Origin of the sequence: Achromobacter sp. UMC71, from assembly GCF_014170305.1 — a bacterium.
Classification (GTDB): domain Bacteria; phylum Pseudomonadota; class Gammaproteobacteria; order Burkholderiales; family Burkholderiaceae_B; genus Achromobacter.
Map to the genome: position 1 here is coordinate 1 of NZ_LZZT01000037.1, position 56,210 is coordinate 56,210.

Genomic DNA, 56,210 nt, shown 5'->3' on the forward strand with positions numbered 1-56,210 from the left:
GCTTGAAGGGGCGCCAGCGGGGTGGGACGCGGGGTGTTGGAATCGGACGCTGCGGGACGAATGAGAAATGCTAAAATCCGCCCGCTGACCCGGTTTGACCGGTATGGGAATAGGGCGAATGAGATTCGCCTTTTTTTATGCGTTTTCGTGCGGCCCGGGGCGGAAGTCTCCTCCCGTGTGCGGCAACAGGGATTCCATGTTCGAATTTATTCGCAGCCATCGGCGCTGGATGCAGTTCATCCTGCTGCTTCTGATTGTGCCTTCCTTCTTCCTCGTCGGGATTCAAGGCTATGACAGCTTCATGCGCCGCGAGCCTGAATTGGCTACGGTCGCTGGCCAGCCTATTTCCCGCGCCGAGTTCGACCAGGCGCACCGCAACCAGCTGGAGCAATTCCGTCAACGCCTGGGCGCGCAGTTCGACCCCGCGGTGATCGATACGCCGGCGCTGCGCGAAAGCCTGCTGAACCAGCTGATCAATCAGCGCCTCCTGGCCAATGTGGCCGTGGACAACCGTTTCTCGGTGTCCGACGAAACGCTGCGCAACACCATTGCCGCGATTCCGGAAGTCCAGGACAACGGCCGTTTCTCGCCCGAGCGCTATCGCCAGGTGCTGGCCGCCCAAGGCATGTCGCCCACGTCGTTCGAGGCCGGCCTGCGCCGCGACCTGGCCGTGGCCCGTGTGCTGGAGCCCGTCGGCCAGTCGGCCCGCGCGCCGTCCGAAGTGGTGACCACGCTGGAAACCGCCTTGACGCAGCAGCGCACGGTGCAGCTGCGCCGCTTCGCCGCCGCCGATTTCCGTTCTCAAGTGACGGTCACGCCGGCTGACATCCAGACCTGGTACGACACCAACAAGCAGCAATTGCAGATCCCCGAACAGGTGCAGGTGCAATACCTGGTGCTGGACGAGGCCGCCGCCACACAAGGCGTGACGGTCAAGGACGAGGACCTGGCGTCCTACTACGAGCAGAACAAGAATCGCTTCGGCCAGCCCGAGCGCCGCCGCGCCAGCCACATCATGATCGAAGTGCCCGCGGGCGCCTCGGAAGATGCGCGCAAGGCCGCCCGCGCCAAGGCGGAAGACCTGGCCAAGCAGGCCGCGGCCGACCCGGCGCAGTTCGCCGAGCTGGCTCGCAAGAATTCGCAGGACGCCGGTTCGGCCGCCAACGGTGGCGACCTGGGCTGGCTGGCGCCGGGCATGCTGTCCGGTCCGCTGGAAAAGGCGGTGTTCAGCCAGACCAAGGACCAGGTGTCGGGCGTGGTGGAAAGCCCGTCGGGCTTCCACGTGGTCAAGGTCACGGAAATCCAGCCCGCCGCAGTCAAGCCGCTGGCCGAGGTCAAGGAGCAGATCACCGCTGAAGTCCGCAAGCAATTGGCCGCCGCGCGTTTCTCGGATATGGCCAGCCAGCTGAACAAGCAGGTCTACGACCAGCGCGACAGCCTGCAGCCGGCCGCCGACGCGGTGGGTCTGAAGCTGCGCACGGCCTCGGGCGTCACCCGCGAAGGCCTGCTGCCCGCCGGCCAGGCTGGCCCGGGTTCCGCCGTCGACAGCCCGGATGCCGCGCTGCTGGACAACCCGCGTGTGCGCCAGGTGGTGTTTTCGCCCGACGTGCTGCGTGAAAAGCAGAATTCCGGCGTGATCGAACTGTCGCCCGACACGATGATGGCGATCCGCGTGGCCGCGGTTGAACCCGCCCACATTCCGCCGCTGGACAAGGTCAGCGATTCGATCCGCGCCAAGCTGCTGGACGAGCGCTCGGCCGAGGCTGCCAAGAAGGCCGGCGAAGCCGCGCTGGCGGCCGATCAGGCCAATCCGGCTGCCGCGCCGGAGGGCTTCGGCGGTCCGCTGATGGTGTCGCGCCAGGATCCCAAGAGCCTGCCGCGCCCGGTGCTGGACGCCGTGATGCGCCTGCCGGCGTCCAAGCTGCCGGCCTACACCGGTGTGCAATCGGGTGCCGACTACACGCTGGTGCGCCTGGAGAAGGTCGACGCCGGCACGGTTGACGCCGCCGACAAGGAGCGCCTGGCGCAGCAGTTGTCGGGCGCCTGGGGCCAGGCCGAAAACGAAGCGCTGGTGCGCATGTTGCGCGAAGAATATAAGGTACAGGTGCTGCCGGCCGCCGCCGAGGTCATCCGGGGCGACCAGCCCCAGCAAGCGGCGGGCTGATCCGCCGCGCCACGCTTATTGCAGGAGTGGCCGCAGCGCCGGCCACACATTGTCCAGCAACTGGGCCTGGGCATCCTCGTTGGGATGGATGCCGTCGGCCTGGAACATCGCCCGGTTCGTTGCAATGCCTTCCATCAGGAAGGGCACGAGCCGGGCGTTTTCGTCTTTGGCGACCGTCGGGAACACCTGGGCAAAGCGTTGGGTGTAATCGCGGCCGTAGTTGGGCGGGATCTGCATACCCACGATGACCACCTGGGCATCGGCCTTGCGGGCCGCCTGCGCCATGGTGCGCAGGTTCTGTTCCGTCATGTTCAGCGGCAGGCCGCGCAGCGCGTCGTTGGACCCCAGTTCCAGCACCACCACCGCCGGCTCATGCTGGCGCAGCAGCGCGGGCAGGCGCGCGACGCCGCCGCTAGTGGTGTCGCCGCTGATGCTGGCGTTCACCACCTTGTACTTCGGGTATTGTTCGGTAAGCCGGGCCGACAGCAACGGCACCCAGCCGGTGCCGCGCTTGATGCCGTATTCGGCGGCCAGGCTGTCGCCCACCACCAGCACGGTGCGCAGCGCGGAACCCTGGGCCGCGGCGGCGGTCTGAGCGTGGGCGGGCGCCAAGAGGGCGGTCGCGAGGGCGGACGTAAGTAGCAGACGGGGAAATAGGCGCATGGATAGCAAGAATTCGATCGAGGTGAAAGGGCTGGGCAAGCGGGTAGCCGATGCCGGCGGGACGCTGTCTATCCTGGAAGACATCGATTTTACGGTGGCGGCGGGCAGCGCCGTGGCCATCACCGGCAGCTCCGGTTCCGGCAAGTCCACTTTATTGGGACTCTTGGCGGGCCTGGATGTTCCCAGCTCGGGCAGCGTGCGCCTGGCCGGGCAGGACCTGTTCGCGCTCGACGAGGACGGCCGGGCGCGCCTGCGCGCCAATCACGTGGGATTTGTGTTTCAGTCGTTTCAGCTGCTGCCGAACCTGACGGCGCTGGAAAACGTGATGCTGCCGCTGGAATTGGCCGGCCAGCCGGCCCGCGAGGCTGCGCAGGCCATGCTGGAACGGGTGGGGCTGGGCGCGCGGCTGCATCATTATCCGCGCACCCTGTCGGGCGGCGAGCAGCAGCGGGTGTCCCTGGCCCGTGCGTTCGTGGTGCAGCCGGACCTGCTGTTCGCGGACGAACCCACCGGCAGCCTGGATGCCGCCACGGGCGTGACGGTCATCGACCTGATGTTCGACCTGCACCGGGAACACGGCACCACCCTGGTGCTGGTGACCCATGATCCGCAGCTGGCCGCGCGTTGCGCCAGCCAGCTGGTGCTGGCGGCCGGACGCGTGGTCCAGTAGGGGTCTGCCCGTCGGGCCTGCGCAAAGGGCGCCCGCGGGCCGGCGGCCGGCAGGCCTGGCGGCCCGCCGGATAGCCTCGCTTATTTGGCCTTGGCGACCGCCTGGTTCCAGGCCGTGACCACCGCTTCATATTCCTTGGCCGCCGCGTCCTGGCTGACCGGGAAGATCTTGATGCTCTTGAAGTCGGGCAGGGTGGTCAGGCTGGCCACCGCGATGTCCGTGCGGGTGGGGCGGCGGAAGTTCTTCACCAGTTGCGCTTCCTGGGCTTCCTTGCTGAGCAGGCCGTCGTACAGCGCCTTGGCCGCATCCAGGTTCTTGGCGCCCTTGATGATGAACATGCCTTCGGGCGCCAGGTAGCTGCCCTCGGACGGGTAGACCAGCTTGATTTCCTTCTGGCCGCCGGCCACGTATTCCTGGGCGGCGTATTCCAGCGTCATGCCCACTGCGTATTCGCCTGCGGCGACGCCCTTGTAGGTGGTGCCGGACGAGGCCGTGACCACGGCGTTGGCGGCGATCTTGTCCAGGCCTTCCTGGCCAAACTGCTTGTACAGACCGTAGACCAGCATGTAGGCAGTGCCGCTCTTGGACGGATCGGTGATGGCGAACTTGCCCTTCCATTGCGGCTGCATCAGGTCCGACCAGGTGGCCGGGGCCGGCAGGCCCTTGAGCTGGCGCTCGTTGACCATCAGCACCATGATGTGCACGTTGGTGCCCACCCACAGATCATCCGGGCCGCGGAACTCGGCGGGAATCTTGTCCAGATCGGGCGAGCGGTAGGGCTGCAGATGCTGGCGATAGGCGCCCAGGGTGCCGAAGCCGCCGCTCCAGAACAGGTCGCCGCGCGGGTTCTGCGCTTCGGCTTCGATGCGCTTCATCATCGTGCCCGTGCCGCCGGTCACCGGCTGCACGTTCAGCTTGGGCGACTTCGCCTTGACGGCGTCCAGCGCGGTTTCGATGGTCTCGGTGTTGTTGGACGAATACAGGACCACGTTCTGGGCGTGCAGGGCGCCCGAGGCCAGGGTGGCGGCCAGCAGGCCGGTTTGCAGGAGGTGTTTGAGTTGCATGGGAAGCCTTTGGTGGGTGCGGGTTATTTGCCGGAGAAAAGCTTGATGCGGAACGCTTTGACCGACACGATGATGGGCAGCACGATCACGGTCACCAGGGCGGCGCCGTAGGCCGAGGCCATGCCCAGGCGGCCGCCGTCGACCTGACGGAAGATGGCGATGGGCATGGTTTCCAGCCCGCCGCTGTAGGCCACGATCGAGGCCGATAACTCGGAAATCGTGGTCAGCCACATCAGGATGGCGGCCGAGATGATCGAAGCCTTCATGGCGGGCAGGATCACCTTGAAGAAGGTCATCAGCGGCGACACGCCCAGGCTGATCGACGCTTCCTCGATCGAGTCGGGGATGTTGAACAGCACCGACGAGGCGTTGCGCACCGCGAACGGCAGCCGCCGCACGGCATAACACAGCACCATGATCCCGGACGTGCCTGCCAGCACGAGCCAGCCGGTGTTGAAGGTCTGCACCAGCGCAATGCCCAGCACCGTGCCCGAGATGGTCAGGGGCAGCACCACGATGTAGTCCAGCACCTGGGTGAAGGCGCTGCGCTTCTTGATGGTCAGGTAGCTCACCAGCACCGCGAAGGCCACGCCGGTGACCGTGGCCAGCGAGGCGAACTTCAGCGAATTCAGGATGGGTTCCGGCGCGCCGTGCAGCGCGCGCTGCATGCTGGCCAGCGACCACGAGCCCCATTGCATCACCGGGCCGCTGGTCTTGGTGAAGGCCGCCACGAATACGATCACCAACGGCAGCATCGACACCAGGATCACGAACCCGACGCCGCCGGTGTAGAGCAGGGCCGTCCAGGACCGCACGCGGCGCGCGGCCGGCGCGCGGCCCTGCGTCATGGTGTAGACCTTGCGTTCGACCACGCGCTTCTGGATGAAGAGCACGATGGCGACGATGGCGATGGACACCACCGACATGGCGCTTTGCAGCGTGGGGCTGCCGCCCATTTCGCTGACGAAGGTGTTGTAGGTCATGACCGACAGGAGCGGCACGCGGCTGCCCAGCAGCATGGCCAGCGCGAAGTTGCCCACCACCAGGGTGAACACCACCAACGCATTCACCAGCACCGCCGGCAGCAGCACCGGCACCAGCACGCGCAGCTTGGTCATGAAGGGCGGGGTGCCCAGGCTGAGCCCGGCTTCTTCCAGCTGGCCGTCAAAGCCGCGCAACGCGGCCAGCACACCCAGGTAGATGTAGGTGTAGTAGACCAGCGTCATCGAAAACACCATGCCGGTCCAGCCGTAGAACGACGGCAAAGCGATGCCCGCCTCGCCCAGCAGGTTGGTCAGGATGCCGTTGTTGCCCAGGATCAGCAGCCACGACTGGCCCACGATGATCTCGGGAATCACGATGGTCAGCACCGGCAGGATGGCCACCAGGTTCTTCAGCGGGAAGTCGTAGCGGGCCACCATGTAGGCGAACGGCACGCCCACCAGGATGGTGCAGGTGGTCACCGCCAGCCCCAGCACCAGCGTGTTGCCGAAGGCCTCCAGGTATTGCGAATCGGCCAGCAGGGCCTTGAAGCCTTCCAGCGAGAAGCCGCCGTCCTGGCCGGTGATGCTGTTGCTGAACAGCACCCCCAGCGGATACAGCACGAAAAACAGCAACAGCGTCAGGCTGATTGCGGTCAGGATGCCCCAGGGCCACCATTTGATCTTCATGGCGCGGGCGTCCTCAGGCGTTCACGACGCGGCTATCGGCGGGGATCAGCACCTGCACCGCTTCGCCCGGCTGGAATTGCGCCACCATATTGCCCGCGTGCAACTCCACGCGGATTTCCGAGCCGTCCTGCAGCCCGATACGGTAGGCGGTCTTGAAGCCCAGGTACTGGCGCCGCAGCACCTTGCCGGGCAGCGTGTTGGGCACATACGGGGCGGGGGCCATCAGCGCCAGTTCCTCGGGGCGCGCGATCAGCATGGCGCGGTCGGCCAGCTCGGCGCCGCCCAGCGTGCCGTCAAAGCCCAGTCCGCACAGCTCGTAGCGCACATGCCCGGCCGGCGCGCCCGTCAGGCCGCCGCGGGCCGGCACCGGGATCACGTTGGCCGAGCCGATGAAGTCGGCCACGTAGGCGTTGACGGGGGTGCCGTATAGTTCCTCGGGCGTGCCCAGCTGGGCGATGTTGCCGCTGTCCATGATGGCGATGCGGTCGGACATCGCCAGCGCTTCTTCCTGGTCGTGCGTCACAAACACGGTGGTGATGCCGGCTTCGCGCACCAAATCCAGGATCACGTCGCGCATCTGCAGGCGCATCTTGGCGTCCAGATTGGACAGCGGCTCGTCCATCAGCAGCACGCGCGGACGGATCACCAGGGCGCGCGCCAGGGCCACGCGCTGGCGTTGGCCGCCGCTCATCTGCGCCGGGTAGCGGTCGGCCAGCGCCAGCAGACCGACCTTGTCCAGCGCCTCGTTGGCGCGGCGGGTGGTCTCGGCGCGGCCCACGCCGCGGGCGCGCAGGCCATACGCGACGTTGTCGAACGCGCTCTTGTCGGGAAACAGCGCGTAGTCCTGGAACACCATGCCGATGTCGCGGCGGTGCGCGGACACGTGCGTCACGTCGTCCTGGTCGAACAGCAGGCGCCCGCCGTCGGGCGCGTAAAAGCCCGCGATGCAGCGCAGCAGGGTGGTCTTGCCGCAGCCGCTGGGGCCCAGCAGCGTATAGAACGCGCCGTCGGGAATATGCAGCGACAGGTTGCGCAGCACTTGCTGGCCGCCGAAGGTCTTGATGATGCCGTCTACCGTGATGGATGCCATGAAAGGTTCCTGCTTGGGATTGAGCGCATCATAGGAAGGCCCGCCGCCGCCCACCAGCGGTGTTTTTTAAGGCTAGTCGTTAGATTTTCTAAGAGGTCGGCGCCGCCGCAATCCCCTAGAATGCGGCTCATAGCGCAGGCGGATCGTGACGCACCGGCGTAAAAAAACAGATGACAAGGGAAAACGTGGGAAACAGCAGCAAAGCCTGGCGCCGTCGCGGCGCGCGGGCGGACGTCGCCTGACATGGCGGGCCCGAGCCTGCCGCCGCTGAAAGCCTTGCGGGTATTCGAGGCCGCCGCGCGCCTGCGCAGTTTCACTGCCGCTGCCGACGAGCTGAGCATCACGCACAGTGCGGTCAGCCAGCAGATCCGCATCCTCGAAGACTACGTGGGCCAGCCGCTGTTCGCGCGCGAGGCGCGCGGCGTCACGCTGCTGCCTTGCGCGCAAGCCTATTTTCCCGAGGTCCAGGCCAGCCTGGAACGCATCGCGGCGGCCACCGCCAAGTTGCGCTCGCCCAGCTACGGCGGCTTGCTGCGCGTCAGCGCCACGCCGTCCCTGACCATGAAATGGCTGATCCCGCGGCTGTCGGCGTTCCAGGCGCTGCATCCGGGCATCGACGTGCAGTTGAGCACCCAGGGCCGTTCATTCCTGGACCGCGGCGACGATGCCGGTAGCGATGTCCGGATCCGCCACGGCTATCTGGCCCATCCCGAGATGGCCTGTGTACATTGCCTGGATGATTTCCACGTGCCGGTGGCCTCGCCGCGCTTCATCGAACGCAACCGGCTGGCCACGCCCGCCGACTGTCTGCGGCACCCGCTGCTCAAGGTGTCCAGCGGCATGGACCATTGGCCGCGCTGGTTCGCCCTGGCCAAGGTAGACGTGCCGGCGCAGTTGCCGGGTCCCGTGTTCGATCACCAGTTCCTGTGCATGCAGGCGGCCATGAACGATCTGGGCATCGCGCTGGCGCCCTGGTGCCTGTTGCAGGACGACCTGCTCGCGGACCGGCTGCGGCCCGTCTTCCTGGAGCCGCGGCTGCCCAATGCCGGTGTCCATGCCCTGTACCGGCAGGAAGGGCCTGCCGCCACCGCGGCGCGGCATTTCATCGACTGGCTGGGTCGCCAAGCCCGCCACCCCCTACCCGAACAATAGAAGGACGCCGTCCATGCAAGAATCCTCCAGCGCTTCCGGCCTGCAATGGCGCGGTATCGCGCCGCCGCTCAAACTGTCGGACTACAAAGTCATTGCGTTCGACATGGACTCGACGCTGATCGCCATCGAGACCCTGGACGAAATGGCCGACCTGATGGGCAAGAAGGCCGAGGTGGCCGCCCTGACCGAAGCGGCCATGCGCGGCGAGATCACCGACTACAAGCAAAGCCTGCGGCAACGCGTGGCGCTGTTGGCGGGCATGCCGCAGGCGGGGCTGGACGAGGTGTACGAACAGCGCCTGCGCCTGAATCCCGGCGTGGAAACCCTGATCGCGGCGTGCAAGGAAGCGGGCCTGTTCTGCCTGCTGGTGACGGGCGGCTTCACCTGCTTTACCGACCGCCTGCGCGTGCGGCTGGGGCTGGACGACGTGCGCGCCAATGTGCTGGAAATCGAAGATGGGCGCCTGACCGGCCGTTTGCTGGCGCAACCGTGGGGCGACCTGTGCGACGGCGAGGAAAAGCGCCGCAAGCTGCTGGAAGTCTGCGCATCGCTGGGCGTCGGCCCCGAGCAGGCCATCGCGGTGGGCGACGGCGCCAACGACCTGCCGATGCTGCGCACCGCCGGCCTGTCGGTCGCCTATCACGCCAAGCCGGCGGTGCGCCAGCAGGCCAAGGTCGCCATCGACCAGGGCGGGCTGGATCAGCTGCTGCGGCTGTTTTCGCCGGCGGAGCATTGATACCGGGTCGCGCCAGGCGTAATCTAATGCGCGACGACGCGGACAGGCGCCGGATTAAAGCTTCCCGCGAACGCGCCGTAAATCAGGAGAGAGGGCATACCGCCTTCCCGTACCTGCTTGCGCAAAGGAAATGCCATGATCATTTCTGGATCCGTTCGTGCGTTGCTCGTCGTTGCTGCCCTGAGTCCCACGCTTGCCACCGCTGGTCCGGCGGACGGGACGATTCATTTTCAGGGCGCCATTGTTGACGCTACCAATTGCCGGGTCACCGGTGTGAGCACCGGTCAGGCGCCGGTCGCGCAATTGCAGTGCCAGACCCGCAGCGGGCTGGGTCAGGCCAGCCAGGCCGATCTGCAGGCCCGCAGCGTCACGACGCGGGTGGAACAGGTGGTTCTGAAGACCGATAGCCGCGGCCAGCCGATGCAGTATGGCCGGATCGTGACGCTGACCTATCGGTAGGCGGCCGCCGGACGCGAGATCCGGCGGGCAGGGTGGCAAGCCAGGCTGGCGGCCTCAGGCCGCGATCAGCCCGGGAATCTTCACGTCCGGGTCCACATCGGCCTGGTAGTCCACGCCGTCGATCTCGAAACCGAACAGGCGCAGGAATTCCTGCTTGTAGCCGGCGAAGTCGGTCATGTCGTACAGATTTTCCTTCGTGACCTGATGCCACAGGGCCTGCACCTGCGCCTGCACGGCCGGGGCCAGCTCCTTGTAGTCGGCGCGCAGACGGCCTTCGGCGTCCAGGATCGGCGCATCGCCGCACAGGCTGTCGCGGTACAGGCCGTAGACCTGCTCGATGCAGCCTTCGTGCGTGCCCTGTGCTTTCATGACCTTGAACAGCAGCGACAGATACAGCGGCATCATCGGGATGGCCGAGCTGGCTTGGGTGACCACCGCTTTCAGGACCGACACGCGGGCATCGCCGCCGCGCGCGGCCAGCTTGGCGCGGATGTCCAGCACCTTTTGGTCCAGGTCCTTCTTGGCGGCGCCAATGGAGCCGTTCCAGTAGATGTCGTGGGTGATCTTTTCGCCCAGATAGGTGAAGGCGGTGGTGGTGGCGCCTTCGGCCAGCACGCCGGCCTGGAGCAGGGCGTCGATCCAGAACTGCCAGTCTTCACCGCCCATCACGGCCACGGTGCCGTCGATTTCCTCCTGGGTGGCCGGCTCCAGCACCGATTCCTTGATCACTTCCTTGTCCGTGTCCAGCCCGCGCAGATTGACGGCATGGCCGATCGGCTTGAGGGTGGAATTGAACACTTCACCCGTCTTGGGGTGCGTGCGGCGCGGCGCGGCCAGGCTGTAGATCACTTGGTCGACCTGGCCCAGGTCTTGTTTGATGGCGGCGATGGCCTGCGCCTTGACGGCGTCGGAAAAGGCATCGCCATTGATGCTCTTGGCGTACAGGCCTTCGGCGCTGGCAAACTTGTCGAAAGCGGCGCTGTTGTACCAGCCCGGCGTGCCGGCCTTGCCGGCTTCGGGCGGACGTTCGAAGAACACCCCCAGCGTCTGTGAGCCGCAGGCGAAGGCTGCGCTGATGCGGGCGGCCAGGCCGTAGCCGGTGGACGCGCCGATCACCAGCACGCGTTTGGGCCCTCCGGATATCGGACCCTGGGCGCGGACGTAGTCGATCTGGTGCTTGACGTTGGCTTCGCAGCCGACGGGATGGGTGGTGACGCAGATGAAGCCGCGCACGCGGGGTTTGATGACCATGAAGACCTCGTTCAGGGAATGCCGGGGAGGCGCCCGCGCGACAGGCGGGAAGCGCCGAGCATTGTACGGGAGGCGGGCGCGCCTGGCCGGGGCAGCCCGCACACGTCAGGCGCCCGGGAACTAGCGGGCGTCGGCCCCCGCGGCTGCCATCGCCAGCGCGCGGCCGCGGCGCCACTCGACCAGGCCGATGCCGATGCCGCTGGCGCAGATGATGGCGATGCCCAGCCAGGTGAGCGGGTCGGGGAAGTGGTCCCAGACCAGCCAGCCGACGGTGGTGGCGCTGATGATCTGCAAATAGATGAAGGGCGCCAGCGTGGACGCGGGCGCGCGGCGGTAGGCGGCGATCTGGAACAGGTGGCCCAGGCCGCCGGTGACGCCGGTGGAGATCAGCAAGGTCCAGTCCAGCGGCGTGAGCGACTGCAATACCGGCAGGGCGGGGGGCAGAATGAAGGGCAGGGCCAGCGTCAGGCAGCCCGTGCCCACCGCGCCGCTCCAGATCAGCGAGGTGAACGGATCGTCGCCGGCCACGCGGCGCGTGGCGATGAATTGGGCCGCAAAGCAACAGGCCGTGATCAGGCCGAAAATGGTGCCGACCGGATGCAGCCCGCCGCCTGGGCGGATCACGATGACCACGCCGATGAAGGCGATGCCCGCAGCGACAAAGCGCGACAGCCGGGCCGGTTCCTTCAGCACCCAGGGCGCCAACGACAGCACCAGCAGCGGCGCCAGGAAATTGATGGCGGTGGCCTCGGCCTGGGGAATGTAGCTGAGGGTCGTGAAGAACATCAGCGTGGCCAGGAACATCGAGCCGCCGCGCAGGATCTGTTCGCGCGGCTTCTTGCTGCGCAGCACGCCCAGTCCGCGGGTGGGCAGCACCAGGGCCAGCACCAGCACCAAATGCACCGCATAGCGGAACCACGACAGCACCAGCAGCGGCACCCCCGCGTTCATGACCCATTTGCCGCTGGCGTCCAGGCAGGACAGGGTCCACATCGACAGCACCAGCAACAGGATGCCAACGAGCGGGCCGCTGGCGGCGGATGCGCCGCGTGGCGGGCGACCGGTAGCGGCCGGGGACATGGACAGACTCCTTGTGCGCGAAGGGGGCCGCGGGCAGGGTGCCGGGGCGGCTGACATGATACGCTCATCGCGCCGGGGGAAAAGGCTCATGATCGAACTACGCAACATAGAAACATTTTTTTGGGTGGCCACGCTGGGGAGCTTTCGCGCGGCCGCCGACAAGCTCAACACCACGCAGCCGGCGGTGTCACAGCGCATCGCGTCGCTGGAAGCCGACCTGGGCGTGCAGTTGTTCGAGCGCGACGCCCGGGGCGTCAAGCTGACGGGCAAGGGCCACGAACTGCTGTCGCACGCCGAACGCATGCTGCAGGTGCGGCGCGACATGTTCGAAGCGGCGCGCGCGCAGAACGTCATGACCGGCACGGTGCGCATCGGCGTGGCCGAGACCATCGTGCAGACCTGGCTGCCCACGCTGATCGAACTGGTGCATACGTCGTATCCGGCGCTGGTGCTGGAAATCGAGGTGGACACGACGCATGTGCTGCGTTCACACCTGATGGCCCGGCAGATCGACCTGGCCTTCCTGATGGGGCCGGTGCTCGAGGCGCGGGTCGAGAACCTGCCCCTGTGCACGTATCCGCTGGCATGGGTCGCCAGTCCCTTGCTGGAGCTGGGGCCAGAACCGCTGACGCTGGAGCGCATCGGCCGGCTGCCCATCATCACCTATCCGTCCAACAGCGCGCCGTACCGCGTGGTGCGCGACATGCTGACGCGCGCGGGCGTCGCGTCGCCGCGCATGTACGGCAGCGCCTCCATGTCCATGGTGGTGCGCATGACGCAGGACGGCATCGGCACCAGCGTGATCGCACCCGTGTTCCTGGGCAAGGAACTGGCGCGCGGTGAGTTGCGCATCCTGCAGGTGGACGCCGATCCGCTGCCGGAACTGAGCTTTACGGCGACCTGGGTGCAAGGCCCGGACAGCCATGCCGTCCGCCTGATCGCGCAGATGGCGCAGAAGGTCGCGGCGCAGGCCGGCGACAGCATTCCCGCGTAGGTGTTTTCCCCAAAGGGCAAGTCGCGGCCGGCATGAAAGCCGGCTGCGGCGCTGCCGCGCCCGTCGTCCGCAATGTCCCGCAAAGCCGCATGGTTACTGGTTGCGCGGCCGATGCCAACGTTTGCCGCGGCGAGACCCAAGAAATATTTATACCCCCACATCGCAACATACGATTGGACGCTGGGCGCCCCTGACGCTGCAATGGCGGCACATCAGAGAAGGCCTGGAGACACGGGCCGGGGGAAAAACCGACTCCTCTGACGTTTCGATTTCTACCCGCGCGCGAACAGGGTAACGGGGACCTGCGCGCGGCAGACCATCCCGCCAGCCAGGAGTGTTGTCCATGAAGAAGTCGCTTGTTCTAGCCGCCGTCGCGGCCAGTCTGTTGACGGGCGCCGTACAGGCGCAAGACCTGCCCAAGACCCATCTGAAAGTGGTGGGCGGCCTGTCCAACCTTACCGCCTACAACGATTACGAGAAGCCTTTCTGGACCAAGACCGTGCCGGAAGCCTCCAAGGGCCAGGTGACGGCGGACATCAAGGGCTTCAACGAAATGGGCCTGAAGGGGCCCGAGCTGCTGCGCCTGATGTCGACCGGCGTGGTCGAGTTCGGCACCGCCACGCTGTCGTACTTCGCCAGCGACAACCCGATCAACGAGGCCATCGACCTGGCCGGCCTGGCGCCCGACGTACAGACGGCGCGCGCGGTCACCAATGCGTTCGAGCCGGTCTACGCCCGCCTGTACGGCGAAGGCAACAACGTCAAACTGTTGGGCATTTCAACCTATCCGGCGCAGGTGCTGTTCTGCAACGCCGACATCAAGGGCCTGGCCGACATCAAGGGCAAGAAGGTCCGCACCAGCAGCCGCACCACGGCCGAGTTCGTCGAGGCGCTGGGCGGTTCCAGCGTCACGATGGCGTTCGGCGAAGTGGTGCCGGCGCTGCAGAACAAGGTGGTCGACTGCGCCATCACCGGATCGCTATCGGGCTACTCCGCCAAGTGGTACGAAGTGTCGACCCACCTGGTGGCCCTGCCGATCAACTGGAACCAGCAGATCCACGCGGTCAACCAGAAAGCCTGGGACAAGCTCGATCCGAACGTCCGCACGTTCGTGCAGGCCAACGTGAAGACGCTGGTCGACAACATCTGGGATGCCGCGGCGCGCCAGACGCAAGAGGGCTATGACTGCAATACCGGCGCCGCGGCCTGCCCGTACCCGGTCAAGGGCAAGATGGTGCTGGTGCAGCCGTCGGATGCCGACCGCGCGCTGCTCAAGAAGGTCACGCAGGAAGCCGTGCTGCCCAAATGGGCCGCCCGTTGCTCCGCGCAATGCGTCAAGGATTTCAACGCCACCGTCGGCAAGACGCTGGGCGTGACCGCCAGCAAGTAAACGCGGCGGCGCGCCGTTTTTCCACGGCGCGCCCGCGCTTCCCCATCGAGGCCGGCTCCGGCCGCAAAAGGCTTTTTCATGACCCGATCCGAACACTTCCGCCTGCTGGGCGGGTTGCTGCGGCGCGCCGAGACCTGCTCGCGCATGGCCGTATGGGCGGGCGGCGCGTTGACCGTCGCCAGCGTCCTGCTCATTTCCTTCGACGTGCTGGCCCGCAAGTTCCTGGGCTTCAACACGGGCGGCGCGGACGAACTGTCCAGCTACGCCTTCGCCATCAGCACGTCGTGGGCGCTGGCCTTCGCCACGCTGCAACGCGCCAACGTGCGCGTGGACGTGCTCTACCAGATGCTGCCGGTGCGTGTATCGGCCTTGCTGGACTGGATCTCCATGGTCGCCCTGGCGGTCTTCATGGTGTTCCTGACCTATTACGCCTACGAGGTGGTGCAGACTTCCTGGGCCCAGAAGTCGGCGGCCAATACGCCGTTGGCCACGCCGTTGTGGATTCCGCAGGGCCTGTGGGTGCTGGGGCTGGCGTGGATGTGCGTGACCGTGGCGCTGATGCTGGCGCGCGCGTCGGCCGCGCTGGTGACCGGCGACCTGGCGCTGGTCAAGGAGATCTGCGGCGTGCGTTCGGCGCAGGAAGAGGCCGATGAAGAAGCCGCCGCTGGCGAGCGCATGGTGAAAGGAGCCTCGGCATGATCGCGACCGCCCTGACTTTGCTGCTGGTGCTGATCGGCCTGTCGATTCCCGTGGGCGCCGCCCTGGGGGTGCTGGGCCTGATCCTGGACCCGATGTTCTCCATGCTGCCGCTGTCGCGCGCGATCGGCGAGATTTCCTGGAGCACGAACAATGAATTCCTGCTGGTGGCGATTCCGCTGTTCATCATGCTGGGCGAGGTGCTGCTGCGCGCCGGCTTTGCCGAACGCATGTACGGCGCGATGAGCCTGTGGCTGTCCTGGCTGCCGGGCGGCCTGATGCACGCCAACATCGGCGCCTCCACGTTGTTTTCGGCCACCTCGGGCTCCAGCGTGGCCACGGCCGCCACGGTGGGTACCGTAGCTATCCCGCAGATCCGCAAGTACGGCTACAACGAGCCGCTCTTCCTGGGCAGCCTGGCGGCCGGCGGCACGCTGGGGATCCTGATCCCGCCGTCGATCAACTTGGTCATCTATGGCGTATTGACCAATTCCTCGGTGCCCAAGCTGTATCTGGCCGGCATCATCCCGGGGTTCGCGATGGCGGCCCTGTTCATGCTGACGGTGGCGATCGCCTGCCTGGCCAAACCGTCATGGGGCGGCAAGAAGATCCAGGCTACCTGGGGCGAGCGTTTTGCCAGCCTGGTGCACCTGGCGCCGCCCATGGGGATCTTCCTGCTGGTGGTGGGATCGATCTACGCGGGCCTGGCCACGCCGACCGAGGCCGCGGCGCTGGGCGTGCTGGGCGCGCTGATCCTGGCTGCCTGGTTCCGCCGCCTGACGTGGACCATGCTGCGCGAAGCGATGGAAGGCACCATGCGTTCCACCGCGATGATCATGCTGATCGTCGTTGCCGCCAGCTTCCTGAACTTCGTCATGTCGGCGACCGGGCTGACCGATGCGCTGACCCAGTCGATTACGGGCCTGGGGCTGTCGCCGGGCTGGATGCTGCTGATCGTGATCGTGTTCTACCTGGTGTTGGGGTGCTTCATGGAAACACTGTCCATGATGATCACGACCATCCCCATCGTGGCGCCGATCATGATCGCATTGGGGTACGACCCCATCTGGCTGGGCATCATCATCATCATCCTGGTCGAAGCCGCGCTGATCACGCCGCCGGTGGGGCTGAACCTGTTCGTGGTGCAGAGCCTGCGCAAGAGCGGCTCGATGGGCGCCGTGATCGTCGGCAGCCTGCCGTTCGTGCTGGCGATGTTCCTGATGCTGGCGCTGCTGTCCTGGTGGCCGGACCTGGCCCTGTGGCTGCCGCGGGTGTTCGGCTAGCGCCACCGCACCGGGCGCGGTCCGTGCCGCGCCCATTTTCTATTTTCCCTACGCAGGATATCCATGAAAGCCGTATTCCAGATTGAAGCCGAAGTCCCCCGCCAGATCGAGGTGGACGTCAAGACCCTGATCGTGGCCGGCTGGGCCGGGCGTGACATGGCCGCCATCGAGCACCACATCGAAGAACTGGCCGCCATCGGCGTGCCGCGCCCCAGCAGCGTGCCGCTGTACTACCGCATCGCCGAGAACCAGTTGACCCAGGCCGAACGCGTGCAGGCGCTGGGCGGCGATTCGTCGGGCGAGGTCGAGACCTTTGTATTCGCGGCGGACGGCGAGATGTACGTCAGCATCGCTTCAGACCACACCGACCGCAAGCTGGAGACGGTCAGCGTGGCCATGTCCAAGCAGGTCTGCATCAAGCCGGTCGCGGCCCAGGCCTGGCGCCTGGCCGACGTGGCTGGCCATTGGGACGAGCTGATCATCCGCTCCTGGATCGTCGAGAATGGCGTTCAGGTGCTGTACCAGGAGGGCCCGCTGTCCTCGCTGCGCACGCCGCAGGAACTGATTGCCGGCTATACCGGCGGGGCCGCCGTGCTGCCCGAAGGCGCCGGCATGACCTGCGGCACGGTCGGAGCCATCGGCGGCATCCGCCCGGCGGCCGATTTCACGATGGAACTGTACGATCCGCGGCGCCAACGCAGCCTGCGTCACCGTTATCATGTGGACAGCCTGCCCGTGGTGGCCTAGGCAGCTGCGGTGATACCGGCGCGCCTTGCGCTGCGGGCGCGCCCGTCCGTCCATATTTTTCACGCCGCCCCGGCGGCATCTGGAACCTTATGCTTTCGACCCTGAACGACCTGACGGCGGCCCTGAACGACGGCCGCGCCACCTCCGTGCAACTGACCGAGGCCGCGCTGGCGCGCGCCGCGGACCCGGCGGGCGAGGGCGCCCGCGTCTTTACCCGCCTGTACGCGGATTCGGCCTTGGCCCAGGCCCGCGCGTCCGACACGCTGCGCGCCGCCGGCATCGTCCGCTCGGCCATCGAAGGCCTGCCGGTCAGCATCAAGGACCTGTTCGACATCGAAGGCGAAACCACGCTGGCCGGTTCCGTGGCGCGCGAAGGCGAACCGGCGGCTGACGCCAACGCCGAAGTCGTGCAACGCCTGATCGCCGCGGGCGCGGTCATCATCGGCCGCACCAACATGACCGAATTCGCCTATTCGGGCCTGGGCATCAACCCGCACTACGGTACCCCGCTGAACCCCTGGGACCGCGCCACCGGCCGCATTCCCGGCGGCTCCTCGTCGGGCGCCGCCGTGTCGGTGGCCGATGGCATGGCCGCGGCCGCCATCGGCTCGGACACGGGCGGCTCGGTGCGCATTCCCGCCGCGCTGTGCGGCCTGACCGGTTTCAAGCCGAGCGCCTGGCGCGTATCGATGGAAGGCGTGCTGCCGCTGTCGGCCAACCTGGATTCCATCGGCCCCATCGCCGCCAGCGTGCGCTGCTGCGCCGAGCTGGACGCGATCCTGTCGGGCGAGGGCGGACCGGTGCCGGATGCGCTGCCGCTGCGCGGCCTGCGCCTGGCCGTGCCCAAGACCCTGGCGCTGGACGCCATGGACAAGCATGTGTCCGACACCTTCGCCCGGACGGTGGCTCGCCTGGTCGAAGCCGGCGCCCTGGTCGACGAAATCGCCATCCCCGAATTCGCCGAAGTGGCCAACATCAACGCCAAGGGCGGCTTCACGGCCGCCGAGGCCTGGGCCTGGCACCGGGCGCTGATCGAGCGCGCCGGCAAGCGCTACGACCCGCGCGTGGTGTCGCGCATCCTGCGCGGCAAGGACATGAGCGCCGCCGACTACCTGGACCTGCTGGATGCCCGCGAAGCCTGGGTGGCCGCGGTGGACCGCCGCATCGCCGGCTATGACGCGCTGATCATGCCGACCACGCCCATCGTCGCGCCGCCCGTGGCGGATCTGGCGGCCTCCGATGACGCCTATTACGCGGCCAACGGCCTGATCCTGCGCAATCCCACCCTGATCAATTTCCTGGATGGCTGCGCGCTGTCGCTGCCATGCCATGCCGACGGCACCGCACCGGTGGGGCTGATGATTGCCGGCAGCAACGGCGCCGACCGCCGCATCCTGGCCATCGGCCTGTCGGTCGAAGACCTGCTCGCCGGACGTTGACGCGCCACGGGGCCGCCGCGGCGGCCCCGGGCAACGGTGTCGATGACGGCTGGACACGCACTGGTATACGCGGCAAGCTGACACCATGATTGATCTGCGCAACATCGAGACGTTTTTCTGGGTGGCCACGCTGGGCGGCTTCCGCGCGGCCGCCGAAAAGCTCAACGCGACCCAGCCGGCCATCTCCCAGCGCATCGCGTCGCTGGAAGCCGACCTGGGCATCCGTCTGTTCGACCGCGACGTGCGCGGCATCAAGCTGACGGGCAAGGGACGCGAATTGCTGTCCCACGCCGAACGCATGCTGCAACTGCGGCGTGACATGCAGGAAGCGGCCCGTGCCAAGAGCATCATGAGCGGCACCTTGCGGTTGGGCGTGTCCGAGACCATCGTCCACACCTGGCTGCCCACCCTGATGGAGTACCTGCACGACGCCTACCCGGCGCTGATGGTCGAAATCCAGGTGGACACCACCACCATGCTCAAGACCCAGCTGGCCTCACGCCAGATCGACCTGGCGTTCCTGCTGGGCCCGATGGAAGAGCCGCGGGTCGAAAACCTGTACCTGTGCAATTACCCGCTCAGCTGGGTCGCCAGCCCCAAGCTGAAGGTCGGGCGTCTGCCGATCGGCCTGAAGCGCCTGGCGCAGTGGCCGGTCATCACCTATTCGTCCACCACCGATCCGCATCGCGCCGTGCGTCAGCTGCTGCAGCAGGCCGGCGTGGACGCGCCGCGCATGTACGGCAGCTCCGCGCTGAGCGTAATCGTGCGGATGGCGCTGGATGGTATCGGCACGGCCGTGATCGCGCCCGTGATCCTGCAAAAAGAGCTGGCGCAGGGCGAATTGCGCCTGCTGGATGTCAAGGCGCCGGCCTTGCCGCCGTTGCACTACACGGCCTGCTGGATGCAGGGGCCGGACAGCCAGGTGCCGCGGGCCGTGGCCGAAGCCGCGCAGCAGATTGCGCGCGATGAGGCGTTGCGCCATCCGGCAAAACCCTGATAAGGAATTCTGATCGGGGTCTATCGCAACATATGATTAGACGCGGGCCCCCAGTTCCGGTGCAATGCCCCCATACCAATACTGGCGCAAGGGGAATAGCAATGGCATTCGATTCGGCAGCCCGTCACAGCATCGAACTGGCGCGCCGCGCGCGGCTCGACGCCCGCAGCGGCAAACTGACCGGGCCCACGGCGAATCTCGCGCCGGGCCACGTGCAGGCCAACCTGGCGATCCTGCCGCGCGCGCTGGCGGCCGATTTCCTGCATTTCTGCCAGCGCAACCCCAAGCCGTGCCCCTTGCTGGCCATGTCCGAACCGGGCAACCCCGCCTTGCCCGAACTGGGCCAGGACATCGACATCCGCTCCGATATTCCGCGCTACCGCGTCTGGCACGACGGCGAACTGGTGGCCGAGCCCACCGACGTGCGCGACATCTGGCGCGACGACCTGGTGTCGTTCCTGATCGGCTGCTCGTTCTCGTTTGAAGAAGCGATGCTGGACAACGGCCTGCCCGTGCGTCATATCGAGCAGGGCTGCAACGTGCCGATGTATCGCACCAGCATCCCGACCCACGCCGCGGGCGCATTCGGCGGCCCGCTGGTGGTGTCGATGCGGCCGTTGAAGGCCGCGGACGCCATCCGCGCTATCCAGGTCACTTCACGTTTTCCCTCGGTACACGGCGCGCCCGTGCATATCGGCGACCCCGCGTTGATCGGGATTGCCGACATCAACCGGCCGGACTATGGTGACGCGGTGGAGATCCGGCCCGGCGAGCTGCCCGTGTTCTGGGCTTGCGGCGTGACGCCGCAGTCCGTGGTGGCAGCCGTGCGTCCCGAATTCTGCATCACCCACGCGCCGGGCCACATGCTGGTCACGGACCTGATCAACAGCCGCATGGCCATTCTGTAGGCCGCGCAGGCATTCTCAGCCAACCGTCAGCACATACACGCTAGAAACAGCGCCACAGACAGGAATCATCGACCACACGCACGATCACGCAGTCAGCATCACAGGCGCCCGCTACCGGGCGCGCCAAGCAGCTTTGGTTTTGCCTCCAGAACGATCCATGACAGGACAAGGGGAAAAGGCGACAGAAGTTCAGGCCTCACCGCCTTCCGGCTATCGGAGGGTGGCGGGTTGCCGCAAGCCCGGATTGGCCGGGCCCGGGGCCGCGGGCCCCGCAGATTGCATTGCTTTCACAGTGGAATTTTTCCAGGAGTCTGGTAATGAAGATGAAGCTCATTGCGGGTGTCGCCGCGAGTCTGGTGCTGCTCGCCGCCGCGCCGCTGCAGGCACAGGCGCAGGTCAAGACCGTCAAAATCGGCGCGATTTATCCCTTGTCCGGCGCGCTCGCGTCCACCGGCGCCGAAATCAAGGCCGCGGTGGAACTGGCCGTGGACATCGTCAACAATCCGCATCCCGAACTCGAGGGCATTCCGCTGGCCGCAGGCGCCGGGCTGCCCGCGCTGGGCGGGGCCAAGATCGAAGTGGTGTTCGGCGACTCGCAGGGCAAGCCTGAAGTGGGCCTGGCCGACGCGCAGCGCCTGATCGACCAGGAAAAAGTGGTGGCCCTGACCGGCGCCTACCAATCGGCCGTGACCAAGACGGCCAGCCGCATCGCCGAACAGCGCGGCATTCCCTACCTGAACGGCGAATCCAGCAGCCCGGACCTGACCGAGCGGGGCTACAAGTGGTTCTTCCGCACCTCGCCCAACGATGATACCTTCGTCGAAAACATGATGCAGTTCCTGGACACCATCAAGGGCACGCCTACCGGCAAGATCGCCGTGGTGTACGAGAACACCGACTTCGGCGTCAACACCTACAAGGCCGTCGAGAAATTCGCCAAGCAGTACAAGCGCGAAGTGGTGGCCAACATCGCCTACAGCGCCGGTTCGGCCTCGGTGACCGCCGAAGTGCAGAAGCTTGCCGCGGCCAAGGCCGACGTGGCGATCTTCGCCAGCTACACCTCGGATGCCATGCTGTTCGTGCGCACCATGCGTGAAAGCAAGTACGCGCCGCCGGTGCTGCTGGCCAACGACGCCGGCTTCATCGATTCGCGCTTCGTGCAGGAAGTGGGCCCGCAAGTGCAGGGCGTGCTGACGCGTGATGTGTGGGGCAATGACGTTGCCGCCGCCAAGGCCGGTCTGAAAAAGATCAACGACATGTACAAGGCCAAGACCGGCAAGGACCTGAATGGCAATAACGCCCGTTCGATGCAGGGCGTGCTGGTGCTGGCCGACGCCATCAATCGCGCCGGTTCCACCGATCCGGAAGCCATCCGCAAGGCATTGGCGGCCACCGATCTGGGCGAGTCGCAAGTGGCCATGCCCTGGGCCGGCGTGAAGTTCGACGACAAGGGCCAGAACACCAAGGGTTCGGGCCTGATCCTGGAACTCAAGGGCTCGTCGTACCAGACGGTATGGCCGGAAAAGTACCGCAGCGACAAGACGCTGCCCACGCTGCCGTTCTCCTGGAAGTAATCACCAGACGTGGCGGGCCGCGGGGGCCCGCCACAGGAGCACTCCATGTTTGAAGCTCTCTCCGCAGGCCTGTTCAACGGCCTGATCTATGCCGCCGTCGCGGTGGGGCTGGCGCTGATATGGGGCATTACCGACGTCATCAACTTCGCCCACGGCGAATTCCTGATGCTCGGCATGTATGCCGCCTATTGGCTCTATACCCTGGGTCACATCGACCCCACGCTGTCGGCGCCGCTGGTCGCCATCGTGCTCGCGTTCGTCGGTTTCCTGACCTACGCGCTGATCATCAAGCGCTTGCAGAAAGGTCCGGCCATGGCGGTCATCCTGGCCACCTTCGGCTTGGGCCTGGTGTTGCGCCAGCTGGCTTTCATTGCCTTCAGCCCCGACTATCGCAGCCTGCCCGACACGATGGTGTCCGGCAGCGTCACGCTGGCCGGCATTTCGCTGGGCCGTCCGCAAGTGGTGACCGGCCTGATCGCGCTGGTGGTCATCATTGCGCTGTTCATCCTGGTGTACCGCACGCGCTGGGGCCATGCCTTGCAGGCGGTCGCCGAAGACCGGCAGGTGGCGGCGCTGGTGGGCATTTCGCCGGATCGGGTCAACGCCCAGGTCTGGATGCTGGGCAGCGCCGCGGTGGGTCTTGCCGGTGCGCTGCTGACCACGTTCTTCTACGTGTTTCCGTCGGTGGGCACCGTGTTCGGCCTGCTCGCCTTCGTGGCCGTGTGCATGGGGGGCTTCGGCTCGCTGCCCGGCGCGTTCGTCGCGGGCATCCTGATCGGCATCATCGAGGCGATGACGGGCTACTTCGTGGCGCCGGCCTTGAAGACCGTCAGCGTGTTCATCCTGTTCATTCTGGTTCTCTGGTACCGGCCGCGCGGCCTGTTCGGGCGGTGGTGACATGACGACGACACAGAAAATCGATGGCGCGTCCTCGGGCGTGCCGAAATGGCCGGTGGCCGTGGCCCTGGGCGTGGCGGTGCTGATGGCGCTGGTGCCCTTGATTGTCACCGACTCGTTCACGCTGCAGGTGCTGCTGCTGGCCATCATGTTCGGCGCGCTGGGCGCGTGCTGGAACCTGGTGGGCGGCTTTCTCGGGCGCATTTCCTTCGGCCACAGCGTGTTCGTGGGCGTGGGCGGTTATACGACCTTGCTGTTGCTGCACCACTTGAAGCTCACGCCGCTGCTCGGCATTCCGCTGGGCGGCCTGATCAGCGCGGCGCTGGCCTGGCTGGTGGGCGGCCCCACGCTGCGCCTGTCCGGCCATTACTTCGCCATGGCCACCATCGCGCTGCTGCAGATCGGCTTGCTGCTGCTGATCAACTGGGAGTGGGCGGGCGGCGCCGTGGGCCTGGAAGCCCCGATCGGCGATGCGGCCTGGATGTTGCTGTTCCGCAGCAAGGTGCCGTATTACCTGATCGCGGTCGGTCTGGCGTTCCTGACGTTCTGCGCGACCTATTTCCTGGTGCATTCCAAGATCGGCTTCTACTGGCGCGCGATCAACGGCGACGAGGCCGCGTCGCGCAGCCTGGGCGTTCCGGCGGACCGCTACAAGATGCTGGCCTTCGTGCTGTCGGCGGGCATGACCGGCGTCTGGGGCGGCTTTTTCGCCATGTACGTGGGCTTCATCGATCCGGAATCCATGTTCAGCCTGACGATGTCGGTGCAGGTGGTGCTGGTGGCCATCCTGGGCGGCGTGGGCACGCTGATCGGGCCATGGCTGGGCGCGGCGGTGCTGCTGCCGTTGTCGGAAGGCACCCGGGTGCTGTGGGGCAGTTCGGGCCTGGGCCTGGACCTGCTGATTTTCGGGCTGGCGATTCTGCTCGTCACCCTGTTCCTGCCAGGCGGTCTGGTGACATTGAGGAGGCGCCGTGGCTCTTCTGGACGTTAACAACCTGACCAAGCGCTTCGGCGGCCTGGTCGCCAACAAGGACATCTCCTTGTCGGTCGATGCCGGCGAAATCGTCGCCATCATCGGTCCCAACGGGGCGGGCAAGAGCACGCTGTTCAACGGCCTGGTGGGTCATCACGAGCCCACCTCCGGCACGGTGACGTTCGGCGGCGAATCCATGATCGGCCGCCGTCCCGAGCAGGTCGCCGCGATGGGCCTGGTGCGCACTTACCAGATCCCGCGCAGCTTCGGCCAGATGACGGTGCTGGAAAACGCCATGGTCGGCGCCTTGCTGCGCCATCCCCGGCTGCCCGATGCGCGGCGCGCGTCCGCCAAGGTGCTGGAGCTGGTCGGCCTGGCCGACCGCGCCAACACCCTGGCCGCCGAACTGAACGTAGCGGGGCAGAAGCGGGTCGAGCTGGCGCGCGCGCTGGCGACCGAGCCGCGCATGTTGCTGCTGGACGAAGTGGCCGGCGGCCTGAATCCGGCCGAGGCCATCGCGCTGGCCGAAATCCTGCGCGGCATTCATGCCGCGGGCGTCACGCTCATCATCGTCGAGCATGTGCTGGAGGTCGTGATGCGGCTGGCCCAGCGGGTCCTGGTGCTGAACTTCGGCCAGATGATCGCCGAAGGCGCGCCGCAGGACATCGTGCGCAATCCCGCCGTGATCGAAGCCTATCTGGGGAGAAAGCACCGTGCCTGAAGTGATGTTGAAGGTAGAGAACCTGAGCGTGGCCTATGGCGGCGTGCAGGCCGTGCGCGGCGTGTCCCTGGAAGTCCGTACGGGCGAGATCGCCGCGCTGCTGGGCGCCAATGGCGCCGGCAAGTCCAGTACGCTCTTGGCCATCATCGGCTCGGTCAAGCCCAAGGAAGGCCGGGTGGTCTTCGAAGGGCGTGACATCACGGGGACGCCGCCGGACCAGCTGGTCAAGCAGGGCATCGCGATGATTCCGGAGGGCGCGCGCGTGTTCGCGCGTCAGCCGGTCGAGCAGAACCTGCGGCTGGGGGCCTACACGGTGCGCGACGAACGCATCTACCAGGAGCGGCTGGACAAGGTCTACGCCTTGTTCCCGCGCCTGAAGGAGCGCCGCGAGCAGTTGGCGGGCACCATGTCTGGCGGCGAACGGCAGATGCTCGCCATCGGCCGCGCGCTGATGAGCGGCCCGCGCCTGTTGCTGATCGACGAGCCCAGTCTGGGCCTGTCGCCCTTGCTGGTCGAGCAGGTGTTCGACGCCCTGGCTGCGCTGAACCGCGACGATGGCCTGTCGGTGCTGCTGGTCGAACAGAACATGGCCCAGGCGTTGGAAGTGGCGGCGCGCGCCTACGTGATGCAAAGCGCGCGCATCGCGCTGTCGGGTGATGCCGCCGAGCTGGCGGCGTCGGACGAGGTGCGCCGCGCGTATCTGGGGATGTAGCGGGAACTGACGCCAGACGAAAAAAAGCCCATCGCGTGAGCGATGGGCTTTTTACTGTGCGGCCGGGGGCAGGCCTTGAGTCCGGTGAAGGACTTAGAAAATGTGGCGCATGCCCAGGCCAGCGCCGAGTTGGCTGCTGCGGCCGGCGATTTCGCCACGGGCGGCGTCGTTGACCTTGTTGAAGTCGACGGTGCCATACACCTGGGTGCGCTTGGACAGCGCGTACTCGGCCACGGCCACCAGGGCGTAACGCTTGCCCTTGTCGCCGTCTTCGACCACGTTCTTGCTCTGGTCGTAGTAGGCGGCGCCGGTGATGGCCCAGCGCGGGGTGGCCTGCCAGGTCACGCCGGCGAAGTAGCCGTTGTCCTTGCGGTCGAGCTGGGCGGTGGTGGTGCCGCCCATGACGGCGTTGACCCAGCCGGTCTGGTCGCGGCCGTTGAAGTAGCCAGCGAACACCTTGGCGCTTTCGAACTGGTACGAGGCGCTCAGGTTCCACACTTGCTGGCGCAGGTCGGAGTCGGTGCCTTGGTAGGTCTTCATGAAGGCGCCGCCCAGGCCGAGCTGGCCGACGGTGTAGCGCAAGCTGATGCCCATTTGCTGGCCAGCCTTCTTGTCGTCCCAACGGTCGCCGTTGGCCCACGACGCGATCACGGCCAGGTCGCCGATCGTGTTCGAGTAGCGGACGGTGTTGTTGTTGCGCACGCGGCCCATGGCGGCGGGCAGCCACGAGTTTTCGTTGTAGTTACCAACGGTCAGCGGATCGAAGTAGTCCGCCATCAGGTCTTGGATGACCGTGTTTTGCAGACCCAGGGTCAGCGCACCGATCTTGCCGCCGTCCAGGCCGACATAGGCCAGGCGGTTGAAAGTCTTGCTGGTGTCGGACGCGCGGCCGTTCTGCACATTGAAGCCTTGCTCCAGGCGGAAGAAGGCGCGGTTGCCGTCGCCCAGGTCTTCCGAGCCACGCAGGCCCCAGCGGCTGTTCGAGATGGCGCCGTTTTCCATCGAGATGCGGCTGCCGTCCACGCCGGTCGAACCGGAGCTGGTGTTGACGTAGCGCATGCTGACGTCGGCGATACCGTACAGGGTTACGCTGGTTTCCGCCGAAGCGGCGCTGGCGGCGAGGCCGAGGCCGGCGGCAGCGAGAGAGAGGGTGATGCGTTTCACGAAGGCTTCTCCTAGATGTTTCTGTTCTTAGCGTGCGCCGGGCTTTTGACTCGGCTGGGCGCGCCTGGCGGTTCGCCTGGAGCTCGGCCGTCGCACCGACGCCAGGGTTGGCGCGGGTCCGGAGCGGTGGCCGTGTTCGCGTTCTTGCGCCATCTCGGTGCGGAAATAGAACGCCACGGGGATTCTAAAAAAGTTACCGGTTGTGTTGTTGCTTTATCTTTTTGGCGTTTTCCCTGGGTTTACAGAATTACAAAAAAGGCGATTGTTGAAACAATCCGAGGATTGTCCCAAAAAAACCCCGTTGCAAGAACGGGGTTTCGAGGGGCGGTTCAGCGGATCAAAGCGTCATGTGCAGTGGCAGCCATGTCGCGATGCCCGGGATGGCGTAGAGCAGCAGCACGGCCAGGATCATCAGGAAGAACATCGGCAGCGAGGCTCGCGCGATGTAGGGCAGTTCGCGTCCGCTCATGCCGGACAGCACGAACAGGTTGAACCCCACCGGCGGGGTGATCTGTGCCATTTCCACAACGAAAACGATGAAGATGCCGAACCAGATCAGATCGATGCCGGCGGCCTGCACCGTGGGCAGCAGCACGCCCATGGTCAGCACGACGATGGAAATGCCGTCCAGGAAGCAGCCCAGGACGATGAAGAACACCATCAGCGCCATGATCAGCCCGAACTGCGACAGGCCGAGCCCGCCGATCCATTCAGCCAGCGCCCGGGGCAGGCCGATGTAGCCCATGGCCAGCGTCAGGAACTGCGCGCCCGCCAGGATCAGCGCGATCATGCAGTACAGCCGGGTGGCGCCCAGCAAGGACTGCTTGAACGTGCCGTAGTTCAGCGAGCCCTGCAGCGCCGACAGGATCAGCGCGCCGACCACGCCGACGGCCGCGGCTTCGGTGGCCGTGGCGATGCCGGTGTAGATCGAGCCGAGCACGGCGCCGATCAGCAGCATCACCGGGATCAGGTGGCGCGAACGCGACAGTTTTTCGCGCAGCGACAGGCCGGGATCGGCGGCCGGCACCTGGCCGGGGTTGCGGATCGCCCACCAGGCGATGTAGCCCATGAACAACAGTGCCAGCAGGATGCCCGGCACGATACCCGCGATGAACAGCTTGGCGATGGACACGTCCGCGGCCACGCCGTACACGATCATGATGATCGAGGGCGGGATCAGCAGCCCCAGCGTGCCCGCGCCCGACAGCGTGCCCAGGATCTTCTCCTCGGGGTAGCCGCGGCGGGTCAGCTCGGGAATCGTCATCTTGCCGACCGTGGCGCAGGTGGCCGCCGACGACCCTGACACCGCCGCGAAGATCGCGCAGCCGATGACGTTGGTGTGCAGCAGCCGGCCAGGCAGGCGGTTCAGCCACGGCGCCAGGCCCTTGAACAGGTCTTCGGACAGCCGGGTGCGGAACAGGATTTCACCCATCCACAGGAACAGGGGCAGGGCGGTCAGGGTCCAGCTGGACGAGGCGCCCCAGATGGTGACGGCCATGGCGTCGCCGGCCGGACGGCTGGAGAATATCTCCATGCCGATCCAGGCGGTGCCCGCCAGGGTCAGGCCGACCCAGACGCCGCAGCCCAGCAGCGCGAAGATCGAGACGACCAATAAGGTAATGACGAGAAGTTCATTCATGGGTTTGCTGCGAAGTGGCGGCGGCCAGGCCGCGTGAACGGCGAACCAGCTCATCGAGCAGGGCGACCAGGAACAGCACCGTGCCCGCGGCCATGCTCAGCTGCGGAATCCACAGCGGCGTGGCGTCGTTGGACGTGGAGATGTCGTTGAACTGCCACGAGTCATAGGCCAGCTTGACGCTGAAGAACGCGAAGGCGGCGGCCATCAGGCAGCCCATTGCCAAGGCGAACATGTCCAGGCGGCGGCTGCCAGCGGGCGATAGCGCATTCAGCAGCAGCGTCACGCGGATGTGCTCGCCGTGCTTGAACGTGCTGGCCAGCGCCAGGAAACCCGCGGCGGCCATGAAATAGCCGGCGTACGCATCCGTGCCGGGGATGTTCAGGCCCAGCTGGCGCGCGACGATCGCGGCCAGCACGGATACCAGCACGCCGATTGTGCACAGGCCGGCCAACAGGCCGGCCGCGCCGTAAAGTCCATCTAGAAAGCGGCGCATGGCGTTATCACTGCTTCCTGTAGGCGTCGATCATGGCCTGGCCGTCGGCGCCAGCTTTCTTGAGCCAGTCGTCAAGCATGCGCTTGCCGATGACTGACAGGCCTTCCTTGAGTTCGACCGTGGGCTTGATGGTTTCCATGCCGTTCTTGGCCAGCTCGTCCTGGTACCACTTGTTCTTTTCCTGCGACAGCTTCCAGCCGCGTTCTTCGGCCTGGGCGCCGGCCTTCTTCAGGGCCTGCTGCGTGGCCGGATCCAGCGCCTCGAAGGCCTTCTTGTTCACGATCACGGCATTCTTGGGCAGCCAGGCCTGGGTGTCGTAGAACTTCTTGATGTATTCGTAGGTCTTGGTGTCGTAGCCGGTGGAGGCCGAGGACATGTACGAGTCGATCACGCCGGTGGCCAGGGCCTGGGCCAGTTCGGCTTGCTGCACCGTCACGGGCTGGGCGCCGACCAGTTCGGCGATCTTGGCGGTGACCGGGCTGTAGGCGCGCCACTTCAGGCCCTTCATGTCGCTGATCTGCTTGATGTCCTTGTTGGCGAAGATGCCCTGGGGCGGCCATGCCACGGCGTACAGCAGCGTCATGCCCTGCGAATTCAGCTTCTTTTCAAGGAATGGCTTCTGCGCCTGGTACAGCTTGAACGAGGCGTCGTAGCCGGTCGCCAGGAAGGGCAGGCCGTCCAGTTCGTAGATCGGGTCTTCGTTGGCGAAGTTGGTCAGGAGGATCTCGCCGATCTGTGCCTGGTTGCCCTGTACGGCACGCTTGATCTCCGGCGCCTTGTACAGCGAAGCGTTGTTATGCAGCGTGATCTTGAGCTTGCCTTCGGACAGCGTGTCCACGTCCTTGATGAAGGTGGTCAGGTTTTCGACGTGAAAGTTGCTGGCCGGGTAGGCGCTGGGCAGGTCCCACTTGGTTTGCGCCTGTGCGCCCGCGCTGAACGCCAGGAGGATGCTGCCGGTCAGCAGCGAGATTTTCTTGAACATGGGATGGTCCTTCTTTGCGAATGATGGCAAGGCGGTGCTTGCCCGGTAGGCATTGCGAAAAAAGAGCGAGCGCGTATGACGCGTTGCTGAAAAGCCGTGCCATTCTATGTTGCCGTGCAGTCACAAAGTTCCTGTAAACGCGCATTTACGGGTAATTCCTAGGCCGGACGCGCCACAATGATTGAAGATTGAAGCATTGTGGGCGCGGCCGTCCCGCGGCACATCGCGAGGCGGGTTTTTCTTCTAAGATTCCAACGTTGAATCGTGTCGCAGAGGCTTGTGTGAATTTCGTTTTCCGTCGTGATGAATTGCTGGTCGAAGAAGCGTCCAGCGTATTGCCCGACCTGGACGCCTGTGTTCGGGTAGGCGTGGCGGCCGAAGGGCTGCAACCGGTCTGGGCCGCGCCGGAGTCGCCGGCTCGCACCATCCATGTCGAGCCGGGCGTCGAGCCGCCGCACGGCTATGCCTTCAAGAAGCTGCGCTCGCTGTTCGGGGTGTTCGATGACGAACGCATGGCCCTGGCCGGCCGTGCCTACCAGATCGCGGAGTGGGCCCGCACGCATCGCTTCTGCGGCGCCTGCGGCACGGCTACCGAGCGCGTGGCCGGCGAGTTCTGCCAGCGTTGCCCGGCCTGCGGCTTTTCGGCCTATCCGCGCATTTCTCCGGCCATGATGGTGCTGATCCGCAAGGGAGACAGCATTCTGCTGGCCCGCCATACCACCACCGCCACCTCGCGCTACACAGCGCTGGCCGGGTTCGTCGAGCCCGGCGAAAGCATCGAGCAGACGGTGCACCGCGAGGTCTTCGAAGAAGTCGGCCTGAAGGTCGGCAACCTCAAGTACTTCGGCAGCCAGTCCTGGCCGTTCCCGCATTCGCTGATGGTGGCCTACACCGCCGAGTACGTATCGGGCGACATCCGCGTGCAGGAAGACGAGATCGCCGACGCGCGCTGGTTCGGCCCGGGCGATGCGATGCCCGACATCGCGCCGCGCATCTCGATTGCCGGGTCGCTGATTCGCGCGCATCTGCCGGCCGGCTGGGACGCACCGTAAAACGAGGTGAGGCGCCCCTCGCCGGGCGCCCCTGGCCGGGCGCTTTTCTCCTAGGGTATTCCCTCGAAATGAGGGATTTTTTACGTCCCTGATTTATTTTTTATTGATGAAATATAGATAAATTATTAGTATTTCGCACAGATAAACTTGTTGTGCGGCTTCCATGACTTCCACGTTGATCGCCTCGTCGGCCCATCTGGCCGGGGGCAGCGCGCCCGATCTGTCCGAGGTCGAATTCGGATTGATGATCGCCAGCCACGCCTTTGACCGCTGGACGGTGCGATGCATGGCAGCCGCGGGCCTGCCCGACCTGACACCGACCGACGTCATGGTGTTGCACCACGTGTTCCATCGCCAGCGCCCCAAGAAACTGGCCGACATCTGCTTCACGCTCAACGTCGAAGACACGCACATCGTCAATTACGCGCTCAAGAAGCTGGACCGGCTGGGCGTGGTCAAGGGCGAACGCGCCAGCAAGGAAGTGTTCTACAGCGTCACGCCCGAGGGCGCGGCCATCATCAAGCGCTACGGCGAAATCCGCGAGCAATGCCTGACCGCCGGCCTGGATGCGCCGGGCGGGGGCGGCCTGGAATTCAGCCGCCAACTGGCGCACACCCTGCGTGCGCTGTCCGGCCTGTACGACCAGGCCGCGCGCGCCGCGACTTCCCTATAACCGATACGCGGGGCTCGCCCCGCCGCCTGCAACCCGCCCGTGGCTCGCAAGGCCGCGGCGGCTTCCCGTACCCGAGGATACTTATGAAGTGGCAATTCTGGATTGATCGTGGGGGCACCTTCACCGACATCGTGGCGCGTCGCCCCGATGGCTCCACCACCACGGCGAAGATGCTGTCGGAAAATCCCGAGCAGTATCGCGATGCCGCCGTGGCGGGCATCCGCAAGCTGCTGGGCATCGCCCCGGGGCAGCCGGTGCCGACCGAACAGGTGGAATGCGTCAAGATGGGCACCACCGTGGCCACCAACGCGCTGCTCGAACGCAAGGGCGAGCGCACACTGCTGGTGACCACCCGTGGTTTCCGCGACGGGTTGCGCATCGCCTATCAGAACCGTCCGCGCCTGTTCGACCGCAACGTCGTACTGCCGGAAATGCTTTATGAAAGCGTGGTCGAGGCCGACGAGCGCGTGGCCGCCGACGGCGAAGTGATCCGCGACCTGGACGAGGCCGCTCTGCGCCGCGACATGCAGGCCGCGTTCGACAACGGTATCCGCGCCGTGGCGATCGTATTCATGCACGCCTGGCACGCCGCCGGACACGAGCAGCGCGCCGCCCGCATCGCGCGCGAGGTCGGCTTCACGCAGGTGTCGGCCTCGCACGAGGTCAGCCCGCTGATCAAGTACGTCTCGCGCGGCGACACCACCGTGGTCGACGCCTACCTGTCGCCCATTCTCAAGCGCTATGTGGACCAGGTGGCGGGCGAACTGCCCGGCATCCGCCTGATGTTCATGCAATCGAGCGGCGGCCTGACCGACGCCCACCGCTTCCGCGGCAAGGACGCGATCCTGTCCGGCCCCGCGGGCGGCATCGTCGGCATGGTACGCACCAGCGAACAGGCCGGCTTCGACAAGATCATCGGCTTTGACATGGGCGGCACGTCCACCGACGTGTCGCACTACGCCGGCGAATTCGAACGCGAGTTCGAAACCCAGGTGGCGGGCGTGCGCATGCGCGCGCCCATGATGAGCATCCACACCGTGGCGGCCGGCGGCGGCTCTATCCTGCATTTCGACGGCGCGCGCCTGCGCGTCGGGCCGGATTCGGCCGGCGCCAATCCGGGCCCGGCCTGCTACCGCCGCGGCGGTCCGCTGGCCGTGACCGACTGCAACGTGCTGCTGGGCAAGATCCAGCCAGACTTCTTCCCCAAGGTGTTCGGCCCCGAGGCCAACGAGCCGCTGGACCGCGACGCCGTGGCGCAGCGCTTCTCGGCCATGGCCGACGAGGTGCGCGCCGCCACCGGCCGCGACATGACGCCCGAGCAATTGGCGGAAGGCTTCCTGGAAATCGCCGTGGGCAACATGGCCGAAGCCATCAAGCGCATTTCGGTGCAGCGGGGGCACGACGTCACCGAATACGCCCTGACGGTATTCGGCGGCGCGGGCGGGCAGCATGCCTGCCTGGTGGCCGACGCGCTGGGCATGACCACCGTGTTCGCGCATCCGCTGGGCGGCGTGCTGTCCGCCTACGGCATGGGCCTGGCAGACCAGACCGACATGCGCCAGAAGACCGTCGAAAAGGTGCTGGACGCCGGCCTGATGCACGAGCTGGCGGGCGAACTGGACGCGCTGGCCGGCCAGGCCGTGGGCGAGTTGCGCCGTCAGCACGTGGCCGACAGCGACATCAGTGTGCAGCGTCGCCTGCATCTGAAGTACCGCGGCACGGACACGGCGCTGGAAGTCGCCTATGGCGACCTGGAGCAGGCCCGCAAGGACTTCGAGGCGGCCTATCGCCAGCGCTATTCCTTCCTGATGCCCAACCGCGAGTTGGTGGTCGAGACTATTTCGGTCGAGGCCACGGGCGGCGGCGAGCGCGTCACCGAGACGCCGGCCTCGCGCACCCGGGACGGCGCACTGGCGGCCCGCCGCACGGTGCGGATGTACAGCGGTGGCGCCTGGCGCGAGACGCCGTTGTACGTGCGCGAAGACATGGCCGGCGGCGACGTGGTGGCGGGCCCCGCCATCATTTCCGAGCCCAACCAGACCACCGTGGTCGAACCCGGCTGGCAGGCCGAGCTGACGGCGCAGGACCACTTCGTGATCCGCCGCGTCCAGGCGCGTCCGCAGCGCCGCGCCATCGGCACGCAGGCCGATCCGGTGATGCTGGAGGTCTTCAACAACCTGTTCATGTCCATCGCCGAGCAGATGGGCTACCGGCTGCAGAACACGGCCTACTCGGTCAATATCAAGGAACGTCTGGATTTCTCCTGCGCCATTTTCGACGCCAAGGCACGCCTGATCGCCAACGCGCCGCACATGCCGGTGCACCTGGGGTCCATGGGCGAATCCGTGCGCACGGTCATGAACGCCAACGCCGGCCGCATGCAGCCGGGCGACGCCTACGTGGTGAACGACCCGTACCACGGCGGCACGCACTTGCCCGACGTCACGGTGATCACGCCGGTGTTCGACCGCAAGGGCGGGGAAATCCTGTTCTACGTCGGCTCGCGCGGCCACCATGCCGACATCGGCGGGACCACGCCGGGCTCGATGCCGCCGGATTCCAAGACGGTGGAAGACGAAGGCGTGCTGTTCACCAATTTCCAGCTGGTCAAGAATGGCGAGTTCCGCGAGCAGGCGGCGCGCGACATCCTGGGTTCGGGCCGCTGGCCCGCGCGCAACCCCGACCAGAACATCGCTGACATGCATGCGCAGATCGCCGCCAACGAAAAGGGCGTGCAGGAACTGCTGCGCATGTGCGATCACTTCGGGTTGGACGTGGTGCGGGCCTACATGGGCCACGTGCAGGACAACGCCGAAGAAGCGGTGCGCCGCGTGATCTCGGTGCTCAAGGACGGCAGCTACGAGTATCCGCTGGACAACGGCGCGGTGATCCGGGTGGCGGTGCGGGTGGACAACCAGGCGCGCAGCGCCGTGGTGGACTTTACCGGTACCTCGCCGCAACTGGACAATAACTTCAACGCCCCGGGCGCCATCGCGGTGGCCGCGGTGCTGTATGTGTTCCGCACCTTGGTCAACGACGATATTCCGCTGAACGACGGTTGTTTGGTGCCGCTGTCCATCATCCTGCCGGAAGGCTCGATGCTGCGCCCGAATCCGCCGGCCTCGGTGGTAGCGGGCAACGTTGAAACGTCCATGTGCATCGTCAATGCGCTGTATGGCGCGCTGGGTGTGCTGGCTTCCAGCCAGGGCACGATGAACAACTTCACGTTCGGCAATGCGCGCCACCAGTACTACGAGACGATCTCGGGCGGCACGGGCGCCGGGCCGGTCAGGATCGACGCCGCGGGGCCGCAGGATGAAGGCTTCGCCGGCACCTCGGTGGTGCAGGCGCACATGACCAACTCGCGCCTGACGGACCCCGAAGTGCTGGAGTTCCGCTTTCCGGTGCGGCTGGAGTCGTACGAGATCCGCCACGGCTCGGGCGGGGCGGGGCGCTATCCGGGCGGCGACGGCGGCATCCGCCGCATCCGCTTCCTGGAAGACATGACCGCGGCCATCCTGTCGAACAACCGCCGCTTCGCGCCGTTCGGCCTGGCTGGCGGGCAACCTGCCGCCATGGGCCGCAACTATGTCGAGCGGCTGGACGGCTCGATCGAGGAGCTGGGTCCGCAGGACAGCGCCCAGTTGCGCCCGGGCGATGTGTTCGTGGTGGAAACCCCCGGCGGCGGCGGCTACGGCGCGGCCTGATCCGGGGTTGTAATGACCCGGCCGTATCGGTCTGCCGATACGGCCGGGCAAGGCCCGGTCCCGCTCAGGCAGGGCCGGGCTTTTTTTCGTCGTCGGGGTCGGTCATGACATCCAGGGCGATGTCGGCCCGCGCTTTGCGGTCGTAGACCCGCAAGGTCACTTCGTCGTCGCGGATCTCGAAAATGGCGGTGGCCAGGGTGTTTTCGTCGTCCGGGTCGTCCTTGGCGGTGCGCAGGATCGGCAGATCGCCGCGGGCGTCGTGCAGCGCGGCCAGCAGGTCGGCGCCGCAGGTGGCCGGCGACCAGCCGTCCACGATGCCTTCGATGCGGTTCTGCCGCGTGCGCGACGAGTCGGTGATGATCTGCGCCTGGCCGCGGGTTTCCTGGTGGATCATGTGGTTGGCGTGCCCGTAGCGGGTGCCGATTTCCAGGAAGGACGCGCCGCCCGGCGCCACTTCGGCGCTGAAGATGCGCGGGTCGGCCGCCGACCCCAGCGTGTGGTGAAAGCCGCCCGAGCGCGGGGCATCGCGCAGCAGCGCGATTGCCTCGTCCAGTGTGGTGCAATCGAGCACCGCCCGGGCCAGCAGCATGCGCGGCACGCCGGGATGGCGCTGGCGGGTGCGCAGGTTGTTGATGGTCTGCACCAGGCCGGCGCGGTTGGCGGCGAAGGTGTGCCCGGGCAAGGATCCCGGGTAATAAAAACTGAGATAACCGGGCGCGTTTTCCAGCGCCACGTCGACCAGGTGGCAGCGGCCATACAGGTAGGGATCGCCGTCTTCGTTGTGGCCGATCCAGCGGGTGCCGTCGGCGGCCTTCAGGGCCACCGAGGTGCAGCCGTCGCCGGTGCTGCTGTGCAGGAGGTCGCCGCGGCAGTTCCATAGCAGCACGTCGGCCAGCGGCATGCGCAGCCCCTCGGCCAGGCCTTCGAGTTCTTCCCATATCCCGGGCAGCGCCTCGCGGGCAAACTGGCCAAGCTCGTCCAGATACCGGTGGCCGCGCCAGGGCCGCAGGGCCTCCCAGGTGCCGTTCTGGTCCAGGTAGGCGGCCATCAGGGGCCGGGCAAGCTTGCCCAGGGCCACGCCAACCTGGCGGCGGTTGCCGGCGATGCGTACATATTTGTAGGGCATGGGGATTCTCCGGGTGTCATGCGGATTGTAATTTTTCTAAGCTCTCTCCGGTGGGGACGGATGCGTTAAGATTTGCCGTAAGTTGCTCCGGCGATCCCGGCGTGACCGGCATCATGTCCCAACTACAACCCCGGGAACCAAAGGGTCCCCAAGAGGAGAGTTTCATGATTAAACGCAAAGTCGCCGCCGCCTTGGTCGGCCTGTCCGTGGCCATGTTCGGCGCTGCTTCCGGCGCCTACGCCCAAGGCAAGGAATTGGTGGTGGCCACCGATACCGCTTTTGTCCCGTTCGAGTTCAAGCAGGGCAATACCTACGTCGGTTTCGACGTGGACCTGTGGGCCGCCATCGCCAAAGAGCTGAACCTGAAGTACAAGCTCCAGCCGATGGACTTCAACGGCATCATCCCGGGCCTGCAGACGAAGAACATCGACGCCGCGCTGGCGGGCATCACGATCCGCGACGACCGCAAGAAGGTCATCGACTTCTCCGATCCCTACTATGAAAGCGGCCTGGCCATCCTGGTCAGCGACAAGAACAGCGACATCAAGGACGCCAAGTCGCTGGCCGGCAAGACCGTCGCCGTCAAGACCGGCACGGCTACCGTGGACTTCCTGAAGGCCCAGGTGCCGGACGCCAAGCTCAAGCTGTTCCCCAACATCGACAATGCTTACCTCGAATTGGCCACCGGCCGGGTCGACGCCGCCGTCCACGACACCCCCAACGTCCAGTATTACGCCAACACGGCGGGCAAGGGCCGCGTCAAGGTGGTCGGCTCGCTCAAGAGCGGCGACTTCTACGGCATCGCCTTCCCCAAGGGCAGCGATCTGGTGCCGCAGGTGAACAAGGCGCTGGCCACCCTGAAGTCCAACGGCCAGTACGACGCCATCTACGAGAAGTGGTTCGGCAAGAAACCCTGATCGTTCACGCTTGATTGATTCTGCATTTCGGGGTCGCCCGGCAGTATGGGGCCCTGGCGCACTTCGGTGGCGCCGGGCCCTGGCGGGCGGCCCCGAGCCGTTTGCCGCCTGGCCTTGTTGCCATGACGCGGCGCGGTTGCACGCTATTAAGGGGTAATCGTGGATTTTGACTGGAACGTAGTAACAGAGGCGTTGCCCAACCTGTGGGTAGGCACGCAAATGACCATCAAGATCACCTTCTGGGGTCTGTTCGGCGGCTTCCTGCTGGGCGCGCTATCCGGCGTGACGCGGGCCTACGGGCATCCCATCCTGTCGGGCATCGCGCAGGTGTATGTCGCGGTCATCCGCGGCACGCCGATCGTGGTGCAGGTGATGTTCATCTATTTCGCCTTGCCGCTGCTGGCGAATATCCGCGTGGACGCCGAATGGGCGGCCATCGTCACGCTCATCATCAACTCGGGCGCCTATATCTCGGAAATCGTGCGCGGCTCGCTGTTGTCCGTGCACAAAGGCCTGAAGGAAGCGGGCCAGGCCATGGGCCTGCCGTTTCACAAGATCCTGTTCCACATCATCGGGCCGGTGGCGTTTCGCCGCATGATTCCGCCGCTGGGCAACCAGTGCATCATCAGCCTGAAGGATTCGTCGCTGTTCATCGTGATCGGCGTCGCGGAACTCACGCGCCAGGGCCAGGAAATCATGGCCGCCAACTTCCGCGCGGTCGAGATCTGGTCCGCGATCGCGATTGTCTACCTGATCCTGACGGGCACGATGGCGCTGGTCCTGCACCTGATTGAAAAGAGGATGCGCATACTATGAGCATGGTTGAATTTCATAACGTCACCAAGAACTTCGGCGAGTCCATGGTGCTCAATGGCATCTCGCTCAACATCGATGCGGGCGAAGTCGTGGTGGTGGTGGGCCCGTCCGGGTCGGGCAAGTCCACCTTCCTGCGTTGCATCAACGTGCTGGAAACCATCAATGGCGGCGATCTGCTGGTCGACGGCCTGAGCGTGAACGGTGGGGCGGCGCAGGTGCGCGAGATCCGCCGCGAGGCCGGCATGGTGTTCCAGCAGTTCAACCTGTTCCCGCAGATGACCGCGCTGGAAAACGTCATGTTCGGGCCGGTGCACACGCGCGGCCAGAGTCGCGACGAAGCGCGCGAGCTGGCCAAGCAGCTGCTCAACAAGGTCGGGTTGGCCGAGCGCATGGACCACTATCCGGGCGAACTGTCCGGCGGCCAGCAGCAACGGGTGGCCATCGCCCGCGCGCTGGCCATCAAGCCCAAGCTGATGCTGTTCGACGAACCCACCTCGGCACTCGATCCCGAACTGCGCCACGAGGTGCTCAAGGTCATGCGCGACCTGGCCGAGGAAGGCATGACCATGGTCGTGGTCACCCACGAAATGGAGTTCGCGCGCAAGGTCGGCAGCCGCTTGATCTTCATCGACGCGGGCAAGATCGCGCACGATGGTCCGCCCGCGGATCTGCTGGACAATCCGCCCAGCCAGCGCCTGAAGGATTTCCTGCAGCACGTGACCTGACGGCAAGGCGCCGGTCTCGTCCCGGCGCCTTGCCGTGGCGGCCGAGTAGCGGCCGGTAGGCGGTTCGTCAGCGGCCCGCGGGCAAGGCCAGGACCTCGTCGGTCGTCATGATGTCGCCGAAGGTATCGGCCAGCGCCGCCAGCGTCGCGCGGTGCAGTTCCGCCTGCGGCACCACGCCGTGGCGCGTGTCCAGGTCGCGGGTGGCGCAGGCGTCTTCGGCCACGATCACCTGGTAGCCCAGCGGCACCGCGTCGCGGGCAGCCCCGGCCACGCAGGCATGCGTCATCAGGCCCGCAATCACCACCGTGTCGATGCCGCCGGCCTTCAGCCGGCTGTCCAGGTCCGTGCCGGGAAACGCGCTGACGTTCGTCTTGCGTACCACGGCGTGGCCGGCGCCGGGCTGCAGCTCGGGATGGAAAGCCACGGTCGGGCCGCCGTCGGCGAACAGCGGGCTGCCGGCAGGCAGCACATGCTGCACGTGGATCACGGGCATGCCGGACTGGTCCGCGTGCGCGATCAGGCGCCGGGCATTGCGCAGGGCGCGCAAGCCGTCCGGAATCGGCATCCGGCCGCTGAAATATTCTTCCTGGAAATCGATGACGAGCAGCGCCGTGGCGGCGGGCTTCAGGGATTGGGGCGCGGTCGCGCCTGCCATCGTGCGGATGGTGGGGTGGCTCATGGAGTGCCTCGCTTGGGTAAAGCCCGGCTGCCGGCAGCCAGGGCGGGATAGGGCGTCCAGTATCCGGCGCCTGGCGTTAGCGCAAAAGTGGCCCGATAGCCAATATGCGCTAGGATTGGGCCATTCGAATTTGCGCGAGTATCGATCCATGCATACCGTCGCCGTGGTGGCCTTTGACGGCATCAGCCCCTTTCATCTGTCCGTGCCCTGCATGGTGTTCGGCGACGACCTGGCGCGGCTGGGCGTGCCGCGCTACCGCCTGCTGGTGTGCGGCGAAAAGGCCGGGCTGGCCGCAACGATGTCCGGCTTCAATATCGAGGTGCCGTACAATCTGTCCGTGCTGGAACAAGCCGACACGGTCATCGTGCCGGCGTGGCGCGACCCCGATGAACGGCCGCCGCAGGCCTTGCTGGATGCCTTGCAGGCGGCGCATGCGCGCGGGGCAAGAATGGTCGGACTGTGCCTGGGTACGTTCGTGCTGGCCGAAGCCGGTCTGCTGGACGGGCGCATTGCCGCTACCCACTGGGTCTGGGCCGCCGACTTCGTGGCCCGCTATCCGCGGGTCAGGCTGGACCAGGACGTGCTGTACGTGGACGACGGCGACATCCTGACATCCGCCGGCACGGCCGCCGCCATCGATTGCTGCCTGCATCTGCTGCGCCGCGATCACGGCGCGGACGTGGCCAACCGCATTGCCCGCCGCATGGTGGTGGCGCCGCAGCGCCAGGGCGGGCAGGCCCAGTACATCGAACAACCGCTGCCCGGCAAGGCCGAGGGCGGCGACCGGCTGCGCGCCACGCTGGACTGGGCCATCGAGCACCTGCAGGAACCGCTATGCCTGGATCTGCTGGCGGCGCGCGCCAAGATGAGCCGGCGAAATTTCACGCGTCATTTCAAGGCCCAGACCGGCGCTACCGTATCGCAGTGGCTGCTGAACCACCGGCTGGCGTCGGCCCAGCGGCTGCTGGAGACCAGCGACCACGGCATCGACCAGATCGCGGGCATGGTGGGGGTGGGGTCGGCGGCATCGCTGCGGCAGCATTTTGCCGCCGCGTTCGCGGTGTCGCCGGGCGCGTACCGCAAGCAGTTCCGGCGCGGCTGAATGCGCGGGCGCGCCGGGAGAGCGGAGCGAGAGCAAACGCCGGGCGCGGGTTGACCCACCCGCACCCGGGATCAGCCTTTGACGCGGACGATCTTCTGGACCTGCGGCACGTGGCGGATGGCGCGGATGACCTGGGCCAGGTGCTTGCGGCTGTCGACCTGGATGGTCAGATGCAGCGACACCGTCGACACCGCGTCATCGTGCATGGTGACATGCATGATGTTGGCATCGGCCGCCGTGACTTCCGCGGCCAGACGGCCCAGCACGCCGCGTTCGTTGCGGGTGACGATGTCCAGGCGGGTCGCCAGGTGCTTGGCCGTGTGGGCGTCCCAGGCGACGTTGATCCAGCGCTCTGGTTCGCGCAGGCGCTGGCGCATGGCGACCGGGCAGTCGGCCGTGTGCACCACCAGGCCGTGGCCCATGCGCATGCCGGCAATGATCGGGTCGCCGGGCAGGGGGCCGCAGCAGGGCGCCAATTGCACCGCCTGGCCTTCGTTGCCCTGGATCAGGATGGGCGCGCTGCGCGCCGAGGTCAGTTCGTCCACCGCGGCGGCGGTGGTGGCCACCAACTGGTGTTCGGGTGCGAAGCGGCGCGCCACCACGGCTGCCAGCCGCTTGCCCAGGCCGATGTCGGCCAGGATTTCTTCGCGTGAGCTGGCGCCGGTGCTGCGCGCCAGTTTCTGCCAGGCCGGGTCGTCGGTGGCCGGCAGCGGCATGTGCAGCTCTTGCAGGGCCTGGCCCAGCAGGCGTTCGCCGAAGGCGACGGATTCTTCGTACTTGACGGTACGCAGGTAGTGGCGGATTTCAGAGCGGGCGCGGCCGGTGCGCACGTAGTTCAGCCACTGGGCGTTCGGGCGCGAAGCGGGCGAGGTGACGATTTCGACCGTGTCGCCGCTGTTGAGCTCGGTGCGCAGCGGCACGAACTCGCCATTGACCTTGGCCGCCACGGCCTGGTTGCCGATGTCGGTATGGATGGCGTAGGCGAAATCGACGGGCGTCGCGCCGCGCGGCAGCGAGATGATCTTGCCGCGCGGCGTGAAAACGTAGACCGCGTCGGGGAACAGGTCGACTTTGACGTGTTCGAGGAATTCGCCCGAATCGCCTGTCTGGCTCTGGATGTCGAGCAGTGACTGCAACCACTGGTGGGTGCGCTTTTGCAGGTCGTTCAGGGTCAGGTCGGCGCCCTTGTACAGCCAGTGCGACGCTACGCCTTCTTCGGCCACATGGTGCATGTCGCGCGTGCGGAACTGGAATTCCACCGGCGTACCGTAGGGGCCCACCAGCGTCGTGTGCAGCGACTGGTAGCCGTTGACCTTGGGGATGGCGATGTAGTCCTTGAATTTGCCGGGCACCGGGCGGTACAGCTGGTGCAGCGTGCCGAGCGACAGATAGCACTCAGGCAGCGTATGCACGATGACCCGGAAGCCGTAGATGTCCAGCACATCGGAGAAGGACTTTTTCTGGTCCACCATTTTGCGGTAGATGCCGTAGAGCGTCTTTTCGCGGCCGGTGACTTCGGCTTCGATGCCGGCGGCCGGCAGCGCGGCGCGCACGGAGTCGGCGATCTTGCCGATGACTTCGCGGCGGTTGCCGCGGGCGGCCAGCACGGCCTTGTATAGCACCTGGTAGCGGTTGGGGTACATGGCCGCAAAGCACAGGTCCTGCAGTTCGCGGAACAGCAGATTCAAGCCCAGGCGATGCGCGATAGGCGCGTAGATGTCCAGCGTTTCGCGGGCGATGCGGCGGCGCTTTTCGGGGTTGACCGCGTCCAGCGTGCGCATGTTGTGCAGGCGGTCGGCCAACTTGATGAGGATGACGCGCACGTCGCGCGCCATCGCCAGCAGCATCTTGCGAAAGCTCTCGGCCTGCTGTTCGGCCTTGGTGGCGAAATCCAGCCGGTCCAGCTTGGACAGGCCATCGACCAGCTCGGCGACTTCGGGGCCGAATTTTTCGGCCAGCTCGTGCTTGGCGATGCCCTGGTCTTCCATCACGTCGTGCAGCAGGGCGGCGGACAACGCATTGACGTCGAGCTTCCAGCCCGCGCAGATTTCGGTGACGGCGATGGGGTGCGAAATGTAGGGCGAGCCGCTGGCGCGGAACTGGCCCAGGTGCGCCTGATCCGCGAAGCGATAGGCTTCGCGCACGCGTTCCACATCTTTCTTGTCGAGATAGCTGCCGATGATTTCGGTCAGCGGCGCCAGCGAAGCGACCGGCGAGGCGGTCGCGTCAGCCGCTTCTTGCGCGGCGACGGACGGTGGCGCGGAGGGGTGTTTGTCTTTCTTGCCCGTGCGACGCCCAAGACGGGAGCCGGCACGTAGCGCGGCAAGCAGACCAGATGAAGCGTACTTCAGCCCGGGAAAAGCCATGCTTGCCGCCCCCCGGAGAGTATCAGGTGGGAACTTTACGCAGCATTTCCACGCCGGTTAGGCCGCCCGCGATTTCGCGCAGTGCGGTGACCGTGGGCTTGTCTTTGCTGTCCAGGCGCGGGGCATGGCCTTGCGCCAGCTCGCGGGCGCGGTACGTAGCGGCCAGCGTGAGCTTGAAACGGTTGGGGATCTGATTCAGACAGTCTTCGACGGTAATGCGAGCCATTAGGACACCTGGTGCTGATGGTGGATAGGGAGAATGCGGATTCGTTTCAGTGCGCGGCCGGGATGCCGAGCTGCGCGAACAAATCAGCGTGGCGGGCGGCCTGAGACGAAAAACGCAGCCGCGCGGCGCTGACGATTTGAGTCAGTTCCGATAAGGCTACGCTAAATTCTTGATTAATAATAACATATTCGCATTCAGGCGCGTGGGCGATTTCGCCGCCCGCGGCCATCAAGCGGCGCGCGATAACCTGGGGCGCATCCTGGCCCCGCGCCTTGAGCCGGCTTTCGAGTTCTTCGATGGACGGCGGCAGCACGAAAATGCCAATCGCGGCGGGAAAACGCTGGCGCACCTGGCGCGCGCCTTGCCAATCGATTTCGAGCAGGACGTCGCGGCCTTCGCGAGTGGCGGCATCGATGGGATCGCGCGGCGTGCCATAGAAATTGCCATGCACTTCGGCCCATTCCAGCAGGCGCTGTTCTTCGCGCAGCTGTTTGAATTGGCCGGTGTCGATAAAACGGTATTCACGGCCGTCTTCTTCGCCGGGGCGGGGCGCGCGGGTGGTGCAGGAGACGGACAGTTCAATGGCGGGGTCTTGCTGGAGCAAGGCCTTGACCAGACTGGACTTGCCGGCGCCGCTGGGCGCGACGACCATGAAGACGTTTCCGGGATTGGCGTGCATGAATATGACGTGCGTGTGATGCTAAGACCCGAAGGATAGCAAATCGCGCGGCGCGGCAGGGGAAAACCCGCCGCGCCGCGTCGTCTATTTTGCAGCCCTGGATAGGCTGCGAGACCGCCGCGAAGCCATTATTTGGCCGCGGTTTTCGCCAGTTTGCCGCCAGGCGCGGGCGAATCGCTGCCGAGCAGATGGCCGTTGATCTCGATGCCATACAGCGAGTCGTCGCTGTCGTGGTACTTGGCGCGGGTCTTGGCGACCGATTCGGTATAGCGCGGATCCTGCGGGCGTTCGTGCGCGTTCATGAAATACGCCACGTCCCAGGCCTCCTGGTCGCTGAGCATGCCGGCCTGGCCCAAGGGCATGTTGGCCTTGATGAAGCCAGCGGCGTTGCCGATCTGGTGCATGCCGGCGCCCCAGTTGAAGGAGTCCGGGCCCCACAGGGCGGGAAACACCCAGTGCGAGCCGTTCTTCTGCCCTTGGCCCTTGTCGCCGTGGCAGACCGCGCAGTATTGGCCGTAGACCTCGCTGCCGCGCACATAGTCGGCCTTTTGCGCCGGGGCGGCCAGCTTGAGATAGCCTTGGCCCTTGAGCGGCACGCCCGTGGGCGCCTTGCTGGCCAGCCAGAACATGTAGGTCTGCAGCGCGGTCAGGACGGGATCGTCCGCGGCGGGCGCCTTGCCGTTCATGCTGAAGCGGAAACAGCCTTGCAAGCGTTCGGCCAGCGTATTGACGTGGCCGTTCTTGGCCCGAAAGGCCGGGTACAGCACGTAGGCTGCCCACATCGGCGCGGAATCGGGGCGGCGGCCGGCGTCCAGGTGGCAGCTGGCGCAGTTCAGGTCGTTGCCGACGAATTGCGAGGCGTTTTTGGGGGTGTGCAGGAAGATCTGCTCGCCCTGGCGCACGATCTTGCCGAATTCGCTGTCGGGCAGCGACGCGGCGGCCGGTGGCGTGAAGGCAGGGCGGGCGTCGGCGGCCAGGGCCGGGGCGGCCGGCGCCAGGAAGCCGGCGGCGCTCAGGGCGGCGGCAGCCAGCAGCCGGGTGTAACGGTAGGGGGTGGGGTAGGGGGTGGCGTTCACGGCTTGGCTCCCGCGGAGGTGGCTTGCGCGGCAAGCAGGTCGGCCGCCTTGGGCAGGCCGGCGTAGTAGGCGGACACGGCGTCGATTTCGGCGTCGGTCAGGCGGGTGGCGACGGCCGGCATCAGGCCGAGCGGGCCGGGCGGACGCTGGCCTTGGCGCCAGGCGCGCAATTGGCCGGCGATATAGGCCGCGGGCTGGCCCGCCAGGCTGGGGAAGTTGGCGCCGACGCCAATGCCGCCCGGGCCATGGCACTGATTACAGGCCGGCACGTTCTTGTCCCAGGCGCCGCGGGTCGCCAGCCAGGCGCCGGTATCGTCAGGCTTGACCGGGTGCTGCGCGGTGGCGGCCAGGCGGTCCAGGTTCAGCGGCGAGGGCAGGGTCGAGTAGTACTGCGCCACGGCCTGGCGTTGGGCGGGACTGAGCGCCTTGGCAGTGGCCGCCATGACGGGGCTCACGCGCGAGCCGTTGGCCATGGCTTCCAGCTGCTCGGCCAGATAGGTCGCGCCGATGCCCGCCAATTGCGGGAAGCCGGCGACGGGATTGCCTTCGCCCTTGGCGCCGTGGCAGGTGACACAGGCGGGCGCGCCGTTGGCGCCCTGAGTGCTGATCTGTCGTCCGTCGGAGGCGTTTTGGGCGCTGGCCAGGGCGCTGGCGCCGAGAGCCAGCGCGCCCGCCCAGCGGGCGGCGAAATGGGGCCTGGAAGGCATGGAGGGGGCTCCGTGAGAGTTATTGATTTTGAGTAATAAGCTAATTTCCAGAAATTATATAAAAGGTTGTGACAGATCAGGGCGAATCGCTGCATTTGCGCCGCCGCGGGGGGCGGCGGTGAAGTATCCGTCGTTTCATTTGCTTGCGTGAGTCCAGGGCGGAATGGAACGTTCGCTTGCAGCATGGCCAGATTGATTCGGGTAGCATTTCGCCGATCGATAACAAGGAGAATCGGATGCACACGAACGAGATCGAGCCCCCCCGCGTTGCCCTGGTCACGGGCGCCGGCACTGGCATAGGCCGGGCGGTGGCGCTGGAATTCCTGGCGCAGGGATATCGCGTGGTGCTGGCCGGCCGCCGGCGCGAACCGCTGGAAGCCACGCGCACAGCGGCGGGCGAAGACGGCATCCGCGCGCTGGTGGTGCCCACGGACGTGTCCAATGAACAAGCGGTGCGCGAGCTGTTCGACACGACGCAACGGGAATACGGCCGTCTGGATGTGCTGTTCAATAACGCCGGCCGTGGCGCCCCTGCCATGCCGATCGAGGAATTGCCCGTGGCGCTCTGGCGCGAGGTGGTCGACACCAACCTGACCGGCATGTTCCTGTGCGCGCAAGCCGCCATTCGCGTGATGAAGGCGCAAACCCCGCAGGGCGGCCGCATCATCAACAACGGTTCGATCTCGGCCCACGCGCCGCGGCCGTTCTCGATCGCGTACACGGCCACCAAGCACGCCGTGACCGGGCTGACCAAATCGATTTCGCTGGACTGCCGCCAATATCACATCGCCTGCGGCCAGATCGACATCGGCAACGCCGCCACCGAGATGACCGAGCGCATGGCTGCGGGCATCCTGCAGGCCGACGGCAGCACCAAGGTCGAGCCGCGCATGGACGTCGCCCACGTCGCCCAGGCCGTCGCCGCCATGGCCCGCCTGCCGCTGGAAGCCAACGTCCAGTTCATGACCATCATGGCCACCAACATGCCGTTCGTGGGACGCGGTTGAGCCGCTGGACACAGAGATAGTCAAAAAGGCGCCATCAGGCGCCTTTTTTCCGTCACAAGCGCCCCGCCGCCGGGCCGCCCCAAGGCGGGGCAGCCCCCCCGGGGGGCAGCAAGCACGCGCAGCGTGTGCGGCGTGGGGGCTCCTTCCTTCGCCCCGCCGCCGGGCCGCCCCAAGGCGGGGCAGCCCCCCCGGGGGCAGCAAGCACGCGCAGCGTGTGCGGCGTGGGGGCTCCTTCCCTGCGGCGGGGGGCTTTCCCTTCTATCGACCCGCGATCATCTGGCCCTGGGCCTTGTCGATGTAGCTGCGCGCGCCGACGTAGCGCTTGGACCAGTACGGGTTCTTCATTTCGTCCACGCGGACCTTGGCGCCGCGGCGCGGGGCGTGCACGAATTTGTCCTGGCCGATGTAGATGCCCACATGCGAGGTGGTGCCGCGGCCGCGGGTGGCGAAGAACACCAGGTCGCCGGGCTTGAGCTGCTGCTTGTTGCGCACCGTGTCGCCCTCGGTGCGCTGCTGGCGGGCGGTGCGGGGCAGTTCCAGGCCGGCGATTTCGCGGTACACGAACAGCACCAGGCCGCTGCAGTCGAACCCTTCTTCGGCGTCGTCGCCGCCCCAGCTATAGGGCGTGCCGATGGCGGCCAGGCCGGCTTGCACGACGCGTTCGCGCAGCGTGGGCACGGTGGGTTCCTGTGCCAGGCTTAGGCCAGACAAGGAGCCGCGGGCGGAATCGTGGGAGGGAATGGACGCCTGGGCGGCGCCGGGTAACCAGGAGAACGTCAGGGCCAGCAGGGGCGCTGACAGGAAGGCGGGAATGCGGAACGAGGCAAATCGTGCTTTTCGCGTGGGCGGCGTCATTACGTCACTTCAAGAATCGGAGTGGGCGGCATGGCTTTGCACTGGGCAAGCCGGCGGAAAGAAGGCAGGGGAGCCTAGGGTCTGCCAACACGCTGGGGGGTGTTTTTCGGGTGTTGGCAGGCCTTAGGCCCCACTGACTGCCACGGTATTGTAATGGAATAAAGTTTCATTACATTTGTAGTGCAATGCAGCATTCTGGCGGCGCGGCCGTTACCTTGTCAGGTCGGAAAAAGGTAACGGCCAGCCGCCAAACGGGCTAAAAAAACGGGCCAAAAAATAAACGGGCCAAGAAAGCGAAACGGCCCGGAAAAGCCCAACGGGGTAGCGGCAGCACCGGACGGATCGGCCAGGCGGGTTTTGGCATGCCCGACCCGTCCAGGGCGCATGGTCAGAAACTGCCGCGCAGGCCGACCATGACGGCACGGCCGCCCTCGGGGGCGACGTCGCGCAGGACCGAGGTCGCGTAGCGGATGGTCTGGTTGGTCAGGTTGATGCCGCGGACGTAGGCCTGCCATTGCACCGCCGCCACCTTGAAGCGATAGCCGGCGTTGGCGTCCACGCTGTAATAGCCAGCCGTGGCGGTGTCGTTGTCGGGACGGCTGTGCTGGGCGAAGGCCTTGGACACGCTGACGCCGGCGCTATAGGCGCCATAGCCGTAGTCCAGCGCCACGCGCAGCCGCAGCGGCGGAATGCGCGGCAGCGAGCGGCCGGTGTCCAGATTGCGCGCCACCGTGTAGTCGCCCGACAGGCCCAGGTCCAGCTTGTGGCCGTTGCGTTGCAGCACGCGGGTGCTGCTTTCCGCTTCCACGCCGTACAGGCGGGCGGCGACGCCTTGGTAGCGGGCTTCGGGCAGCGCGTCGTTGTCGCCGGCCGCCACCACGGCGCCTTCGTCAGTGCGATAGCGGCCGGTGTTCATTTCGGCCAGGTAGTTGGAGAAGCGGCTATAGAACACGCCGATGCTGGCCTTGTCGGCGTCCTGCTTGTAGCGCAGCGACAGGTCGCCGGACCAGGCGCGTTCCTTGCCCAGGCCCTGGTCACCGACCAGGTATTGGCCGGTGGCCCCGTGCGGGCCATTGGCGTATAGCTCGTAGAAGGTGGGGGCGCGTTCGGTGTAAGCGGTATTGGCGGCCACCGACCAGACGCTGCTCAACTTATAGATACCGCCCAGCGAGAAGCTGCTGGCGGTAAAACTGGTGCGGCTGGAACCGTCAAAGCGCTCGTTGCCGCCGCCCGAGGGGCTCAGGCGGGTGTGGTCGGCGCGGGCGCCGGCGCTGAGGGTCAGGCGGTCGTTCAGCTTCCATTCTTCAAGCGCGAAGAGGGCAGCCAAATCGGTGTCGGTGGTCGGCACCAGGGCTTCGTCGCCCAGCGCCGAGAAGCGCGTCTGGCCCAGTTGCAACCCGACCACGCCGTGCAGCGGCCCGATGTCGGCGTGGCGCGCTTCGATGCGGGCTTCGTAGCCGCGGTTTTTGAAGGTGGTGCCGACTTCGCCGTTGTCGATTTCCTTGTGCTGGTAGTCGGTGTAGGCGAAGTTCAGCTTGACGCTGGTGAACAGGCCGTCGAGGTCGCGTAGTTCGCTGGCAAAGCCGAAGCGTTCCTGGTGCATCTTGATGCGCACGTCGGGTTCCGCGACCGAGCCGTAGTCGGCGTCGTAGCCGCTGTAGGACAGGCCGGCGTAGCCGCGGTCGCCCGTCCAGGACATGCCGAGCGCGCCGCCGCTGGCTTGGCCGTCGCTGTTGGGCAGGGTGCCGCGCGGCTGGTCGCGGTCGGGGCCGTCGATGGCGCGTTGCTGGGCGCTGCGGGCATAGCCCGGAATGCGCAGGTCGCCGGTCTTGCGGCTGAAGGCGTCGGCGTGGATGGCGAAGGTGCCGTCGCCGCCTTCCAGTTGCACGGCGCCGTTGCGGTCGTTGTTGGCGCCGCCGTAACTGCTGGCCACGTCGCCGTGGATGCCCTCGATGGGCTCGGTCGGGATGCGGTTGTCGATCGTATTGACCACGCCGCCAATGGCGCTGCCGCCATAGAGCAAGGCGGCCGGACCGCGCAGGATCTCGACACGGTTAGTCGACAGCGGGTCTTGCGGCACGGCGTGGTCGAACGACAGGGACGAGGCGTCCAGCGCGCCCACGCCGTTGTTCAAGAGACGGATGCGGTCGCCGTCCATGCCGCGGATGATGGGCCGGCCCACCATCGGGCCATAGGTGGTGGTGGATACGCCGGGCAGGCCGTTGAGCGTTTCACCCAGATTCGAGCCGCGGCGCAGGTCCAGGTCGATGCCCTGCACGATCGTGGACGGCGAGGCCAGGGCTTCGCTGCCCAGCGGGTTGGCGGTGATGACGACGGGCGACAGCGTGGTGGTGTCAGGCGCGGTCTGGGCGCGGGCGGCCTGGGGCAGGGCCATCAGGCAGGCCAGGGCAAGGGGCGTAAGGGCGAAGGCGCGCAGGGGCGGACGCGCCCCGGGCTGGGAAGAAGCAAAAGACATGGTGGCAATCCTGGGGGCCGGCCGCGAAGGTGCGGCGGCGGAGGTTGAAATCGGACGTGAGGGATTTCAAGCCGCCGCGGGCGGAGCGCGGGATTGGAACCAGTTGCCGGCGGCCACGGTGGCGCCGACGGGCGTTGACGGGGGCGGGGCAATGCGCGGCGCGGCGCCGGCAATGAACGGGAAGGACGCCGGCAGGGTGGCGTCCAGCAAGTCCCAGATGTGGCACAGGTCGCAGTGGCCAAGCTTGTCGGCCGCGTGCGCGTCGTCGGGAAGGGACGCGGGCGCGGTCGACGAATCAGATGCGGGACCGGATGCATCCGCCACGCGCGCGGCGGATATGTTGCCCGGGGCGGACCCGGCCCCGGTGTCCAGGTGCGTCAGCAGGTGCCGCAGGCCGCCCAGCGGCGCCAGCAGCAAGCAGGCGCACAGCCAGGACAGCACCGCCCATCGGGCAAGGTGCTGGGGACTGCCTGGACGGGGGCCAAAAGCCGACGGCATGAGAAGCAGGGAAAGGCGGAAAAACGGAATGATATATTGTTTCTATTGCGAGGGCGACGGCGACCTGCGGGGACGCGCCGCGGCCGGCGCGCGAATATGACACTTCATACCGGCCGGGCTCGGGCATAATCGTCGGCATCGGCCTCTTGCGGCTTGATTGCCGAGAGCGGCCGCTTAAAACAAGATAGATAAGAAAGCGGAGTAAAGCTCAATGATGAATGCAGTACACCCCCTGTCCTCCATGAACCGGCCCGAGGCGCTTCCTTTCGAGCCCTACCATGACGCGGTGGCGGCGGTTGACCGGCTGGTGGAAATCTACGCGCGCAACACGGCTTTCCTGCGGTCGGCGTTCCGCGAAGTCCTGAAGGGTTCGGGCAACGGCCGTGAACGGGCCCGTGCGTACTACCCGGCCATCCGCATCCTGGTCGAAACCTACGACCCCATCGATACCCGCCTGTCGTACGGCCATGTGGCCGAGCCCGGCATCTACCAGACCACCGTCACCCAGCCGGCCCTGTTCCGCGATTATCTGATCGAGCAGGTCGGCCAGTTGCTGCAGAACCACCGCGTGGCGGTGGAGGTGGGCGAATCCGATTCCCCGATCCCGCTGCATTTCGCCTTTCCGGAAGGCGCCTACGTCGAAGGCGAGCACCTGGAGGCGTTGAAGCGTCCCTTGCGCGATCTGTTCGACGTGCCCGATCTGGCCGTCACCGACGACGCCATTGTCAACGGTTCCTGGCGCGGCAAAGAGGGCGAGCCCAAGCCGCTGGCACCCTTTACGGCGCAGCGGGTGGACTACTCGCTGCATCGCCTGCAGCACTACACGTCCACGGCGCCCGCGCACTTCCAGAATTTCGTGCTGTTCACCAACTACCAGTTCTACGTCGATGAGTTCTGCGCCCGAGCCCGGGCGCTGATGGCCAGCGGCAATGAAGACTACGAGATGCTGGTCGAGCCGGGCAACCGTATCACGCGCCGGGGCGAGTCCGCGCCCGCCGACGAAGGCCAGGGGCCGCGGCTACCGCAGATGCCGGCCTACCACCTGGTGCGCGGCGACCATTCCGGCATCACCCTGGTCAATATCGGCGTGGGTCCGTCCAATGCCAAGACCATCACCGATCACATTGCCGTGCTGCGGCCGCACGCCTGGCTGATGCTGGGTCACTGCGCCGGCCTGCGCGATTCGCAGCGCTTGGGCGACTACGTGCTGGCGCATGGCTACGTCCGCGAAGACCACGTGCTGGATGCGGACCTGCCCACCTGGGTGCCGGTGCCGGCCCTGGCTGAAGTGCAGGTGGCGCTGGAGCAGGCTGTGGAGGAAGTCGCGGGGCTGTCCGGCTGGGACCTCAAGCGCATCATGCGCACCGGGACGGTGGCCACCATCGACAACCGCAACTGGGAGCTGCGTGATCACGTCGAGCTGGTCGAGCGTTTCGCGCAGTCGCGCGCCATCGCGCTGGACATGGAATCGGCCACCATCGCGGCCAACGGATTCCGCTTCCGCGTGCCTTACGGCACGCTGCTGTGCGTCTCCGACAAGCCACTGCATGGCGAACTGAAGCTGCCGGGCATGGCCAGCGCCTTCTACCGGCGTCAGGTCAACCAGCATCTGGAAATCGGCATCCGGGCGTTGGAACGCCTGCGCGACATGCCGCCCGAGCGCCTGCATTCGCGCAAGCTGCGCACCTTCATGGAAACCGCGTTCCAGTAAGCCTTCAGCGGCGGTTTTCAGGCATTTCCCGGCGCTTTCCGAACGATTTTGCCGCGTTCGGAAAGCGTTTTGTCATGTGACGCGAATGCGTCCCGGATTTTGCCGGCGATTTCGACGAGCGGGAGGAGTTGCGCTATGCTCCGCCGTTGCCGGGAAAACCCCCGGTTCCCGCCGCGTGGCTGGCGGGGCATTTTCGCTCTGAAGGAACACGACTTTGGCATTATCGGAACACGATCAGCACCGCGGCAGCGGCAAGGCGGGGGCACCCGCCCCGACCGAACTGCGCCGCGCCCTGTCGGCGCGCCATCTGACGATGATCGCGGTGGGCGGGTCCATCGGAACCGGTCTGTTCGTGGCCTCCGGCGCCACCATCGCCCAGGCGGGCCCTGGCGGCGCGCTACTGGGCTATGTGCTGATCGGCGTGATGGTCTATTTCCTGATGACCAGCCTGGGCGAGCTGGCCGCCAGCATGCCGGTGTCGGGATCGTTCTCGACCTACGGCGCGCGCTACGTGGAAGAAGGCTTCGGCTTCGCGCTGGGCTGGAACTATTGGTACAACTGGGCCGTCACCGTGGCGGTGGACCTGGTCGCGGCGCAGCTGGTCATGGCCTACTGGTTCCCGGACATTCCCGGGGTGTACTGGAGCGCCTTGTTCCTGGCGATCACCTTCGGCCTGAACGCCTTGTCGGCACGCGGCTTCGGCGAGGCCGAATTCTGGTTCGCGCTGATCAAGGTCGTGGCGGTGCTGGCCTTCGTGGCGATGGGCGTGATGATGCTGCTGGGCATCATTCGCGGCGGCGAAAGCGGCGGCGTGGCCAACTGGACCGTGGGCGACGCGCCGTTTGCCGGCGGTTTTGCCGCGCTGATCGGCGTGGCGATGGTGGTGGGCTTTTCGTTCCAGGGCACCGAACTGATCGGCATCGCCGCGGGCGAATCCAAGGACCCCGCCAAGAACCTGCCGCGCGCCGTGCGCCAGGTGTTCTGGCGCATCCTGCTGTTTTACGTGGCGGCGATCCTGGTGATCGGCCTGCTGATTCCCTATACCGATCCGCACCTGCTGCGCAATGAAGTCACCGACATCAGCGTCAGCCCCTTTGCCTTGATCTTCGAGCGCGCGGGCCTGTTGGCCGCGGCGTCGATCATGAACGCGGTGGTGCTGACCTCGGTGCTGTCGGCCGGCAATTCGGGCATGTACGCCGCCACGCGCATGCTGTACAGCCTGGCACGCGACGGCAAGGCGCCTGCCGTGTTCGGCCGGATTTCGCGCTCGGGCGTGCCGTTGTGGGCCCTGGTGGCCACCACGGTGGTCGCGGCGCTGTGCTTTTTCACCTTCGTGTTCAGCCCCAAGGCGGTCTATATCTGGCTGCTCAATACGTCGGGCATGACCGGTTTCATCGCCTGGCTGGGCATCGCTATCAGCCACTACCGGTTCCGCCGCGGCTACGTCAAGCAAGGCCGCAACCTGGCCGATCTGCCCTATGTGTCGCCGTTCTTCCCGTTCGGCCCGATCTTCGCTTTCGTGCTGTGCCTGATCATCACGCTGGGCCAGAACTACCAGGCCTTCCTCGAGCAGCGCATCGATTGGGGCGGGGTCGCCGCCACGTATATCGGCATTCCGCTGTTCCTGTTGATCTGGCTGGGCTATCGGCTGGCCAAGGGCTCGCGCTTCGTGAGCTACAAGGACATGACCTTTCCGGATGCCCGGGCGCGCAGCGCGTACCTGGATTCGGCATTGCGGGGAGAGCCCGCGGCGGGCATGCCGCCCACGGGCGAAGCCTCTGGCCGCAATGCCTGAATGAACGCCGCCCCTTTAAGGGCCGGCGTTTTAGTTTCGTGACGGGCGCATGACGCGCCCGGTTGTCCGCTTATTCGATGTTCTGCGCCTGCTCGCGCATCTGCTCGATCAGCAGCTTCAAGTCCATGGCCGCGCGGGTGACTTCCATGCTGCCGGCCTTGGAGCCCAGCGTGTTGGCTTCGCGGTTCATTTCCTGGAACAGGAAGTCCAGGCGCTTGCCGGCGCTGCCGGCGTTTTTCTTGCCGCCGGTCTTGCCGCCGCCGTCGGTGAGCAGGTGGCGCAGTTCTTCCAGGTGCGAGCGCAGGCGCGACAGCTCTTCGGCGACGTCGATGCGCAGCGCGAACAGGTTGGCTTCCTGGGACAGGCGTTCGGACAGCTCGGCGCCGCTGATGTGGGTGAAGCCGCCGGGGAAGGCCGATTCGACGCTTTCGCGCAGCTTGGAGGCGAGCTTGTCGCGGTGATCGGCCAGCAGCTGGGGCAGATGGTTCTGGACCAGTTCGACGATGCCCGCGACGCCGTCGGCGCATTCGCGCATCATGCCGGCCAGGCGTTCGCCTTCGCGTTCGCGGCCGTCCTGCAATTGCTTCAGGGCTTCCTGGGCAGCTTGCAGGCAGGCGGCGCCCCAGACTTGCGGGTCCAGCGCGTCGTTGCTGCGCTGGCCGGGCCAGTTGAACAATTCCACCAGACGCGGTGCGGCGATATCGGGCAGGATGCGGCGGGCGGCCTGCAACTGCTCGGCCAGGGTTTCCAGCCAGGCCGGTTCCAGCTTGGACAGGTCGGTGCTGGCATTGCGGGTGTACGACACGCGGATTTCGACCTTGCCGCGCGCCAGTTGGGCGGTCAGCAGTTCGCGCAGCGGCGTCTCGACGTGGCGCAGCTCGTCGGGCAGGCGGAAGTAAAGGTCCAGGAAGCGGCTGTTGACGCTGCGCAGTTCCAGCGCCAGCGTGCCTTGTTCCAGGTCTGCCCGGGCGTTGCCGAAGGCGGTCATGCTGCGGATCATGGTGTGGGTTTCCTTTTGCTGTTTTGGGGCCGGGCCGCGCCGGTTCCGCCGGCCCGCTGTGGCGGGGGCGGGTATATGCAGCCCGTACATCGCGGCAGGATACTCCAAACGCGGATGACACTGGGCGCGGGCAGGGCGGCAGCGGGCGGCCGCTGCGGGCATCGTTCCCGAGGGCGCTGCCCGTACAATGCCGCCAATCAAATCTGACTGGAGCTTTCCCATGACCACCGCCAATGCCATCGCCCGCCCGTCGGGCCGCGCCGTCGACGAACTGCGGCCCTTCAGCCTGGAGCGCGGCTTCACGCGCTATGCCGAGGGCTCGGTGCTGGTCAAGGCCGGCAACACTCATGTGCTGTGCACCGCCAGCGTGCTGGAAAAGGTGCCCCCTTTCCTGAAGGGCAAGGGCGAGGGCTGGGTGACGGCGGAATACGGCATGCTGCCGCGCGCCACGCACACCCGCAGCGACCGCGAGGCGGCCCGCGGCAAGCAAAGCGGCCGCACTCAGGAAATCCAGCGCCTGATCGGGCGCAGCCTGCGCGCGGTGTTCGACATGCGGGCGCTGGGCGAACGCACGCTGCACCTGGACTGCGACGTGTTGCAGGCCGACGGCGGCACGCGTTGCGCCAGCATCACCGGCGCCTGGGTGGCGGCGGCCGATGCCGTGGCCTTGTTGATGCAGCGCGGCGATCTGGCCGTGAACCCGATCCGCGACGCGGTGGCGGCGGTGTCCGTGGGCCTGGTGGATGGCCGCGCGGTGCTGGACCTGGACTACCAGGAAGATTCGGCTTGCGACGCAGACGTGAACGTCATCATGACGGGCAGCGGCGCGTTCGTGGAAGTGCAGGGCACCGGCGAGGGCGCGACGTTCACGCGCGCGGAACTGGACGCGATGCTGGCGTTGGCCGAAGGCGGCATTGCCGGTCTGGTGCGCGAACAACGCGCAGCGCTGGGCGGCTGATACCGGCAGCGGGATGGCGTCGAAGGGCTGCCATCCCGAGCCGGTGGTTCCGACGTCCGGCCGTCATGGGCACCCCGGGTAGAACCCGCCGTGCCGGTGCCGGGCCGGGCGCGACGCGCTTGCGGCGGTCGGCCCGCGATTACCGCAGCAGCGGTTCGATCCGTTCCGTTTTTTCCAGGTTCCAGATGGCGCTGATCAAGCTTTGCAATTCGGCGTCGGTCGCGGCGTCCGCGTAGCGGCCCAGGCTGAGCGTCTTGGCTTCGATTTCGGGGCGCGACAGGGTATTACCGGGATCGCCCTTGGGTTCGTCGACCCGGCCGTGCAACTGGCGGCCATCGCGGGTGTACACCGTGACCTTGCCGATCCAGCGCTGCGGGTAGGCGGCGTCGACTTCGGGGTCGAGCGCCATCGTGACACGGGCGCGGAAGGCGGCGACGGCCGGATCATCCAG

Annotated in this window: 51 protein-coding genes (1 of these 51 running past the window's edge); 29 read left to right on the forward strand and 22 right to left on the reverse strand. The window is 66.5% G+C overall.

Annotated elements, in window-relative coordinates; translation table 11 throughout:
• The first annotated feature begins 196 nt into the window (after positions 1-196).
• Positions 197-2,164, forward strand: a complete 1,968-nt coding sequence (locus tag A9974_RS17825; RefSeq protein ID WP_183005503.1) for a SurA N-terminal domain-containing protein — start codon at positions 197-199, stop codon at positions 2,162-2,164.
• A gap of 15 nt (positions 2,165-2,179) precedes the next feature.
• Here the strand turns inward: A9974_RS17825 and A9974_RS17830 are convergent, their stop codons facing one another.
• On the reverse strand, positions 2,180-2,827 hold the full coding sequence (locus A9974_RS17830) for an arylesterase (RefSeq protein ID WP_183005504.1): 648 nt from the start codon (positions 2,825-2,827) through the stop codon (positions 2,180-2,182).
• Between A9974_RS17830 and A9974_RS17835 the strand changes: the two genes are divergently transcribed.
• Complete coding sequence (locus tag A9974_RS17835; RefSeq protein ID WP_183005505.1) at positions 2,826-3,497, forward strand: ABC transporter ATP-binding protein; 672 nt, start codon at positions 2,826-2,828, stop codon at positions 3,495-3,497. The genes A9974_RS17830 and A9974_RS17835 overlap by 2 nt on opposite strands.
• A gap of 80 nt (positions 3,498-3,577) precedes the next feature.
• Here the strand turns inward: A9974_RS17835 and A9974_RS17840 are convergent, their stop codons facing one another.
• Genes A9974_RS17840 through A9974_RS17850 form a run of 3 tightly spaced genes read right to left on the reverse strand, consistent with a single transcriptional unit; the run spans position 3,578 to position 7,321 of the window.
• The gene (locus A9974_RS17840; RefSeq protein ID WP_183005506.1) at positions 3,578-4,561 is read right to left on the reverse strand and encodes an ABC transporter substrate-binding protein; all 984 of its coding nucleotides are present in this window, start codon (positions 4,559-4,561) and stop codon (positions 3,578-3,580) included.
• 23 nt (positions 4,562-4,584) lie between these two features.
• Positions 4,585-6,231, reverse strand: a complete 1,647-nt coding sequence (locus A9974_RS17845) for an iron ABC transporter permease (protein ID WP_183005507.1) — start codon at positions 6,229-6,231, stop codon at positions 4,585-4,587.
• A gap of 13 nt (positions 6,232-6,244) precedes the next feature.
• Positions 6,245-7,321: an ABC transporter ATP-binding protein gene (locus tag A9974_RS17850; RefSeq protein WP_183005508.1), complete on the reverse strand. Its 1,077-nt coding sequence runs from the start codon at positions 7,319-7,321 to the stop codon at positions 6,245-6,247.
• A gap of 243 nt (positions 7,322-7,564) precedes the next feature.
• Here A9974_RS17850 and A9974_RS17855 point away from each other — a divergent pair, with 243 nt between their 5' ends.
• From A9974_RS17855 to A9974_RS17865, 3 genes are all read left to right on the forward strand, one after another.
• Entirely contained in the window at positions 7,565-8,473 is a 909-nt protein-coding gene (locus A9974_RS17855) for a LysR substrate-binding domain-containing protein (protein WP_183005509.1), read from the forward strand.
• Positions 8,474-8,486: 13 nt separating this feature from the next.
• Positions 8,487-9,209 (forward strand): phosphoserine phosphatase SerB, encoded by a 723-nt coding sequence (gene serB / locus A9974_RS17860; protein ID WP_183005510.1) that lies wholly within the window; start codon positions 8,487-8,489, stop codon positions 9,207-9,209.
• Between the two features lie 135 nt (positions 9,210-9,344).
• A complete protein-coding gene (locus tag A9974_RS17865; protein ID WP_183005511.1) occupies positions 9,345-9,668 on the forward strand; it encodes a type 1 fimbrial protein in 324 nt (107 codons plus the stop codon).
• 54 nt (positions 9,669-9,722) lie between these two features.
• Here A9974_RS17865 and fabV read toward each other — a convergent pair whose 3' ends face one another.
• On the reverse strand, positions 9,723-10,919 hold the full coding sequence (fabV, locus tag A9974_RS17870) for an enoyl-ACP reductase FabV (protein WP_183005512.1): 1,197 nt from the start codon (positions 10,917-10,919) through the stop codon (positions 9,723-9,725).
• Between the two features lie 120 nt (positions 10,920-11,039).
• Positions 11,040-11,999, reverse strand: a complete 960-nt coding sequence (locus tag A9974_RS17875) for a DMT family transporter (RefSeq protein ID WP_183005513.1) — start codon at positions 11,997-11,999, stop codon at positions 11,040-11,042.
• Between the two features lie 88 nt (positions 12,000-12,087).
• On the opposite strand from A9974_RS17875, the gene A9974_RS17880 reads away from it, so the two are divergent.
• The 13 genes from A9974_RS17880 to A9974_RS17940 all read left to right on the forward strand — a co-directional run bounded on the left by A9974_RS17880 (position 12,088) and on the right by A9974_RS17940 (position 25,330).
• Positions 12,088-12,993, forward strand: coding sequence for a LysR family transcriptional regulator (locus tag A9974_RS17880; RefSeq protein WP_183005514.1), 906 nt, complete (start codon positions 12,088-12,090; stop codon positions 12,991-12,993).
• Between the two features lie 343 nt (positions 12,994-13,336).
• The gene (locus A9974_RS17885) at positions 13,337-14,383 is read left to right on the forward strand and encodes a TRAP transporter substrate-binding protein (RefSeq protein WP_183005515.1); all 1,047 of its coding nucleotides are present in this window, start codon (positions 13,337-13,339) and stop codon (positions 14,381-14,383) included.
• Positions 14,384-14,461: 78 nt separating this feature from the next.
• The gene (locus tag A9974_RS17890) at positions 14,462-15,082 is read left to right on the forward strand and encodes a TRAP transporter small permease subunit (protein ID WP_183005516.1); all 621 of its coding nucleotides are present in this window, start codon (positions 14,462-14,464) and stop codon (positions 15,080-15,082) included.
• The gene (locus A9974_RS17895; protein WP_183005517.1) at positions 15,079-16,362 is read left to right on the forward strand and encodes a TRAP transporter large permease; all 1,284 of its coding nucleotides are present in this window, start codon (positions 15,079-15,081) and stop codon (positions 16,360-16,362) included. Before A9974_RS17890 ends, A9974_RS17895 begins: the two co-directional genes overlap by 4 nt.
• Positions 16,363-16,425: 63 nt before the next feature.
• Complete coding sequence (locus A9974_RS17900) at positions 16,426-17,109, forward strand: DUF2848 domain-containing protein (RefSeq protein ID WP_183005518.1); 684 nt, start codon at positions 16,426-16,428, stop codon at positions 17,107-17,109.
• Between the two features lie 89 nt (positions 17,110-17,198).
• Complete coding sequence (locus A9974_RS17905) at positions 17,199-18,548, forward strand: amidase (RefSeq protein ID WP_183005519.1); 1,350 nt, start codon at positions 17,199-17,201, stop codon at positions 18,546-18,548.
• An 85-nt stretch (positions 18,549-18,633) separates the two neighbouring features.
• Positions 18,634-19,545, forward strand: a complete 912-nt coding sequence (locus tag A9974_RS17910) for a LysR family transcriptional regulator (RefSeq protein ID WP_183005520.1) — start codon at positions 18,634-18,636, stop codon at positions 19,543-19,545.
• A 101-nt stretch (positions 19,546-19,646) separates the two neighbouring features.
• A complete protein-coding gene (locus A9974_RS17915; protein WP_183005521.1) occupies positions 19,647-20,453 on the forward strand; it encodes a putative hydro-lyase in 807 nt (268 codons plus the stop codon).
• A 317-nt stretch (positions 20,454-20,770) separates the two neighbouring features.
• A complete protein-coding gene (locus tag A9974_RS17920; protein WP_183005522.1) occupies positions 20,771-22,027 on the forward strand; it encodes an ABC transporter substrate-binding protein in 1,257 nt (418 codons plus the stop codon).
• A gap of 45 nt (positions 22,028-22,072) precedes the next feature.
• Complete coding sequence (locus tag A9974_RS17925; RefSeq protein ID WP_183005523.1) at positions 22,073-22,924, forward strand: branched-chain amino acid ABC transporter permease; 852 nt, start codon at positions 22,073-22,075, stop codon at positions 22,922-22,924.
• 1 nt (position 22,925) lies between these two features.
• On the forward strand, positions 22,926-23,915 hold the full coding sequence (locus tag A9974_RS17930; protein ID WP_183005524.1) for a branched-chain amino acid ABC transporter permease: 990 nt from the start codon (positions 22,926-22,928) through the stop codon (positions 23,913-23,915).
• Positions 23,896-24,618, forward strand: coding sequence for an ABC transporter ATP-binding protein (locus tag A9974_RS17935; RefSeq protein ID WP_183005525.1), 723 nt, complete (start codon positions 23,896-23,898; stop codon positions 24,616-24,618). The genes A9974_RS17930 and A9974_RS17935 overlap by 20 nt, the downstream gene beginning before the upstream one ends.
• Before the next feature lie 4 nt (positions 24,619-24,622).
• Positions 24,623-25,330 (forward strand): ABC transporter ATP-binding protein, encoded by a 708-nt coding sequence (locus A9974_RS17940; RefSeq protein WP_183005615.1) that lies wholly within the window; start codon positions 24,623-24,625, stop codon positions 25,328-25,330.
• Between the two features lie 93 nt (positions 25,331-25,423).
• Here A9974_RS17940 and A9974_RS17945 read toward each other — a convergent pair whose 3' ends face one another.
• The 4 genes from A9974_RS17945 to A9974_RS17960 all read right to left on the reverse strand — a co-directional run bounded on the left by A9974_RS17945 (position 25,424) and on the right by A9974_RS17960 (position 29,608).
• Positions 25,424-26,494 (reverse strand): porin, encoded by a 1,071-nt coding sequence (locus tag A9974_RS17945; RefSeq protein WP_183005526.1) that lies wholly within the window; start codon positions 26,492-26,494, stop codon positions 25,424-25,426.
• Positions 26,495-26,831: 337 nt separating this feature from the next.
• Entirely contained in the window at positions 26,832-28,133 is a 1,302-nt protein-coding gene (locus A9974_RS17950) for a TRAP transporter large permease (RefSeq protein ID WP_183005527.1), read from the reverse strand.
• Positions 28,126-28,626, reverse strand: a complete 501-nt coding sequence (locus A9974_RS17955) for a TRAP transporter small permease (protein ID WP_183005528.1) — start codon at positions 28,624-28,626, stop codon at positions 28,126-28,128. Before A9974_RS17955 ends, A9974_RS17950 begins: the two co-directional genes overlap by 8 nt.
• A 7-nt stretch (positions 28,627-28,633) precedes the next feature.
• Complete coding sequence (locus tag A9974_RS17960) at positions 28,634-29,608, reverse strand: TRAP transporter substrate-binding protein (RefSeq protein ID WP_183005529.1); 975 nt, start codon at positions 29,606-29,608, stop codon at positions 28,634-28,636.
• 281 nt (positions 29,609-29,889) lie between these two features.
• Here A9974_RS17960 and nudC point away from each other — a divergent pair, with 281 nt between their 5' ends.
• The 3 genes from nudC to A9974_RS17975 all read left to right on the forward strand — a co-directional run bounded on the left by nudC (position 29,890) and on the right by A9974_RS17975 (position 35,040).
• A complete protein-coding gene (gene nudC / locus A9974_RS17965; RefSeq protein WP_183005530.1) occupies positions 29,890-30,660 on the forward strand; it encodes an NAD(+) diphosphatase in 771 nt (256 codons plus the stop codon).
• A gap of 163 nt (positions 30,661-30,823) precedes the next feature.
• Positions 30,824-31,333, forward strand: a complete 510-nt coding sequence (locus A9974_RS17970; RefSeq protein WP_183005531.1) for a winged helix DNA-binding protein — start codon at positions 30,824-30,826, stop codon at positions 31,331-31,333.
• Between the two features lie 83 nt (positions 31,334-31,416).
• On the forward strand, positions 31,417-35,040 hold the full coding sequence (locus A9974_RS17975; RefSeq protein ID WP_183005532.1) for a hydantoinase B/oxoprolinase family protein: 3,624 nt from the start codon (positions 31,417-31,419) through the stop codon (positions 35,038-35,040).
• Between the two features lie 64 nt (positions 35,041-35,104).
• Here the strand turns inward: A9974_RS17975 and A9974_RS17980 are convergent, their stop codons facing one another.
• Positions 35,105-36,166: a C45 family peptidase gene (locus A9974_RS17980; protein WP_183005533.1), complete on the reverse strand. Its 1,062-nt coding sequence runs from the start codon at positions 36,164-36,166 to the stop codon at positions 35,105-35,107.
• A gap of 164 nt (positions 36,167-36,330) precedes the next feature.
• Here A9974_RS17980 and glnH point away from each other — a divergent pair, with 164 nt between their 5' ends.
• From glnH to glnQ, 3 genes are all read left to right on the forward strand, one after another.
• Positions 36,331-37,083, forward strand: a complete 753-nt coding sequence (gene glnH / locus A9974_RS17985) for a glutamine ABC transporter substrate-binding protein GlnH (protein ID WP_183005534.1) — start codon at positions 36,331-36,333, stop codon at positions 37,081-37,083.
• A 159-nt stretch (positions 37,084-37,242) separates the two neighbouring features.
• On the forward strand, positions 37,243-37,899 hold the full coding sequence (glnP, locus tag A9974_RS17990) for a glutamine ABC transporter permease GlnP (protein WP_025136478.1): 657 nt from the start codon (positions 37,243-37,245) through the stop codon (positions 37,897-37,899).
• Complete coding sequence (gene glnQ, locus A9974_RS17995; protein ID WP_220806011.1) at positions 37,896-38,624, forward strand: glutamine ABC transporter ATP-binding protein GlnQ; 729 nt, start codon at positions 37,896-37,898, stop codon at positions 38,622-38,624. Before glnP ends, glnQ begins: the two co-directional genes overlap by 4 nt.
• Positions 38,625-38,691: 67 nt before the next feature.
• Here the strand turns inward: glnQ and A9974_RS18000 are convergent, their stop codons facing one another.
• Positions 38,692-39,303, reverse strand: a complete 612-nt coding sequence (locus A9974_RS18000; RefSeq protein ID WP_183005535.1) for a cysteine hydrolase family protein — start codon at positions 39,301-39,303, stop codon at positions 38,692-38,694.
• Positions 39,304-39,451: 148 nt separating this feature from the next.
• Here A9974_RS18000 and A9974_RS18005 point away from each other — a divergent pair, with 148 nt between their 5' ends.
• Positions 39,452-40,405 carry a helix-turn-helix domain-containing protein gene (locus tag A9974_RS18005; protein ID WP_183005536.1) on the forward strand — a complete coding sequence of 318 codons (954 nt, stop codon included), beginning with the start codon at positions 39,452-39,454 and terminating at the stop codon, positions 40,403-40,405.
• A gap of 71 nt (positions 40,406-40,476) precedes the next feature.
• Here the strand turns inward: A9974_RS18005 and A9974_RS18010 are convergent, their stop codons facing one another.
• From A9974_RS18010 to A9974_RS18030, 5 genes are all read right to left on the reverse strand, one after another.
• Positions 40,477-42,771, reverse strand: a complete 2,295-nt coding sequence (locus tag A9974_RS18010) for a bifunctional (p)ppGpp synthetase/guanosine-3',5'-bis(diphosphate) 3'-pyrophosphohydrolase (protein ID WP_183005537.1) — start codon at positions 42,769-42,771, stop codon at positions 40,477-40,479.
• Between the two features lie 22 nt (positions 42,772-42,793).
• Positions 42,794-42,997, reverse strand: a complete 204-nt coding sequence (gene rpoZ, locus A9974_RS18015) for a DNA-directed RNA polymerase subunit omega (protein WP_006219679.1) — start codon at positions 42,995-42,997, stop codon at positions 42,794-42,796.
• Positions 42,998-43,043: 46 nt separating this feature from the next.
• Positions 43,044-43,676 (reverse strand): guanylate kinase, encoded by a 633-nt coding sequence (gene gmk, locus A9974_RS18020; protein WP_183005538.1) that lies wholly within the window; start codon positions 43,674-43,676, stop codon positions 43,044-43,046.
• 128 nt (positions 43,677-43,804) lie between these two features.
• Entirely contained in the window at positions 43,805-44,710 is a 906-nt protein-coding gene (locus tag A9974_RS18025) for a c-type cytochrome (protein WP_183005617.1), read from the reverse strand.
• 38 nt (positions 44,711-44,748) lie between these two features.
• Entirely contained in the window at positions 44,749-45,459 is a 711-nt protein-coding gene (locus A9974_RS18030; protein WP_183005539.1) for a c-type cytochrome, read from the reverse strand.
• 236 nt (positions 45,460-45,695) lie between these two features.
• Here A9974_RS18030 and A9974_RS18035 point away from each other — a divergent pair, with 236 nt between their 5' ends.
• Complete coding sequence (locus A9974_RS18035; RefSeq protein WP_183005540.1) at positions 45,696-46,466, forward strand: SDR family oxidoreductase; 771 nt, start codon at positions 45,696-45,698, stop codon at positions 46,464-46,466.
• Positions 46,467-46,724: 258 nt separating this feature from the next.
• Here A9974_RS18035 and A9974_RS18040 read toward each other — a convergent pair whose 3' ends face one another.
• The 3 genes from A9974_RS18040 to A9974_RS18050 all read right to left on the reverse strand — a co-directional run bounded on the left by A9974_RS18040 (position 46,725) and on the right by A9974_RS18050 (position 50,238).
• On the reverse strand, positions 46,725-47,321 hold the full coding sequence (locus A9974_RS18040) for a C40 family peptidase (protein ID WP_183005541.1): 597 nt from the start codon (positions 47,319-47,321) through the stop codon (positions 46,725-46,727).
• A gap of 388 nt (positions 47,322-47,709) precedes the next feature.
• Positions 47,710-49,797 (reverse strand): TonB-dependent receptor, encoded by a 2,088-nt coding sequence (locus A9974_RS18045; RefSeq protein WP_183005542.1) that lies wholly within the window; start codon positions 49,795-49,797, stop codon positions 47,710-47,712.
• Between the two features lie 66 nt (positions 49,798-49,863).
• Positions 49,864-50,238 carry a hypothetical protein gene (locus tag A9974_RS18050; protein ID WP_370539645.1) on the reverse strand — a complete coding sequence of 125 codons (375 nt, stop codon included), beginning with the start codon at positions 50,236-50,238 and terminating at the stop codon, positions 49,864-49,866.
• 268 nt (positions 50,239-50,506) lie between these two features.
• Between A9974_RS18050 and A9974_RS18055 the strand changes: the two genes are divergently transcribed.
• Positions 50,507-52,006 carry an AMP nucleosidase gene (locus A9974_RS18055; RefSeq protein WP_370539646.1) on the forward strand — a complete coding sequence of 500 codons (1,500 nt, stop codon included), beginning with the start codon at positions 50,507-50,509 and terminating at the stop codon, positions 52,004-52,006.
• A gap of 214 nt (positions 52,007-52,220) precedes the next feature.
• Positions 52,221-53,801, forward strand: coding sequence for an amino acid permease (locus A9974_RS18060; protein WP_304503320.1), 1,581 nt, complete (start codon positions 52,221-52,223; stop codon positions 53,799-53,801).
• 70 nt (positions 53,802-53,871) lie between these two features.
• Here the strand turns inward: A9974_RS18060 and A9974_RS18065 are convergent, their stop codons facing one another.
• Complete coding sequence (locus A9974_RS18065) at positions 53,872-54,801, reverse strand: YicC/YloC family endoribonuclease (protein ID WP_183005544.1); 930 nt, start codon at positions 54,799-54,801, stop codon at positions 53,872-53,874.
• 220 nt (positions 54,802-55,021) lie between these two features.
• Between A9974_RS18065 and rph the strand changes: the two genes are divergently transcribed.
• The gene (gene rph / locus A9974_RS18070) at positions 55,022-55,759 is read left to right on the forward strand and encodes a ribonuclease PH (protein WP_183005545.1); all 738 of its coding nucleotides are present in this window, start codon (positions 55,022-55,024) and stop codon (positions 55,757-55,759) included.
• Positions 55,760-55,898: 139 nt separating this feature from the next.
• Here the strand turns inward: rph and A9974_RS18075 are convergent, their stop codons facing one another.
• Positions 55,899-56,210, reverse strand: partial view of an MmgE/PrpD family protein gene (locus tag A9974_RS18075; RefSeq protein WP_183005546.1) — the end only. It continues 1,059 nt past the right edge of the window; 312 of the gene's 1,371 nt are visible here — the last part of the coding sequence; the start codon falls outside the window, past its right edge; the stop codon is at positions 55,899-55,901.

Excerpts from the sequence above, each read along its gene's own strand:
- A9974_RS17920 (WP_183005522.1), top strand. The coding sequence starts at position 20,771 with ATGAAGATGAAGCTCATTGCGGGTGTCGCCGCGAGTCTGGTGCTGCTC.
- A9974_RS17865 (WP_183005511.1), top strand. The coding sequence starts at position 9,345 with ATGATCATTTCTGGATCCGTTCGTGCGTTGCTCGTCGTTGCTGCCCTG.
- A9974_RS17875 (WP_183005513.1), bottom strand. The coding sequence starts at position 11,999 with ATGTCCCCGGCCGCTACCGGTCGCCCGCCACGCGGCGCATCCGCCGCC.
- A9974_RS18005 (WP_183005536.1), top strand. The coding sequence starts at position 39,452 with ATGCATACCGTCGCCGTGGTGGCCTTTGACGGCATCAGCCCCTTTCAT.
- A9974_RS17925 (WP_183005523.1), top strand. The coding sequence starts at position 22,073 with ATGTTTGAAGCTCTCTCCGCAGGCCTGTTCAACGGCCTGATCTATGCC.
- A9974_RS17830 (WP_183005504.1), bottom strand. The coding sequence starts at position 2,827 with ATGCGCCTATTTCCCCGTCTGCTACTTACGTCCGCCCTCGCGACCGCC.
- A9974_RS17850 (WP_183005508.1), bottom strand. The coding sequence starts at position 7,321 with ATGGCATCCATCACGGTAGACGGCATCATCAAGACCTTCGGCGGCCAG.
- A9974_RS17890 (WP_183005516.1), top strand. The coding sequence starts at position 14,462 with ATGACCCGATCCGAACACTTCCGCCTGCTGGGCGGGTTGCTGCGGCGC.
- A9974_RS17970 (WP_183005531.1), top strand. The coding sequence starts at position 30,824 with ATGACTTCCACGTTGATCGCCTCGTCGGCCCATCTGGCCGGGGGCAGC.
- A9974_RS18010 (WP_183005537.1), bottom strand. The coding sequence starts at position 42,771 with ATGGCTTTTCCCGGGCTGAAGTACGCTTCATCTGGTCTGCTTGCCGCG.
- A9974_RS18000 (WP_183005535.1), bottom strand. The coding sequence starts at position 39,303 with ATGAGCCACCCCACCATCCGCACGATGGCAGGCGCGACCGCGCCCCAA.
- A9974_RS17910 (WP_183005520.1), top strand. The coding sequence starts at position 18,634 with ATGATTGATCTGCGCAACATCGAGACGTTTTTCTGGGTGGCCACGCTG.
- A9974_RS17895 (WP_183005517.1), top strand. The coding sequence starts at position 15,079 with ATGATCGCGACCGCCCTGACTTTGCTGCTGGTGCTGATCGGCCTGTCG.
- A9974_RS17950 (WP_183005527.1), bottom strand. The coding sequence starts at position 28,133 with ATGAATGAACTTCTCGTCATTACCTTATTGGTCGTCTCGATCTTCGCG.
- fabV (WP_183005512.1), bottom strand. The coding sequence starts at position 10,919 with ATGGTCATCAAACCCCGCGTGCGCGGCTTCATCTGCGTCACCACCCAT.
- A9974_RS17975 (WP_183005532.1), top strand. The coding sequence starts at position 31,417 with ATGAAGTGGCAATTCTGGATTGATCGTGGGGGCACCTTCACCGACATC.
- serB (WP_183005510.1), top strand. The coding sequence starts at position 8,487 with ATGCAAGAATCCTCCAGCGCTTCCGGCCTGCAATGGCGCGGTATCGCG.
- A9974_RS18055 (WP_370539646.1), top strand. The coding sequence starts at position 50,507 with ATGATGAATGCAGTACACCCCCTGTCCTCCATGAACCGGCCCGAGGCG.
- A9974_RS17955 (WP_183005528.1), bottom strand. The coding sequence starts at position 28,626 with ATGCGCCGCTTTCTAGATGGACTTTACGGCGCGGCCGGCCTGTTGGCC.
- A9974_RS17905 (WP_183005519.1), top strand. The coding sequence starts at position 17,199 with ATGCTTTCGACCCTGAACGACCTGACGGCGGCCCTGAACGACGGCCGC.
- A9974_RS17940 (WP_183005615.1), top strand. The coding sequence starts at position 24,623 with ATGTTGAAGGTAGAGAACCTGAGCGTGGCCTATGGCGGCGTGCAGGCC.
- A9974_RS17980 (WP_183005533.1), bottom strand. The coding sequence starts at position 36,166 with ATGCCCTACAAATATGTACGCATCGCCGGCAACCGCCGCCAGGTTGGC.
- A9974_RS17825 (WP_183005503.1), top strand. The coding sequence starts at position 197 with ATGTTCGAATTTATTCGCAGCCATCGGCGCTGGATGCAGTTCATCCTG.
- A9974_RS17900 (WP_183005518.1), top strand. The coding sequence starts at position 16,426 with ATGAAAGCCGTATTCCAGATTGAAGCCGAAGTCCCCCGCCAGATCGAG.
- A9974_RS18035 (WP_183005540.1), top strand. The coding sequence starts at position 45,696 with ATGCACACGAACGAGATCGAGCCCCCCCGCGTTGCCCTGGTCACGGGC.
- glnH (WP_183005534.1), top strand. The coding sequence starts at position 36,331 with ATGATTAAACGCAAAGTCGCCGCCGCCTTGGTCGGCCTGTCCGTGGCC.
- A9974_RS18045 (WP_183005542.1), bottom strand. The coding sequence starts at position 49,797 with ATGTCTTTTGCTTCTTCCCAGCCCGGGGCGCGTCCGCCCCTGCGCGCC.
- A9974_RS18065 (WP_183005544.1), bottom strand. The coding sequence starts at position 54,801 with ATGATCCGCAGCATGACCGCCTTCGGCAACGCCCGGGCAGACCTGGAA.
- A9974_RS17915 (WP_183005521.1), top strand. The coding sequence starts at position 19,647 with ATGGCATTCGATTCGGCAGCCCGTCACAGCATCGAACTGGCGCGCCGC.
- A9974_RS17930 (WP_183005524.1), top strand. The coding sequence starts at position 22,926 with ATGACGACGACACAGAAAATCGATGGCGCGTCCTCGGGCGTGCCGAAA.
- A9974_RS17845 (WP_183005507.1), bottom strand. The coding sequence starts at position 6,231 with ATGAAGATCAAATGGTGGCCCTGGGGCATCCTGACCGCAATCAGCCTG.
- A9974_RS17880 (WP_183005514.1), top strand. The coding sequence starts at position 12,088 with ATGATCGAACTACGCAACATAGAAACATTTTTTTGGGTGGCCACGCTG.
- A9974_RS18030 (WP_183005539.1), bottom strand. The coding sequence starts at position 45,459 with ATGCCTTCCAGGCCCCATTTCGCCGCCCGCTGGGCGGGCGCGCTGGCT.
- A9974_RS17960 (WP_183005529.1), bottom strand. The coding sequence starts at position 29,608 with ATGTTCAAGAAAATCTCGCTGCTGACCGGCAGCATCCTCCTGGCGTTC.
- A9974_RS17835 (WP_183005505.1), top strand. The coding sequence starts at position 2,826 with ATGGATAGCAAGAATTCGATCGAGGTGAAAGGGCTGGGCAAGCGGGTA.
- A9974_RS17885 (WP_183005515.1), top strand. The coding sequence starts at position 13,337 with ATGAAGAAGTCGCTTGTTCTAGCCGCCGTCGCGGCCAGTCTGTTGACG.
- rph (WP_183005545.1), top strand. The coding sequence starts at position 55,022 with ATGACCACCGCCAATGCCATCGCCCGCCCGTCGGGCCGCGCCGTCGAC.
- rpoZ (WP_006219679.1), bottom strand. The coding sequence starts at position 42,997 with ATGGCTCGCATTACCGTCGAAGACTGTCTGAATCAGATCCCCAACCGT.
- A9974_RS18040 (WP_183005541.1), bottom strand. The coding sequence starts at position 47,321 with ATGACGCCGCCCACGCGAAAAGCACGATTTGCCTCGTTCCGCATTCCC.
- A9974_RS17840 (WP_183005506.1), bottom strand. The coding sequence starts at position 4,561 with ATGCAACTCAAACACCTCCTGCAAACCGGCCTGCTGGCCGCCACCCTG.
- gmk (WP_183005538.1), bottom strand. The coding sequence starts at position 43,676 with ATGCACGCCAATCCCGGAAACGTCTTCATGGTCGTCGCGCCCAGCGGC.
- glnQ (WP_220806011.1), top strand. The coding sequence starts at position 37,896 with ATGAGCATGGTTGAATTTCATAACGTCACCAAGAACTTCGGCGAGTCC.
- A9974_RS17855 (WP_183005509.1), top strand. The coding sequence starts at position 7,565 with ATGGCGGGCCCGAGCCTGCCGCCGCTGAAAGCCTTGCGGGTATTCGAG.